This window comes from Citrobacter freundii complex sp. CFNIH2, assembly GCF_002880615.1.
Classification (GTDB): Bacteria; Pseudomonadota; Gammaproteobacteria; order Enterobacterales; family Enterobacteriaceae; genus Citrobacter_A; species Citrobacter_A amalonaticus_F.
Map to the genome: position 1 here is coordinate 2637525 of NZ_CP025757.1, position 57671 is coordinate 2695195.

At 54.9% G+C, this 57671-nt stretch carries 40 protein-coding genes and 1 pseudogene (1 of these 41 only partly in view); 22 read left to right on the forward strand and 19 right to left on the reverse strand.

What is annotated here, in order from left to right; all coding sequences use genetic code 11:
• From WM46_RS13020 to WM46_RS13030, 3 genes are all read right to left on the reverse strand, one after another.
• On the reverse strand, window positions 1-573 hold the 5' portion of the coding sequence (locus tag WM46_RS13020; protein ID WP_102602454.1) for a DUF1615 domain-containing protein. The gene continues 522 nt to the left of window position 1, outside the view; the window shows 573 of its 1095 coding nt (coding positions 1-573); the start codon lies at window positions 571-573; its stop codon lies beyond the left edge, outside the window.
• Window positions 574-587: 14 nt separating this feature from the next.
• Complete coding sequence (gene sbmA, locus WM46_RS13025; protein WP_102602455.1) at window positions 588-1808, reverse strand: peptide antibiotic transporter SbmA; 1221 nt, start codon at window positions 1806-1808, stop codon at window positions 588-590.
• Window positions 1809-1926: 118 nt separating this feature from the next.
• Entirely contained in the window at window positions 1927-2460 is a 534-nt protein-coding gene (locus tag WM46_RS13030; RefSeq protein WP_102602456.1) for an isochorismatase family protein, read from the reverse strand.
• A 328-nt stretch (window positions 2461-2788) separates the two neighbouring features.
• On the opposite strand from WM46_RS13030, the gene ampH reads away from it, so the two are divergent.
• On the forward strand, window positions 2789-3946 hold the full coding sequence (gene ampH / locus WM46_RS13040; protein WP_102602458.1) for a D-alanyl-D-alanine-carboxypeptidase/endopeptidase AmpH: 1158 nt from the start codon (window positions 2789-2791) through the stop codon (window positions 3944-3946).
• Here the strand turns inward: ampH and iprA are convergent, their stop codons facing one another.
• The gene (gene iprA, locus WM46_RS13045; protein ID WP_102602459.1) at window positions 3947-4570 is read right to left on the reverse strand and encodes a hydrogen peroxide resistance inhibitor IprA; all 624 of its coding nucleotides are present in this window, start codon (window positions 4568-4570) and stop codon (window positions 3947-3949) included.
• A gap of 88 nt (window positions 4571-4658) precedes the next feature.
• The gene (gene ehaB / locus WM46_RS13050) at window positions 4659-7580 is read right to left on the reverse strand and encodes an autotransporter adhesin EhaB (RefSeq protein WP_102602460.1); all 2922 of its coding nucleotides are present in this window, start codon (window positions 7578-7580) and stop codon (window positions 4659-4661) included.
• Between the two features lie 508 nt (window positions 7581-8088).
• On the opposite strand from ehaB, the gene hemB reads away from it, so the two are divergent.
• Together hemB and WM46_RS13060 are read left to right on the forward strand one after the other, a co-directional pair.
• Window positions 8089-9063, forward strand: coding sequence for a porphobilinogen synthase (gene hemB, locus WM46_RS13055; protein ID WP_102602461.1), 975 nt, complete (start codon window positions 8089-8091; stop codon window positions 9061-9063).
• A gap of 120 nt (window positions 9064-9183) precedes the next feature.
• On the forward strand, window positions 9184-10884 hold the full coding sequence (locus tag WM46_RS13060; RefSeq protein ID WP_102602462.1) for a lysophospholipid acyltransferase family protein: 1701 nt from the start codon (window positions 9184-9186) through the stop codon (window positions 10882-10884).
• A 54-nt stretch (window positions 10885-10938) separates the two neighbouring features.
• Here the strand turns inward: WM46_RS13060 and tauD are convergent, their stop codons facing one another.
• From tauD to tauA, 4 genes are read right to left on the reverse strand one after another with little or no spacing between them, the layout of a single operon-like run.
• Window positions 10939-11790, reverse strand: a complete 852-nt coding sequence (gene tauD, locus WM46_RS13065) for a taurine dioxygenase (RefSeq protein ID WP_102602463.1) — start codon at window positions 11788-11790, stop codon at window positions 10939-10941.
• On the reverse strand, window positions 11787-12614 hold the full coding sequence (tauC, locus tag WM46_RS13070; protein WP_102602464.1) for a taurine ABC transporter permease TauC: 828 nt from the start codon (window positions 12612-12614) through the stop codon (window positions 11787-11789). The genes tauD and tauC overlap by 4 nt, the downstream gene beginning before the upstream one ends.
• A complete protein-coding gene (gene tauB / locus WM46_RS13075) occupies window positions 12611-13378 on the reverse strand; it encodes a taurine ABC transporter ATP-binding subunit (protein WP_061076581.1) in 768 nt (255 codons plus the stop codon). Before tauB ends, tauC begins: the two co-directional genes overlap by 4 nt.
• Window positions 13379-13389: 11 nt before the next feature.
• Window positions 13390-14352 (reverse strand): taurine ABC transporter substrate-binding protein, encoded by a 963-nt coding sequence (gene tauA, locus WM46_RS13080; RefSeq protein ID WP_102602465.1) that lies wholly within the window; start codon window positions 14350-14352, stop codon window positions 13390-13392.
• Window positions 14353-15349: 997 nt separating this feature from the next.
• Here tauA and WM46_RS13095 point away from each other — a divergent pair.
• From WM46_RS13095 to fbpC, 6 genes are all read left to right on the forward strand, one after another.
• Complete coding sequence (locus WM46_RS13095; RefSeq protein ID WP_044328386.1) at window positions 15350-15979, forward strand: response regulator transcription factor; 630 nt, start codon at window positions 15350-15352, stop codon at window positions 15977-15979.
• Complete coding sequence (locus WM46_RS13100; RefSeq protein ID WP_102602466.1) at window positions 15979-17520, forward strand: MASE1 domain-containing protein; 1542 nt, start codon at window positions 15979-15981, stop codon at window positions 17518-17520. Before WM46_RS13095 ends, WM46_RS13100 begins: the two co-directional genes overlap by 1 nt.
• 60 nt (window positions 17521-17580) lie before the next feature.
• The gene (uhpC, locus tag WM46_RS13105; protein ID WP_225622819.1) at window positions 17581-18909 is read left to right on the forward strand and encodes an MFS transporter family glucose-6-phosphate receptor UhpC; all 1329 of its coding nucleotides are present in this window, start codon (window positions 17581-17583) and stop codon (window positions 18907-18909) included.
• A complete protein-coding gene (locus WM46_RS13110) occupies window positions 18906-19937 on the forward strand; it encodes an ABC transporter substrate-binding protein (protein WP_102602468.1) in 1032 nt (343 codons plus the stop codon). Before uhpC ends, WM46_RS13110 begins: the two co-directional genes overlap by 4 nt.
• A 139-nt stretch (window positions 19938-20076) precedes the next feature.
• A complete protein-coding gene (locus WM46_RS13115) occupies window positions 20077-22155 on the forward strand; it encodes an ABC transporter permease (RefSeq protein ID WP_102602469.1) in 2079 nt (692 codons plus the stop codon).
• A gap of 11 nt (window positions 22156-22166) precedes the next feature.
• Window positions 22167-23213 (forward strand): ferric ABC transporter ATP-binding protein, encoded by a 1047-nt coding sequence (fbpC, locus tag WM46_RS13120; protein ID WP_061076577.1) that lies wholly within the window; start codon window positions 22167-22169, stop codon window positions 23211-23213.
• Between the two features lie 136 nt (window positions 23214-23349).
• On the opposite strand, the gene mmuM is transcribed toward fbpC, so the two are convergent.
• A complete protein-coding gene (gene mmuM, locus WM46_RS13125) occupies window positions 23350-24282 on the reverse strand; it encodes a homocysteine S-methyltransferase (RefSeq protein WP_102602470.1) in 933 nt (310 codons plus the stop codon).
• A 392-nt stretch (window positions 24283-24674) separates the two neighbouring features.
• On the opposite strand from mmuM, the gene WM46_RS13130 reads away from it, so the two are divergent.
• The 6 genes from WM46_RS13130 to lacA all read left to right on the forward strand — a co-directional run bounded on the left by WM46_RS13130 (window position 24675) and on the right by lacA (window position 32681).
• Window positions 24675-25451 carry an MBL fold metallo-hydrolase gene (locus tag WM46_RS13130; protein ID WP_061076576.1) on the forward strand — a complete coding sequence of 259 codons (777 nt, stop codon included), beginning with the start codon at window positions 24675-24677 and terminating at the stop codon, window positions 25449-25451.
• Between the two features lie 19 nt (window positions 25452-25470).
• The gene (locus tag WM46_RS13135) at window positions 25471-26427 is read left to right on the forward strand and encodes a GlxA family transcriptional regulator (RefSeq protein ID WP_102602471.1); all 957 of its coding nucleotides are present in this window, start codon (window positions 25471-25473) and stop codon (window positions 26425-26427) included.
• A gap of 34 nt (window positions 26428-26461) precedes the next feature.
• Window positions 26462-27544, forward strand: coding sequence for a LacI family DNA-binding transcriptional regulator (locus WM46_RS13140; RefSeq protein WP_102602472.1), 1083 nt, complete (start codon window positions 26462-26464; stop codon window positions 27542-27544).
• A 107-nt stretch (window positions 27545-27651) separates the two neighbouring features.
• Window positions 27652-30735, forward strand: coding sequence for a beta-galactosidase (locus WM46_RS13145; RefSeq protein ID WP_102602473.1), 3084 nt, complete (start codon window positions 27652-27654; stop codon window positions 30733-30735).
• A 51-nt stretch (window positions 30736-30786) separates the two neighbouring features.
• Entirely contained in the window at window positions 30787-32040 is a 1254-nt protein-coding gene (locus WM46_RS13150) for an MFS transporter (RefSeq protein ID WP_102602474.1), read from the forward strand.
• Window positions 32041-32069: 29 nt separating this feature from the next.
• Complete coding sequence (lacA, locus tag WM46_RS13155; protein ID WP_102602475.1) at window positions 32070-32681, forward strand: galactoside O-acetyltransferase; 612 nt, start codon at window positions 32070-32072, stop codon at window positions 32679-32681.
• A gap of 52 nt (window positions 32682-32733) precedes the next feature.
• On the opposite strand, the gene prpE is transcribed toward lacA, so the two are convergent.
• The 4 genes from prpE to prpB form a co-directional block, all read right to left on the reverse strand.
• Entirely contained in the window at window positions 32734-34620 is a 1887-nt protein-coding gene (prpE, locus tag WM46_RS13160; protein ID WP_102602476.1) for a propionate--CoA ligase, read from the reverse strand.
• 39 nt (window positions 34621-34659) lie between these two features.
• The gene (locus WM46_RS13165; RefSeq protein ID WP_102602477.1) at window positions 34660-36111 is read right to left on the reverse strand and encodes a bifunctional 2-methylcitrate dehydratase/aconitate hydratase; all 1452 of its coding nucleotides are present in this window, start codon (window positions 36109-36111) and stop codon (window positions 34660-34662) included.
• Window positions 36112-36150: 39 nt separating this feature from the next.
• Window positions 36151-37320, reverse strand: a complete 1170-nt coding sequence (prpC, locus tag WM46_RS13170; RefSeq protein ID WP_102603833.1) for a 2-methylcitrate synthase — start codon at window positions 37318-37320, stop codon at window positions 36151-36153.
• A gap of 108 nt (window positions 37321-37428) precedes the next feature.
• Window positions 37429-38310 (reverse strand): methylisocitrate lyase, encoded by an 882-nt coding sequence (prpB, locus tag WM46_RS13175; RefSeq protein ID WP_102602478.1) that lies wholly within the window; start codon window positions 38308-38310, stop codon window positions 37429-37431.
• A 250-nt stretch (window positions 38311-38560) separates the two neighbouring features.
• Here prpB and prpR point away from each other — a divergent pair, with 250 nt between their 5' ends.
• A complete protein-coding gene (prpR, locus tag WM46_RS13180; RefSeq protein ID WP_102602479.1) occupies window positions 38561-40156 on the forward strand; it encodes a propionate catabolism operon regulatory protein PrpR in 1596 nt (531 codons plus the stop codon).
• A 78-nt stretch (window positions 40157-40234) separates the two neighbouring features.
• Here the strand turns inward: prpR and yahO are convergent, their stop codons facing one another.
• Window positions 40235-40510 (reverse strand): DUF1471 family periplasmic protein YahO, encoded by a 276-nt coding sequence (gene yahO / locus WM46_RS13185; RefSeq protein WP_043001665.1) that lies wholly within the window; start codon window positions 40508-40510, stop codon window positions 40235-40237.
• An 826-nt stretch (window positions 40511-41336) separates the two neighbouring features.
• Between yahO and WM46_RS13190 the strand changes: the two genes are divergently transcribed.
• From WM46_RS13190 to WM46_RS13205, 4 genes are all read left to right on the forward strand, one after another.
• Window positions 41337-43904, forward strand: coding sequence for an autotransporter outer membrane beta-barrel domain-containing protein (locus WM46_RS13190; RefSeq protein ID WP_102602480.1), 2568 nt, complete (start codon window positions 41337-41339; stop codon window positions 43902-43904).
• A 90-nt stretch (window positions 43905-43994) separates the two neighbouring features.
• Window positions 43995-47069: an autotransporter outer membrane beta-barrel domain-containing protein gene (locus tag WM46_RS13195; protein WP_187394375.1), complete on the forward strand. Its 3075-nt coding sequence runs from the start codon at window positions 43995-43997 to the stop codon at window positions 47067-47069.
• 130 nt (window positions 47070-47199) lie between these two features.
• Window positions 47200-47832 carry a LysE family transporter gene (locus tag WM46_RS13200; protein WP_102602481.1) on the forward strand — a complete coding sequence of 211 codons (633 nt, stop codon included), beginning with the start codon at window positions 47200-47202 and terminating at the stop codon, window positions 47830-47832.
• Window positions 47833-48002: 170 nt separating this feature from the next.
• The gene (locus tag WM46_RS13205) at window positions 48003-48512 is read left to right on the forward strand and encodes a hypothetical protein (protein ID WP_061076561.1); all 510 of its coding nucleotides are present in this window, start codon (window positions 48003-48005) and stop codon (window positions 48510-48512) included.
• 64 nt (window positions 48513-48576) lie between these two features.
• Here WM46_RS13205 and WM46_RS13210 read toward each other — a convergent pair whose 3' ends face one another.
• Together WM46_RS13210 and WM46_RS13215 are read right to left on the reverse strand one after the other, a co-directional pair.
• Window positions 48577-51528: an autotransporter outer membrane beta-barrel domain-containing protein gene (locus WM46_RS13210; RefSeq protein ID WP_262360386.1), complete on the reverse strand. Its 2952-nt coding sequence runs from the start codon at window positions 51526-51528 to the stop codon at window positions 48577-48579.
• Between the two features lie 601 nt (window positions 51529-52129).
• A complete protein-coding gene (locus WM46_RS13215; RefSeq protein ID WP_102602482.1) occupies window positions 52130-53674 on the reverse strand; it encodes a peptide MFS transporter in 1545 nt (514 codons plus the stop codon).
• 446 nt (window positions 53675-54120) lie between these two features.
• Here WM46_RS13215 and WM46_RS13220 point away from each other — a divergent pair, with 446 nt between their 5' ends.
• Together WM46_RS13220 and WM46_RS13225 are read left to right on the forward strand one after the other, a co-directional pair.
• Window positions 54121-55335, forward strand: coding sequence for a multidrug effflux MFS transporter (locus WM46_RS13220; protein WP_102602483.1), 1215 nt, complete (start codon window positions 54121-54123; stop codon window positions 55333-55335).
• Window positions 55332-55739, forward strand: coding sequence for a cupin domain-containing protein (locus WM46_RS13225; protein WP_102602484.1), 408 nt, complete (start codon window positions 55332-55334; stop codon window positions 55737-55739). The genes WM46_RS13220 and WM46_RS13225 overlap by 4 nt, the downstream gene beginning before the upstream one ends.
• Window positions 55740-55743: 4 nt before the next feature.
• Here the strand turns inward: WM46_RS13225 and WM46_RS13230 are convergent, their stop codons facing one another.
• Both WM46_RS13230 and WM46_RS13235 read right to left on the reverse strand, forming a co-directional pair.
• The gene (locus WM46_RS13230; protein ID WP_061076555.1) at window positions 55744-56634 is read right to left on the reverse strand and encodes a LysR family transcriptional regulator; all 891 of its coding nucleotides are present in this window, start codon (window positions 56632-56634) and stop codon (window positions 55744-55746) included.
• A 156-nt stretch (window positions 56635-56790) separates the two neighbouring features.
• Window positions 56791-57624, reverse strand: a pseudogene (locus WM46_RS13235) (class I SAM-dependent methyltransferase); the annotation flags it as partial.
• Window positions 57625-57671: the final 47 nt, after the last annotated feature.

Below are 57671 nucleotides of genomic sequence, written 5' to 3' on the forward strand. Positions count from 1 at the left end.
ATACCCTTTGCTGTGTTGCTCGGCAAACGCAATGCTGACCTGCATCGGACCACCGGTGTGAACCGGATTGAGTGAACCGAACAGCGTCTGCCCCATCGGCACCATATTAATAAAGTCATCAAAAATGGCGCTGAGCTGTTTTTCCGTTTTGACCGTGTCCAGACGCTCGCTATAGCTTTTCCCGTTCGGGGAGGTGATTTTCAGCGCGGTATGCACCAGGAAAACCGGAATATGCATCCGCTCGGCGCGCCGGTCTATCTCCTTCCAGGCAATGTTGTTCAATCCCGGAACGGCGGGATCGGCCTGATAACTGGACTCCTGCTGTGCGACCGCCAGTACCGAACAGATATTTTCCACGGTCGGTGCCAGCTTCTGGCTTTCAAAAGTTTTGGCAATATCCTGCGCCCAGCCGTCCCGATCCTTCACGCTGGCCGGCATTTTCTGGCGCACCACGCTCGCGACATCGACCGGTTTCTCGCCTTTTTTTAGCGGTTGCGCAGGCTGACTGCTACATCCTGCCAGCACCAGTCCGGCCAGCAATGACAAAGGGTAAAGACGAGACACCGCCGACATAACGTTTCCTTTTGTTAACCAAGTGTGTGGGTGACAGCCTGAATATCCCGCTCGTCCAGTTCGCGCTCAAAACTGCGCAGACGTTTATAGATAGACATCAGTTCAACCAGCGTTGTCCACGAGTTGATCAGGTACTGGAACGCGCCCCGCACCTGGCTAAAGACGTTGGTAATTTGCGTCATCAGACCCAGGGTAATCGTACCGGCAACAATCGACGGAAACAGCAGGAACAACCCGAAAACGTTGTCCACCTGCAGGTAGAGAATGCGCGCGATATTAAAATACATGTAGTGGAAATAGAGACGGAAATAGTTCTGACGAACCGCACTGAACAGCTCACGAACCGTCGGCGGCGTGGCGCGATTGGCATCGTCTTCCCCGTATACCAGCTCTTTACGATAAGCCGCTTCCACCCGCTGATTTTTAAATTCCAGTCCCGGGAGCTTGATCCCGACTACCGCCAGCATACCGGTGCCCATCAGTGACCAGACGATCGCTGCAATCACCAGGCCATAAGGCACATGACCGACTATCGGCAGTTCAGGCACGTGCGGAGAAAGCGCTATCAGCACCGGCAGGAACGCGATCAGCGTCATGATAGCGTTAATAAAACTCACGCCCATGCTTTCCAGCGTTGAGGCAAAACGCATGGTGTCTTCCTGCACACGCTGCGCGGCCCCCTCGATATGACGCAAATGCTGCCACTGCGCCATGTAATATTCGTTCATCGCCGTACGCCAGCGGAACACATAGTGGCTGACAAAAAAGTTGTTCAGCACGCTAATCACCACGGCAATCAGCGCGATGCCAAGGAAGATCCCCAGTTCGTTATAGAACTGGCTCATGGTGACCTTATGCGGCGCGCTAAGGGCGGTCTGGATCAGATCGTAAAATGGCGCATACCAGGCGTTGACGGCCACCCCGACTTCGACCAGAAACCAGGTGACGAAGATAATCAGCGAGGTGCCAAGAATTGACCAGTACTGCCAGCGATGCGGACTGTAGAGAAACCAGAACAGCGCAAACAGCCCGACACAAAGCACGTAGTAGGCATAAAAAATCAGGTAGCTCAGCGACCAGAAACGGGCGGCGCTGATAGGCACGGTACCCGTTGCGCCAGTCAGCCGCGCAACCCAGTCCCCACCACCGGCTTGCCAGAAAATAACCGCGACTATTGCCCAAATAAAAGCCGAAAGGAAAAAAGGACCCGGCTTTGGGAAAAAAGACTTAAACATGATGCTCTCCTGCTAACTTCTTATCGTTATGACAACTGCTGTGTTTTTGCCGCTGCGCGGACTAAAAATAAACGGTCACAACAGGCGAAACCGCCCATTGTGACCAACATGACGGCGCTTAGTTCGTTTTCCAGTCCTGAAGAATTGTTTCGACGGGTTTCACATATACCGGATTGTCCGGCACGATTAGATTGCGCCAGACATCATTATGGTGCGCAATCAGCGTCTGGGCAGGAGCAGCCGGGCGATGTGCGGTGGTATGGGCATCTTCCGCAACCGTAATGCGATAACCCCGGCTGGCGCCGTTTCTGATGGTGGTATCGACACAATAGTCCGTCGCACAGCCGCAAATGACAAAGTGTGAAATCGCCTGTTCGCGGAGCAACCGTTCGAGCGCCGTTTTGTAAAAAGCATCGCAGGCGGTTTTCGTGACATATTTTGCATTCGCAGGCGTGTCCAGTTCAGGCAGCAGCGCAAACCCCGCGCTCCCCTCCTCCAGGCCACCCGGCTCGGTGTGCTGAATAAAAATCGTGAGATCGGCCGCCCGCGTCAATTGATTGATACGTTCCACGCACGCTTCCCGATCAATACGCGGCGTGGCAAACACGCCGATTTGCATATCAACAACCATCACAACCCGTTTTTCAGACATCGTCAGCCCCATCCAAGAGTGGTAATGAAAGATTATTGCACGCCCCGGATCACAAAAGCGGACTTTCTTTCGCGGCAAAAACGCCGCGTTTACGCGCCGTTACGTTTTTCTCACTATCCTTGCTCTAATTAGCGCTTTGCAATGTACCGTTGCGTAGTATAAATACGCATACACACCATCCTTCAGGTTGCCTCTTTGTTGGCTACGTTCATAAACCCCGGTCACATCGTTAACGTTGTGGCCGGGGATTGACTCGCTTGCCGCCCCGATGCCTCCCGAATGATTTCGTGTAACGTTTTTCACTTCATCTCATTCATGGACAACACCGTTGAAACGTAGTCTGCTTTTTTCTGCCGCGCTGTGTGCGGCGTCATTGACCTCAGTCCAGGCGGCTCAGCCTGTCGCCGACCCGGTTTTTGCGTCTGATATTGTCGAACGTTACGCCGAACATATTTTTTATGGCAGCGGGGCGACGGGGATGGCACTCGTCGTGATCGACGGTAACCAGCGTGTTTTTCGCAGCTTCGGTGAAACCCGTCCGGGCAATAACGTGCATCCACAACTGGATTCCGTGATTCGCATTGCGTCACTCACTAAGCTGATGACCAGTGAAATGCTGGTCAAACTACTCGATCAGGGCACCGTAAAACTGAACGATCCGCTGAGCAAATATGCCCCTGTCGGCGCGCGCGTACCATCGTATGAGGGAAAACCGATCACGCTGGTCAACCTGGCGACGCACACCAGCGCACTGCCGCGTGAACAACCCGGCGGCGCGGCAAAGCGCCCGGTGTTTGTCTGGCCTACGCGTGAACAGCGCTGGAGTTATCTCTCCACGGCGACGTTGAAAGCCGCACCGGGTTCACAGGCGGCCTATTCCAATCTGGCGTTCGACCTGCTGGCGGATGCGCTGGCAAACGCCTCCGGCAAACCCTATACCCAGCTTTTTGAAGAGAAAATCACCCGCCCGCTGGGCATGAAAGACACCACCTATACTCCCTCTCCCGATCAGTGCAAACGTCTGATGGTCGCAGAGAAAGGGGCTAGCCCGTGTAATAACACGCTGGCAGCCATCGGCAGCGGCGGGGTTTATTCAACTCCGGGGGACATGATGCGCTGGATGCAGCAGTATCTTTCTTCTGATTTTTACCAGCGCAGTAATCAGGCTGACAGAATGCAAACGCTGATTTATCAACGCGCACAGTTAACGCGGGTAACCGGCATGGATGTCCCCGGCAAGGCCGATGCGTTGGGATTGGGGTGGGTCTATATGGCGCCGAAGAATGGACGCCCGGGAATTATTCAAAAAACCGGCGGTGGCGGAGGGTTCATTACCTATATGGCAATGATTCCGCAAAAAAATGTGGGTGCGTTTGTGGTTGTCACTCGCTCTCCGCTCACCCGCTTTACAAGCATGAGCGACGGTATTAACGAACTGGTGGTTGAACTGAGCGAAAATACGCCGCGCGTGGTTCCGGCATCTTAATTAATAATCTGAAGGCAAACGGTTTATTCCCACCAGTTTGCCTTTATTCATTTCGATGTAGCCGCCTTTTCGTAACGCCGCAAGGACTTCTGCCACCACGGAGCGCGAAATTTGCGTGCGCTGGTGAATATAACTCATCACCCCAATTCTTGAGCGTAAACCTTCATCCCACTCAATCATCGAGAAAAGGGTGGTTCGGATCTGTTCGTAGGAATTATTGCCAATTAACTGACGATCGCGCAGCTGCAGGATACGATTCTGCCAGGTTAACCAGTAAAAAGCTTCACGCCATAGCTGATATTCTTCAATAATCGCAACGGTTTGCGACGACGAAAGGTGATAACCCGAGCACATCCCCTCGCTGATGAGATCGTACTGAACATCATTTTTCATCACTCCATTGGTCAATCCCATAATGAAAGGGGCCTGGGCGATACCCACGAGAATATGTTCATTACGTCTTAATGAGATTATCCCTTCCAGAATCACTACCGTCGTGTCGGGATGCTTTTCAGTGGAATAAAGAAGATGTTTTTCATGGATATGTTCAAAACGGGTACCAAATTTAGACAAAAACTTATCGAGCTGAGCAAATTCTTTTAACGGTTTATTCAGAGATAACATCTGCGCGTTCCTTGCAGTAATGCCCGCCAAATCCTTGACGGGCATTGTTTAGATTAACGACGCGATATCCATTTCCGTAAGGGAATGATTACCAGGTATATTTAACGCCCGCGTTAGCCGACCAGTCCTGATCAACATCGCCGCCGCCAAGGTAGTTCGCATCGGTATACGCGCTGAAGTTCTTGGTAAAGCTGAACTGCGTACCCAGACCAACGCGAACCGCTGAACCTTTGGTGCCATTGTCGATAGAATCGCCGTTGACATCCGCATGGTTACCCTGATCGTCATACACGTATGCCAGTTTGAAGTAAGGCGTAAGCGCCTGATCCTGGCTGTATGTGAAGGTATAGCCCGTATCCACACCCAGTTCATAACGCATGCTGTCGTAAGACTGACCGTCAAGATGCATGTCGTTGCTTAACCGGTAGTCATCACCAGACTGGAACAGACCAGACACGCTACCGTACGGCGTAACGTAACCCGCATCACCCACTTTCCAGTCGTAGCCCAGTTTCAGACCGAAGCCCCAGGCATCTGTTGACGTTTTACCATCCACATACTGACCGTCGCTCATATTGGCAGACAGATCGTTGTTGAAGTGGGAGTAGCTCAGGTTGCCATCGACAAAGACGTCGTTAGCAAAGCGAGCGGATGAGTAGAGGTAGGCAGACTGGCTGTCCTGATCCACCTGACCGGTATGGTCGCTCATGTCGCCTTTGGCGAAGCCTGCCGCTGCACCGACAATCCACTTCGCGTTGTTACCATCAACTTTGGTATCCACACCCACCATGATGCCGTTGACATCCTGGTCATAATTAATGGTGCCATTGTTGCCGTTGAAACCGCCGCCGAAGTAACTTACCCATGCGCCGCCGTTATCCGCCAGACCGTGACGAGAGTTGGTCAGACGTGTTCCGACGGTATCCTGCTCCAGGTTCCAGATATTGGTGTTTGCCGATGGAATGCTCAGCGCCATGTTGGCGTAATCGGTCAGTTCCATCTGCTGCATGACAACAGTATTACCCTGTTGCTGAGCCTGATAGGTGTATGCGCCAAGGTCCGCTTTGTTCGCCGCAGAGAAGGTCGCCGTGCTGTTCTTATCGTTAACGTAGATCAGCTCTTTGCCTTTGTAATCCGCGATGGAACCTTCACCGGTGGCATTGTCGATACGTACTTTGTAGTTACCGGTTGCCGCAGCCGCATTGTCGCCTGCGTTATCCACTTCAGAGGTGTCAGCGGTGTAAGCGTCACCGTTACCGTTAATGGTCAGGTGACCATCGGAGTTCATGCCGATAACGCCATAACCATAGTTTGACCTGGTGGTGTCTGCGGTACGATCGTTGGTCAGATCGGCATCCAGAACGTAGTTGTTACTGTGAATGTCAAACACACCAGCATGCACATTGCCATCCGCATCGGTGGTGCTGGTCAGATTCAGGGTATCCGTTTGCAGCGCATAGTCGGCGCTGTTGCCGACATCCAGAACCCCGTCGTTGGTGACGTTGATGGTGTTGGCATACAGTGCAGCATCATCCACGCTCCAGCCTGCAGAGACATCATCAGCAATCGTGACGAGACTGTTGTCGATGGTCAGCGTGTCGGTTGCCACATGACCATCTTCGTTGATGTTCAGCGCAGCGCCGCTTGTCAGGCCAATGGAGTCAGAAACCAGGTAGGAATCGCCAACGTTCACGACAGAACCACTGTTGATGCTCAGAGTATCAATCAGAGAGGCTTTCGTGGTATCCCACTCGGAGCCATTGTTCAGCGTGACGTTGAACAGGCCGCTTTGATAGACCTCGTTACCAACAACGTGACCATCTTCGTCATAAGCGGTGTTGTTATCATCAATACCATAAGTCGACGATGGCCACAGGCTGTTCGCTGCAATGTCGATCAGCGTAGCGGTCGCGTCGGTACCCGCCGCGACACCGTCATATACACCGTCGCCATCAGTATCAACCTGATGTACCGACATCGCTGCACCCACCCACTTGCTGCCGTTATCCAACGTCAGATCCATGCGGTCAGTGCCATCCCAGCCGTTGGTGTCAACATCGGCGTCAGCATCACGATAGCTATCCGCGCCATTCGGGAAGAAGTTTTCGTCAAAGTTGCTGGAGAAAACCACATCGCCCATCAGGGTAGAATTGCTGAAATAAGCGGTCGTCTGCATGGCGTTGTCTGCTGCCGGATTCGCAGAAACGGCAATCGCAATGTCATCAGCCGTAAGTTTACCGCTGTAATCACTGGCGTTACCGTTGTTGCCAAACCAGCCCGAGGTGCCTTCATCTGTCCATGAACCCGACGTCACGGTAGAGTCCGTTACCGTGATCGTATTATTGAACACTTCATTGCTGTTTACGCCAGTGCTGACGGTATTATCGTCAACATCGCTCCACTCGTAGCCCTGCATCAACGTAATGCCGGCAACATGGGAGTTGTTGCTGATAGCCAGATCCACTTCCTGATCCAAGGTGATCGCGGTACCCAGGTTGTAAACATCAACAACATGAGTATCTGCACTACCGTCAGTATTGGTACCGTTGTAGGTATAATGCTCGTAGTTATCGTCGATGGTTGAGTTATCAACGGTGAGCGCCAGGCGATCGTAGACATAGCCTGTATCACGGCCGCCTGCGCACTCTTCCGTCATGCACTCAGACGTAATCATGCCGTGCACGGTACTGTTTTTAATCGTCAGACTATTGCTGTTGGTGTTGGTAGAAAGACCATCATCCAGATAGTAAGTTGAAATCACACCGTTAACGGTCGCGTTATTGATTACCGGGTAGATATCACCGTTATATACGCTATCGGTGCCATCGTTATTCCAGCCGACGTAACCATCGTAGTACACACCATCCGAGTAAGTGGCATCGTTATAGTGGACAAATGTGGTGTAGGTCTTGCCGGAAATATCTGTTGAAGCATTCGCCTGAGAAGTGATTGCCAATGTGCAGGCTAATGCTAATTGTGAGACTACAAGTTTCTTTTTCCAGGAGTGCATTTTTCATCCCTCCTCAGGGACGCAATAGTGTTGATCCATCAATTATCAATGCATAAAGAACATTATGTTTCGCAAGGAGGATTATGCGGTGTCCGCAATGAAAGGTTCAATTATTCTTTCCCTGGAGTCCGAAAACAGACAATAACAACATCACCACAATCGCTCAATAAAAATATAAAAATACATATAAAACAACAAATTAAAATAAAACCACAGAGAAATACATATAACATATCAATACTTGCAACCCAAAAAATAGATAATGGTTAATAAATAAACCTCAATTAACCAGGAATAATAAACACTTTTATGAATTGATATGTTAAATAGCACAGGAAATAATAATAAAATAACCAAATATAATTATTTAGCTATTTACGACAAAAAATTGCCAAACTATTCCATTTATTTTTCAGGAAAACAAAACCATAAGGCCCATTTTCGTAAAACACTCGCCCGTGGCTTCAGGTATACTATGGCCTTCAATTTCACAAACATCAGGCATCCCATGACAGACTTAATCCATCGCCCTCGCCGTCTGCGCAAATCTGCAGCGCTACGCGCCATGTTTGAAGAGACAACACTCAGCTTGAACGATCTGGTGTTGCCGATCTTTGTTGAAGAAGAACTCGACGACTACAAAGCGATTGAGGCCATGCCCGGCGTCATGCGCATTCCGGAAAAACACCTGGCGCGCGAGATCGAACGTATTGCCAACGCGGGTATCCGTTCCGTCATGACCTTTGGTATCTCTCACCATACCGATGACACCGGCAGCGATGCCTGGAAGGAAGATGGTCTGGTGGCGCGGATGTCGCGTATCTGCAAGCAGACCGTACCAGAAATGATCGTGATGTCAGACACCTGCTTCTGCGAATATACCTCCCACGGTCACTGCGGCGTGCTGTGTGAACATGGCGTGGATAACGACGCCACGCTGGCAAACCTTGGCAAACAAGCCGTTGTCGCTGCGGCAGCAGGCGCAGATTTCATCGCCCCTTCCGCCGCGATGGATGGTCAGGTGCAGGCGATTCGCCAGGCGCTGGATGCCGCAGGCTTCACCGACACTGCCATCATGTCCTACTCAACCAAATTTGCCTCTTCGTTCTATGGTCCGTTCCGCGAAGCGGCGGGCACCGCGCTGAAAGGCGATCGCAAAACCTATCAGATGAACCCGATGAACCGCCGTGAAGCGATTCGCGAATCGCTGCTTGATGAAGCACAGGGCGCGGACTGCCTGATGGTGAAACCGGCGGGTGCCTATCTGGACGTCCTGCGTGACATTCGTGAGCGCACAGAGCTGCCGCTCGGCGCGTATCAGGTCAGCGGCGAATACGCGATGATCAAATTTGCCGCCATGGCAGGCGCCATTGATGAAGAAAAAGTGGTACTGGAAAGCTTAGGCGCTATCAAACGCGCAGGCGCGGATCTGATCTTCAGCTACTTTGCACGGGATCTGGCAGAGAGAAAAATCCTGCGTTAAGTTTTCCCTGAACTTGCCGGGTGGCCTCGCCATCCGGCCTTTCCCCAAAACGTCACCCAAACGTCATACAAGCGACACTTACCGCTTCTACTGTCAGCACAGGAAGAAGGAGGTGTTGTTATGTTCAGTCTCGATAACGTACTCAGCGACCTTTGGCCCGAGGCAAGGACAGCGCCCTGGCAGAAAAAGGTGTTACAACGCGTACTGTATGAAAAAGAGTTCCAGCAGTTTGCCGCCCGCCATCGTCATCTGAAAGGCGTGGATATGGTGGAACAGGTCCTGGAACATCTGCAAATACGTTGTGAAATCCCCGAGCATCACATTGAAAACATCCCTGAAAATGGCCCCCTGATCATTATTGCCAACCACCCTACCGGTGCGCTGGATGGACTGGCGCTCATCTATGCCCTCTCCCGTGTACGGCGTGACATCAAAGTGGTGACTAACCGACTGCTCTCCCATCTGGAGCCCCTGAGTTCGTTGTTCATCCCGGTCGATAACATTCAGGGACGCACGCCAAAATCGTCGTTACAGCAAATGGATAGCCATCTGCAGGCCGGCGGCGCGCTGGTTTTCTTCCCGGCAGGGGAAGTTTCGCGGCTGACGCTAAAAGGAATCGCTGAACGCCGCTGGCACTCCGGATTTATCCGCATGGCAGAAAAGTACCGGACGCCGCTGCTGCCGGTACATATTCAGGCGTACAACAGCCCGCTGTTCTATGCCTGTGGGTTGGTTTCTTCCAGCGCGACGCTGCTGCTGTTAATGCAGCAGATGTTTCGCCGTCGCGGCAGCACGCTACCCGTACGCATCGGTCAACAAATTGCCTGGACGCAATGGTCCACCAGCAAAAGCATCGTGCGCGAGCAGGCGGAAAAGTGTCGGGAGCATGTGATCGCACTGGGCAAAGGCCGACCGGGCCTCTTTCGCACCGAATCGACGATCGCCCCGCCGGAGAACAGAGCACGACTGAAACGCGAGCTGGCACAGGCGGAATGTCTGGGAAAAACCGCCGACGGCAAGCAAATTTACCTCTGGCAGCGCAACGGACAAGAGGAAGCGACGGTCCTGCGCGAACTGGGACGACTGCGTGAAATCGCCTTTCGCGCCGTGGGTGAAGGGAGCGGCAAGCGCAGAGATGTCGACCGTTACGATGATGACTATCTGCATCTGATCTTATGGGACGAGGAGGATCTTGAGATCGTCGGCGCTTACCGGTTCATCCCCTGCGCGCAGCAGCTGGAAAAACAGGGGCCTGAGGGACTCTACAGCCACAGTCTGTTTGACTACGATGAGCGGATGGCGGACATCATGCAGCACGGTATTGAGCTGGGACGTAGCTTTATTCAGCCGCGCTACTGGGGACGCCGCGGGCTGGATTACCTCTGGTCAGGAATCGGCGCATACCTGGCGCGTTATCCGCAGTATCGTTACCTGTTCGGCCCCGTGTCTATCTCCGGAGGATTACCGCCGGATGCGCGCGATCTGCTGGTTGCCTTCTATCGTCTGTGGTTCCCGCCAACGCATCCGCTGGCCGTCTCACGCCAGTCGTATCCCGCTTCGCTACCGGATGTGCTGGCACAGTTTGCGGGTAACGACTACAGCGAAGATCTGACGCGGCTGAAGTCGCTGCTGGGGAATCTGGGCTGCGGCATTCCCCCGCTCTATAAGCAATACTCAGAGCTCTGCGAACCCGGCGGTGTGCAGTTCATCGATTTCGGCAGCGATCCGGATTTTAACCACTGCGTGGATGGCCTGGTGTTGGTGGATTTGACCTATCTGAAGGCCAACCGGTATCAGCGCTATATTGAGGCGCATTTATAACGCCGTTGCCCGGTAGCGCTACGCTTACCGGGCCTGAAATGAAACGTAGGCCCATCACGGCGCACGATAAAACGGCTTATCTCCTAAAATCGTGGCCCGGTGCATAATACGCCGCTGCGGCAGGTAATCGGCGTTCGCATAATGCTGCGTCACACGATTATCCCAAATCGCCACATCATTCGGCTGCCAGCGCCAGCGCACCTGAAACTCCGGTTTCGTAATATGCGCAAACAGAAAGCCAAGCAGCGCTTCACTCTCTTTCTCCGTGACATCAACAATGCGCGTGGTGAAGCCTTCATTCACGAACAGCGCCTGTTTACCACTGATCGGATGGGTTCTTACCACCGGGTGCGTCAGCGGTGGATGCTTTGCCACCGCTTCACGCCAGCGCTGATGCTCCTCTTCTGTTCTGCGGTACTTGTATTCCTGGAATGACTTGCGGAAGTCATGCTCCGCCCGCAAGCCGCTCAGCAACTGACGAAACGGCTCCGACAGCGCCTCATACGCCGCGATGCCGCTGGTCCACAGCGTATCGCCGCCGGTGGACGGCAACGCCTTTGCCGCCAGAATCGCCCCGGCAGGCGGTGTATCAATAAACGTCACGTCAGTGTGCCAGTTGTCATTATCCGGCGGATTATCATTGTGCGTATCCAGCACGATAATCTCCTCGACGCCCTCCGCATGCGGATAGACCGGATGGATATGCAGATCGCCAAAGCGCTGAGCCAACGCCCGTTGCTGTTGCGGCGTGATGGCCTGTTCGCGCAGGAACACCACCTGATGGCGCAGTACCGCGTGATAAAGCTGCTCAAACTGATTGTCGCTCAGCGGGCGGGTCAAATCCGCCCCGGCGATCTGTGCGCCGATGTACGGCCCCAGCGGGGTAATGCTCAGACGTTCACTCATTGGACTTCTCCATGCCAGGGCGTCAGACGGCGCTGAAGCGCACGCAGACCCAGTTCTAAAATAAAGGCGATAATCGCAATGACCGCGATCCCTGCCAGCACCACGTCGGTCGCCAGAAACTCACCGGCCGACTGCACCATAAACCCTAATCCCCGCGTCGCCGCAATCAGCTCCGCCGCCACCAGCGTCGACCAGCCTACGCCGAGCCCGATGCGTAATCCGGTGAGGATCTCCGGCAGCGCGCCTGGCAGGATCACCAGCCATAACACCTGCGCCCGACTCGCGCCCAGCGAACGGGCGGCGCGGATCCGCACCTGTTGCGCACTCTTCACCCCCGCCAGCGCGGACATGGCGACCGGAGCGAAAATCGCCAGGTAGATCAACAGGATCTTGGACGTTTCGCCAATCCCGAACCAGATCACCATCAGCGGTAAATAAGCCAGCGGTGGCACCGGACGATAAAGCTCAATGATCGGATCGAGAATGCCGCGTAGCGTCGGGCTGAGCCCCATCGCAATCCCGACCGGAATACCGAAAGCCACCGCGGCCAGCAGCGCCAGCACGATGCGAGTCAGGCTGGCGGCCAGATGCTGCCACAGCGTGGCATCCATAAATCCTTGCGGACCGGCGATGGTGATAAGCTTTTGCAACACCAGGTCTGGCGGCGGCAAAAACAAGGGGCTTATCAGCTGCAGCGCGGCAACCGTCCACCACACCGCCAGAATCACCGTTAGCGTCGCAAGGCTCAGCGTAATCTGGCGCGAGAACGGCCAGCGCCATCTCAGCGGCCGTTGGCGCGGTTTGTCGTTGATCACCACACTCATGAGAAGGCCTCCCGTTGCTCAAAGACGCGGCTTAAGACGTATTCACGGGTCGCGATAAACTGCGGATCGGACTTAATGCTGCGGCTCGCTTCCCCCGCCACAAAGCGGCGGGCAAAGGTCAGCGGCAGACGCTCCAGCACCCGACCGGGTCCTGGTGACAACAGCACCAGTTCGGTCGCCATAAACACCGCTTCCTCAATATCATGCGTGATCAGCAGCACCTGCTTACCGGTCTCATGCCAGAGTTTCAGCAGCAGGGTTTGCATCTGTTCGCGGGTGAAGGCGTCCAGCGCGCCAAAGGGTTCATCCAGCAGCAACAGCTGTGGGTTCGCCGCCAACGCGCGGGCAATGCCAACGCGCTGGCGCTGACCGCCGGAAAGTTGCCAGATAAAGCGTTTTCCTGCCCCGTCCAGCCCCACTTTTTTCAACATTTCCTGAGCGATACTGATGCGCTGCGCTTTCCCGATGCCCGCCAGTTGCAGACCCAACGCGACGTTATCCTGCACGTTGCGCCACGGCAGCAGCCCTTCGTGCTGAAACACCACGCCGCGCTCCGCACCTGGCCCGTCAACACGTTTTCCCGCCAGTTGAATGCTGCCGTGTTGATACGGTACAAATCCGGCAATCAGGTTCAGCAGCGTCGTTTTGCCACATCCCGAAGGCCCCAGCACCACCAGCAGCTCACCGTTGTCGAGCGTCAGATTAATATCTTCCAGCGCCGGTTTACCGCCGTAATCGGCATACAGATGAGAGAGTTGCAGCATCAGCGCCTCCTTTATTGCACGAAGCGATCGGTAACGTACTGGCTGTAATCGCTTGCCACCGCAGGCACCTTGCCCTGCTCCTTCAGAAACTGCGCGGTGTCGATAATCGCTTTATTCACCGGTCCGGTTAGCTCAGCCGTTTGCTGCTGGGGAGTGAGATAGGTATTGCCTTTCACCAGTCCTGGCACATCGGCTTCCGGAACGCCGCTCAGACGTGACAGCTTGCTGATGTTCTCCGGTTGCTTCAGCCATTCGTCGGGATTCGCGATATAGGGCTGCTGTGCGTCGATAGCGCTTTTCGCGAAGGCTTTCACCACCTCCGGATGCTTCTCGGCAAAGTCTTTACGCACTACCCACACATCCAGCGTCGGGGCGCCCCACTCACCGACCTTTTCCGAGTCGGTCAGCACGTTGCCATCTTTTTCCAGCGCGTTAACGGCAGGCGCCCAGACATAAGCCCCGTCAATATCTCCGCGCTGCCAGGCGGCGATAATTGCTGGCGGCTGCAGGTTCACAATCTCCACCTGACCGGGTTTGATCCCCCAGTGTTTGAGCGCGGCCAACAGGCTGTAGTGGGTGGTGGAGATAAACGGTACCGCGATGCGTTTGCCGATCAGGTCCTCGGGTTTACCGATCGTTTTCTTCACCACCAGCGCTTCGGAGTTACCGAGTTTCGACGCCAGCAGGAAAACCTCGATCGGGACCTGCTGACTGGCGGCGACCGCCAGCGGGCTGGAGCCGAGATTGCCAATCTGTACGTCGCCGGAAGCCAGGGCGCGAACAATGCTCGCGCCGCTGTCGAATTTACGCCAGTCGACGGTAGCCCCGCTCTCTTTAGCAAAGGTATTATCCGCCTGCGCCACTTTTGCCGGTTCCGCGGAGGTTTGATACGCGACGGTGACGTTCACCGCCTGCGCCTGAAAGGTGATGAATGCCAGTGCGGCGAGAAGTGTATTACGCGATGAACGTGCCATATTGTCTGCTCCCATGTCTTGTTATGGAGGCAGTATTTCGTTGTGGCCGGGTTTGATAAAGGAATTAAAAATTCTTGCTAAGAACAAAGCGTTTTTAGAAAAAAAACGGGAATGGTTAGTCGGGATATGACTTTCATGTCACCGTATCAAACGGTTCCGTTCGCCTTGTATTTCTAACCGTGGGACAGACGTTTTCATGTCACTTCATCAAAGGGTTCCGTTCGCCCTACGAACCGTGATTATCTGGACGTAAATTTCCCGCGAACGTGTTAAGGAGGCTCGTCGCCGCCTCCTTAACAATCCTGGCTCCCGGCAGGAAAATTGTCGCTTCGCGATACCCTCCGCTTATTCCTCCAGGCTATCGGGCCGGGCGCGACTCAGCATCCCTGCTTCGCGCGCCCTGAACCCGCATCCCTGCGGGTTCTCCCGGCCTTACGGAAACACGTCGGCAATTTTCAGCCGGACCCATCCACACCTGACCATCTCTGCGGTTTGCTTTTTTTACAGCGAAATGAATTTACCTGAAAGGCAGAGAATCGAAGCGATGCCGTTGGTCCGGCGTGAAAATCGATGAGCCGTTGACGGCTGACCGGGTCCGCCCGCAGGGAAGCGGGCGGAGGGGACGGCCTGCAGGGACGCAGGCTCGGCCCCGACCCGACAGGCAGACGGCATAAGGCGAATGGACCACGAAGTGGCGATTTTCCCGGCCGGGAGCCGGGATTGTTAAGGGCGTGGCGGAGAACGCCCTTAACACGTTCGCGGGTAAGTGAGTTCCAAAGAAGCAATAGTCATAAAGCGAACGGAACCCTTTGATGAAGTGACATGGAAATGCCTGACACCTTGTGGAACCGTTTGATGAAATGACATGAAAACACATACCACCAGCGCCCCCAAATATTGCCATTTTGTTACATTCATTCCATAACTGTACCTGATTGATTGCCAGCGCAGCGGCGCCAGGCATCATAGGGTCATTATCCGGCAAGAGAGCAAAATCATGATACGTGTGGTGCTGGTGGACGACCATGTGGTGGTGCGTTCCGGCTTTGCGCAGTTACTCAGTCTCGAAGAAGACCTCGACGTCGCAGGCCAGTACAGCAGCGCGGCGGAAGCCTGGCCTGCTTTATTGCAGGACGACGTTAACGTTGCGGTGATGGACATCGCCATGCCGGACGAAAACGGTCTGAGTCTGCTGAAACGCCTGCGGGCGCAGAGGCCGCAATTTCGCGCCATTATTCTTAGCATCTATGACACGCCAGCCTTCGTGCAGAGCGCGCTGGATGCGGGAGCCAGCGGCTATCTGACCAAACGCTGCGGGCCGGAAGAGTTAGTGCAGGCCGTCCGTTCCGTTGGGCTAGGGGGACATTACCTCTGCGCGGATGCGCTGCGGGCGTTGCGTGGTGGAGAACCGTCATCGCCGGTACTGGAGGTTCTGACGCCACGCGAACGGGAAGTGTTTGATTTACTGGTCAAAGGTGACAGCGTAAAGGAGATTGCCTTCAAACTCGATCTCAGTCATAAAACGGTCCATGTCCATCGCGCCAACGTGCTGGGCAAGCTGAACTGTCACAGCACCATCGAGCTGGTTCATTTCGCCCTCGACCATCAGTTACTGGCGGGGCATTGATGTCGCGCAACCTCCGCCACGTCGTCATCTCACTGTTTATTGTGCTGGCCTGGGGCACCGGCTGGCTGATGTTATGGACGCTCGGTTTTTATCTGACACACAACGGCCAGCAGGCGGCCCTGTTCCTGCCACACGGCGTCTACCTGGCGCTGCTGATCCTGCTATCACGCCGCTACTGGCCCGCGCTGGTGCTGCCGCCGATGATGATGATGTTCTGGCTGCACAGTGAGCAACTGCTCAATGGCTATATTCTGCTGACCACACCGCTTATCAGCATGATTCCCGCCAGCCTCGCGCAGACCTTCTGGTACCGTTTCCCCCTTTACTGGCAGCGGCTGACGCTGCTGCTGGCCACGGTAACTGCGGCCTCATTGCTCAACGCCGCTCTGCTGTCGCCGTTTGTCAAAAGTCCGGCGATGCTGCTCGGGCTAGCGTCGTTTACCGGTGGCGTGCTGCTGACGCCGTTCGTTTATCTGATCTTCGAGTTTCTGCGCCAGCAGCATCGCTATCACCTGCTGGGGCTGGACACCAATAACCCGCCGCTGCGTACCTCGTTAATCATCTGGTGCAGCCTGTTTTTCATCATTGGCATTGGTACCCAGATGGTGCTGTCGCCAGAGATTGAACGCCTGCTGTTGATTGTGGTGTTTCTGCCCAACGTGGTGATGGCGTGGAAATTCGGCTGGCAGGGTGGCGTGCTCTCAGGGCTATTGGGAAGCATGATGATCACCATCGCCCGCCAGGTTGGCGTGGGTTTCAGCAATCTGATTGAACTGGAGATCTTTCTCGCGACACAGTCGCTGCTCGGTATTGGTCTGGGGATCGCCATCAGTCGTCAGCAGCATCTGGCGCAAAACCTGCACCATTATCGTCGGCGTCTGGAAGCGGAACTGGCGGCGCGGCGCGCGCTGGCCGAGAAACTGGTGCATACCGAAGAGGATACGCGCAAGAGCCTGGCGCGCGAGCTGCATGACGAGATTGGGCAGAACATCACCGCCATTCAGATCCAGTCGCAACTGGTAAAACGGGCGCACGATCCGGCGCAAGCCCAGGCCGCCGCCAGCCAGATCAACGATCTCGCCCGGCGAATCCATCACTCCACCCGCCAGTTATTGCGCCAGCTTCGCCCACCCGCGCTGGACGAACTGTCGTTCAAAGAGGCGTTGCTCCACCTGCTCAACGAATTTGCCTTTACGGAGCGCGGCATTCGCTGCCAGTTTGACTATCAGCTTGCCGCCACGCCCGAGAATGAAACGGTACGCTTCACCCTCTATCGACTGTTACAAGAATTGCTCAACAACATCTGTAAACACGCCGGGGCCAGCGAAGTCCGAATTGTTCTGCGTCAGCAGGGAGATATGCTGCATCTCGACGTGACCGACAACGGCGTGGGGATCAGCGCAGACAAAATAGCCGGTTTTGGCATTCAGGGGATGCGCGAGCGGGTCAGCGCCCTCGGGGGTGAACTGGCGCTGGAATCGCGGCACGGTACACGGGTAAGTGTTAACTTGCCCACAAATTTGCAACAAATCGCCTTCTGACCAGGAAAAAGTCTTAGTCACTCCGGACTTTCTCTCATCCCCTTTCGGTTTCTCTTTCTTATAGTCAACAAAACGGAGACGGCTATGCACGCAGGCGCAGCAACTGAAATCAATCAACGTTACCGGACGCTGCGTCCACGACTACTGATGTACATGGTCATCGGTTACGCGGCGTTTTATCTGACGCGAAAAAGCGTCAACTACGTGCTGCCAGCGCTGCAAACCGATCTCGGGCTGGATAAAAGTGACATCGGTCTGTTGGGTTCCCTGTTTTATCTGACCTACGGTCTGTCGAAATTTACCGCCGGGTTGTGGCATGACAGCCACGGACAGCGTTGGTTTATGGGCGTGGGCCTGTTCGCTACCGGCTTGCTAAACGTGGTGTTTGCCTTTGGCGAGTCGCTGACGCTGCTGCTGGCGGTCTGGACGCTGAACGGATTCTTTCAGGGCTGGGGATGGCCGCCCTGCGCTCGCCTGCTGACCCACTGGTATTCGCGTAACGAACGCGGCTTCTGGTGGGGCTGCTGGAATATGTCGATCAACATTGGCGGGGCGATTATCCCGCTGATTAGCGCCTTCGCCGCCCACTGGTGGGGCTGGCAGGCCGCGATGCTGATGCCAGGGATAATCAGCATGGCACTGGGGATTGGGTTAGCGCTGCAACTGAAAGGTACGCCCCAGGAAGAGGGTTTACCGTCCGTCGGCAACTGGCGTAACGATCCGTTGGAACTGCGCCAGGAGCAGCAGAGTCCGCCGATGGGGCTGTGGCAAATGCTGCGTACCACGATGCTGAAAAACCCAATGATCTGGCTGCTGGGCGTTTCGTATGTGCTGGTCTATCTGATCCGCATTGCGCTCAACGACTGGGGCAACATCTGGCTGACGGAAAGTCATGGCGTCAACCTGCTCAGCGCCAACGCCACGGTGATGCTGTTTGAAGTCGGCGGACTCCTCGGCGCGCTGTTTGCCGGTTGGGGCTCGGACCTGCTGTTTAGCGGTCAGCGGGCGCCGATGATTTTGCTGTTTACGCTGGGACTGATGGTCTCCGTCGCCGCGATATGGCTGGCACCGGTTCATCATTACGCCCTGCTGGCAGTCTGTTTTTTTACGGTGGGCTTTTTTGTCTTTGGCCCACAAATGTTGATTGGCCTGGCGGCGGTGGAATGCGGACACAAAGCGGCGGCAGGCTCAATCACCGGTTTTCTCGGCCTGTTCGCCTATCTGGGGGCAGCGCTGGCGGGCTGGCCTCTGTCGCTGGTCATTGAACGCTACGGCTGGTCGGGGATGTTCAGTTTGCTCTCGGTCGCCGCCGTACTTATGGGTTTACTGCTGATGCCACTGTTTATGGCGAGCATCACCACCACTCTCAGTCAAAGGATAAAACAATGAAAATGACCCTTACCTCTACTCTGATTGCCTCCGCCGTTGCGCTGGCGACCTTATCGGGCGCCGCACACGCGAAAGGGCGTCTGGTGGTGTATTGCAGCGCCACCAACGAGATGTGCGAAGCGGAAACCAAAGCCTTTGGCGACAAATATGATGTGAAAACGTCGTTTATTCGCAACGGCTCCGGCAGCACGCTGGCCAAGGTCGATGCCGAGAAGAAAAACCCGCAGGCTGACGTCTGGTACGGTGGCACGCTGGATCCACAGTCTCAGGCCGGTGAAATGGGTCTGCTGCAGCCGTACAAATCCCCGAACCTGGAACAGGTGATGGAGAAATTCCGCGATCCGGCGAAAGTGAAAGGCAACCTCTCATCGGCGGTCTACGTGGGGATCCTCGGTTTTGGCGTCAACACTCAACGCCTGAAAGAGAAAAACCTGCCGGTGCCAAAATGCTGGAAAGATCTGACCAAACCGGAATACAAAGGCGAAATTCAGATTGCCGATCCGCAAAGCTCCGGTACTGCCTACACCGCACTGGCCACTTTCGCCCAACTTTGGGGTGACGATCAGGCCTTTGATTACCTGAAACAACTGAACGCCAACGTCTCGCAGTACACCAAATCCGGTATTGCCCCGGCGCGTAACGCGGCTCGTGGCGAAACCGCCATCGGCATCGGCTTCCTGCATGACTACTCGCTGGAAAAAGAACAGGGCGCGCCGCTGGAGCTGATTTCTCCGTGTGAAGGTACCGGTTATGAAATCGGCGGCGTCAGTATCCTGAAAGGGGCACGCAACCTCGACAACGCCAAACTGTTCGTCGATTGGGTACTGTCAAAAGACGCACAAGAACTGGCGTGGAAGAAAGGTAAGTCCTATCAGATCCTGACCAATACCACGGCCGAAACCTCGCCGAACTCACTGAAGCTCGACGACCTGAAGCTTATCAACTACGACATGGATAAATACGGATCCACAGACGTCCGTAAAGCGTTGATCAATAAATGGGTCAGCGAAGTGAAGATGGGTAAATAAGCCCACACGATGACTTCCTGACGTTAAGGTTACGTAGGCCGGGTAAGGCAACGCCGCCACCCGGCAACCATCGTCACCCTGAATGTCGGATGGCGCTCACGCTTATCCGGCCTACTCGGGATTGAACACCGGAAAACGTATGTCACACACACTTGCACTCCATCCTGTGAAAAAGCGGGATGCGATATTCCTTTGGGTTTTACTCGGCTGGCTGGCATTCGTCCTGTTGCCGAGCTGGAGCCTGGATTACGGTCTGCTGGAATCCACGAGCGATGAAATTCTCGAGGCCTACGGCTGGTCACAGTTCAATATCAGTTGGCTATGGTATCTGCTGCCAAGCCTGCTGCTGGTACGCCCGTTCCACGAAGCCAGACGCGAACAGCGCAGCCGCCACACTCTCGATGCCGGCTGGGCGTTTTTGTGTATCGCCTTTATCGTCATCAGCGCCACCGTTGAAGGGCGTGGTCTTGGCTACGCCACCATCGTGCTGTTTGTCGCGCTGGGAGCGATCATGACGCTGGCGCTAACCCGCCTCGAATGGCTGGGCGGCGACCGGTTTGTGATCGGTTCGCTGGTCACTATCGTGGCGCTCATCGGCATCTTTATCGTCTGGCCAAGCATCGCCATTTTCATCCCGATGTTCACCAACGACGCCGGGGAGTTCGCGCCGCTGGCGTTTATGAATGTGCTGTCGCAGGCGCATATCATTCAGGTGATCCTCAACTCTATTGCTCTGTCGATTGCGGTAGGTATTGGCTGTACCTTCTTCGGCCTGGTGCTGGCGATTTATACCACCCGTATCGCCCAACGCAGCGCCATTATTGGGCGTATCTTTTCAATTCTGCCGATCGTCACACCGCCGTTTGTGGTGGGGCTGGGCGTCACGCTGATGATGGGCCGTTCCGGCTATGTGACCGAATTGATGGTCGACTGGTTCGGGTTGACCAACACCAACTGGCTGTACGGATTTACCGGCATCTGGCTGGCGCAGGTGCTGGCGTTTACCCCAATGGCGTTTATGATCCTCGACGGCGCGATCAAAACCATTCACCCGTCGCTGGAAGAGGCGTCATATACCCTGCGCGCCAGTCGCTGGCAGACGTTTAACGGCGTGTTTGTGCCACTGCTGAAACCGGCGCTGGCGAACGCCTTTCTGATTGTCATCGTGCAGTCGCTGGCCGACTTCAGTAACCCGCTGGTGCTCGGCGGTAACTTCGACGTGCTGGCAACGCAAATTTACTTCTACATCACCGGCTCGCAGCTTGATTACCAGGCCGCCAGTACGCTGGGCGCGTTCCTGCTGCTGTTCTCGCTGCTGGTGTTTTGTGTACAGTACATGTGGATTGGCAAGCGCTCTTACGTCACCGTTTCCGGGAAATCGTACCGTGGCGACGTGCAGCCGCTGCCGGTCACGCTGGTCTGGGGCGTGGTGGCCATTCTGGCGATATGGATTGCCTTTAACGCCCTGCTCTATGGCAGCATTTTTTACGGCAGCTTTACCGTGAACTGGGGCGTGGACTACACCCTGACGCTGGATAACTTCATCAAACTGTTTGGTCAGGGGATGAGTGACGGCGCATGGCCTTCGCTGCTCGATACCCTGCTGTATGCCGGGATTGCCGCGCCGATCACCGCCGCCTTCGGTCTGCTGATCGCCTGGATTGTGGTGCGCCAGCAGTTCAAAGGCAAAAAGACCATCGAGTTCACCACCATGTTGTGCTTTGCCGTACCGGGCACCGTGGCGGGCGTTTCGTACATCCTTGCCTTTAACAGCGCCCCGGTATACCTCACCGGCACGGCGGCGATTGTCATTATCTCGATGGTGATGCGTAACGTCCCGGTTGGTATTCGCGCCGGGATCGCCGGACTCGGCCAGATCGATAAATCACTGGATGAAGCCTCGCTCAGTCTGCGTGCCGGGAGCTTACGCACTATCACGCACATTCTGCTGCCGCTGTTGCGCCCGGCCATTCTCTCGGCGCTGATCTACAGCTTCGTGCGCGCCATCACCACCGTCAGCGCGATTGTCTTCCTCGTCACCCCGGACACCCGCGTGGCAACGGCCTACATTCTGAACCGCGTGGAAGACGGCGAGTACGGCGTGGCGATTGCCTATGGGTCGATTCTGATCGTGGTCATGCTGGCGATTATTTTCATCTTTGACTGGCTGATTGGGGAAGCGCGTATTTCCCGGTCTAAAGCCAAAAACCAGGCGTAATGGAGCGCACTATGAGTCAGAAAAATTTCGTTGAACTGCGCAACGTCACTAAACGATTCGGCAGCAACACGGTTATCGACAATATCAATCTCACCATCCCACAAGGGCAGATGGTGACGCTGCTTGGCCCGTCCGGTTGCGGGAAGACCACCATTCTGCGCCTGGTCGCCGGTCTGGAAAAACCGAGCGAAGGACAGATTTTTATTGATGGTGAAGACGTCACCCATCGCTCTATTCAGCAGCGTGATATCTGTATGGTGTTCCAGTCGTATGCTCTGTTTCCGCATATGTCGCTGGGGGAAAACGTCGGCTACGGTCTGAAGATGTTGGGCGTGTCGCGCGCCGATGTGAAAACGCGGGTGAAAGAGGCGCTGGCGATGGTCGATCTGGAAGGATTCGAGGACCGCTATGTCGATCAGATCTCCGGCGGTCAACAGCAGCGCGTGGCGCTGGCGCGCGCGCTGATCCTCAAACCAAAGGTGCTGTTGTTTGACGAACCGTTGAGTAACCTCGACGCCAACCTGCGCCGCAGCATGCGCGATAAGATCCGCGAGCTGCAAAAGCAGTTCGATATCACCTCGCTGTACGTTACCCACGATCAGAGCGAAGCCTTTGCGGTTTCTGACACCGTGCTGGTGATGAACAAGGGGCATATCATGCAGATCGGTTCGCCGCAGGATCTCTATCGTCAGCCTGCGTCCCGTTTTATGGCGAGCTTCATGGGCGACGCCAACCTGTTCCCGGCCCACTTTAGCGAGGATGCCGTCGATATCTACGGTTATCGCCTCCCCCGCCCCGCGCATTTTGCATCCCAGGGGAATGGCACCGTGGGCGTACGCCCGGAAGCGATTACCTTAAGCAATCGCGGTGAGGAGAGTCAGCGCTGTGTGATTCGGCATGTGGCCTATATGGGACCACAGTATGAAGTCACGGTGGAGTGGCACGGACAGGAGATCCTGTTACAGGTTAACGCTACACGCCTGCAGCCGGATGTCGGTGAGACGTACTATCTGGAAATCCACCCGTACGGCATGTTTGTGTTAGCCGATGCGGCATGATGGTTCGTCGCCCGATGGCGGCTAACGCCTTATCGGGCCTACTTATCCGCTACAGCTGTAGGCCTGATAAGCGTAGCGCCATCAGGCAATTACAGTTGTAGGCCGGGTAAGGCATCCGCCCCCCCCCGGCACAAACTCAACGTTGCGCGTTCAACGCGGCGATATCCTCTGGCGTGGTGCGACAGCACCCGCCAATCAACTTCGCCCCGGCAGCCTGCCACTGCGGCAGGTAATCCGCCAGGCGCGCACATGATTCATCGTGGTGATGCCAGCTTTTGCTGTTCGCATCGTAATGCTCTCCGCTGTTCGGATAGACCACCAGCGGCAGCGCCGTTATGCCGTGCAGATGCTGCAAAGCGGCGGTGGCCTGTTCCAGGGCAATACAGTTGATCCCCACCGCCACCACCTGCGGATAATGTTCGAGAAACGTCACAACCTCGCGCAGCGGCGTGCCGTCGCTCAGATGCTCGCTGTCGCGCAGGGTAAAAGAGAACCACGCCCGCGCACGTGGATATGCGGTTAACAACGCCGCCAGCGCCTGAATCTCGGCAAAATTCGGTAGCGTTTCGCAGGCCAGCAGATCGGCCCCGGCATCCAGCAACGCCTCCACGCGCGGACGGTGGAACGTCTGAAAGGCTTCGCGGCTCAGCGCGTAATCTCCACGATACTCCGAACCATCAGCCAGAAACGCGCCGTAAGGCCCGACGGAACCGGCGACCAGCAGCGTGCCCGCCTGCGAATTTTCTGCCAGATACGCCTCACGCGCTTTACGCGCCAGTTCGACACTTTTACCAATCAGCGCTTTCGCCTGTACCTCATCAAAGCCGCAGGCGGCAAATCCCGCTGGCGTCGCCTGATAACTGGCGGTAATGGCGCACTGCGCCCCCGCCCGAAAATAGTCCAGGTGTACTTCGCGGATGAGCTCCGGGTTTTCCAGCAGGATTTTCGCTGACCACAGGCTGTCGGCCAGATGACACCCACGCGCTTCCAGCTCCGTCGCCAGTGCGCCATCCAGCAACAGGAAATCCTGCTTATCCAGAAGGGCGCTTAACGGATTATGTTGCGACATGATAAGGCTCCTGTTTTGCGAACGAGAACAGTCACCCTAACACAGCGCTAACGACGGGGATCCGCGCTCGCGCGCAATTCCCGACATACCGTTAGCGTTGCACCAGTCGCAAAAACCCGCGCCGGGCGCTTAATGCAGGATCAGGAGTCACAATCAGATACAGAATGGGTCGCCAGCTCATAACGCCTCCACTTCAGGGGGTTATCTACACTCTGGCAGGGGAAAAATCCTCCGGCGCTAAGACGAAAGTGGGAACATTCTGTTACACCTCATGCCAACGGGTGAGGCAGACAATTGGCCCAATCCCATCGTTATTCGCCCATTTGCCCACATTCAGCTTCTGGTCAACACTCTACGATGACACCACTGGCCCCCTCACGTGGAGTATCACCATGAACATTACCCTTATTCGCAATGCCACCCAGTTGATTACCTTTGGCGGCAAAACCTTTCTTGTCGATCCGATGCTCGCCCCGCAAGGCGCGTATCCCGGTTTTCCCGGCACGGCGCGGGCCGACATCCGTAATCCGACGGTGGAACTTCCGTGCGACATCGACACCCTGTTACAGGCCGATGCCCTGATCGTCACCCATCTCCATGCGGATCACTGGGACGAGGTCGCCGCAAAGGTCGTGCCGAAAGAGAAGCCGATTTATGTGCAAAACGACCAGGATGCACAAATCCTGCGGGAACAGGGTTTCAGTCAACTCACCGTGCTGACCGACGATACCCGATTGGGTGAGATCTCCCTGCGCAAAACTGGCGGTCAGCACGGCTCCGACCGGCTGTACGCCATTCCCGCCATGGCTGAGCGGTTGGGCGATGCCTGCGGGATTATTTTCCAGCATCCACAGGAAAAAACGCTGTATCTGGTCGGCGATACGATCTGGCGCGATGAGGTTGAAGCCAATATGGTTTCTTTCCAGCCGGATGTGGTGGTCCTCAATGCCGGGTTTGCGCATGTGATCGGTTTTGGCGCCATTATCATGGGGGCAGAAGATGTGCTGAAAACCCACTTCGTTCTGCCCGACGCGCAGATTGTGGCGATTCACATGGAGGCGGTAAACCACTGCCTGCTGACACGCGCGGCGCTCAGGGAATACGCGCGCGATAACCAGATTGCAGAATATGTCCGGGTGCCGGAAGATGGAGAAACCCTGACGTTTTAATCCCCAGCCGAGGAGTGGTATGCGCCCCGTTACCGTCGCGATCGTCGCCGTTGAAGATTTTAGTCCGTTTCACTTCTCGGTGCCGTGCATCATGTTCAGTGAAAAAGCGGCAACGAAGAAACGCTTTGAGGTGCAGATTTACGCTGAAGCCCCCGGCGTGGTCACCTCTGCGGAAGGCTTTTCCGTTACCGCCCGCCAGGGATTTGCAGAGATGACGGCGGCGGATATCGTGATTGTCCCCTGGTGGGGAACCCCCGCGCTCCGCCCGTCGCAGTCGCTGCTTGATGCGCTGGTTCAGGCCCGACAAAACGGCGCCCAGGTGGTCGGGTTATGCCTTGGCGCATTTGTGCTCGGTTACGCAGGACTGCTGGATGGCAGGCGCGCCGCCACCCACTGGGAGTTTGAAGCCGATTTTCAGACGCGTTTTCCCGCCGCGCACCTGGACATCAACGCCCTGTACGTCGACGATGATGGCATCATTACCTCAGCCGGTACCGCCGCCGCGCTAGACTGTTGTCTGTATCTCATCCGCCAGCGGTTTGGCAGTACGGTGGCGAATCAGATTGCGCGCCGGATGATTGTGCCACCGCATCGCGAGGGGGGTCAGGCCCAGTTTATTGCCCAACCGGTGGCGAAAAATACCCAGGATCAACGGATTAACGGCCTGCTGGACTACCTCCGCCAGCACAGCCACGAACAGCACGATCTGGATTCGCTGGCGCAAAAGGTGATGATGAGTCGCCGCACCCTGACCCGTCACTTTATGAAAGCCACTGGCTCAAGCGTTGCAGAATGGCTGATCAATGAACGTCTGCGCCGCAGCCAGGAACTGCTGGAATCCTCCCGGCTTCCCGTCGAGCGTATCGCCGGAGAAGTCGGGTTTCTGTCTCCGGTGACCTGGCGTCAGCATTTTAAGTCCCGCTTCGGCGTCAGCCCGGCAGAATGGCGAAAAACCTTTCAGGGTGTGGCATCATAGTGTGCAGAACACGTTGAATTCAGGGGTAAGAATTGTGAAACCGGTAACGCTATACGATGTTGCAGACCACGCAGGGGTCTCCTATCAGACCGTCTCTCGCGTGGTAAATCAGGCGAGCCATGTTTCCGCGAAAACCCGGCAAAAAGTGGAAGCCGCCATGGCGGAGCTGAATTACATCCCCAACCGCGTCGCCCAACAACTGGCCGGAAAACAAACGCCGCTTATCGGCGTGGCGACGTCCAACCTGGCGTTGCATGCCCCTTCGCAAATTGTCGCCGCCATCAAGTCGCGCGCCGACCAGTCCGGTGCCAGCGTAGTGATTGCCATGGTTGAACGTCACGGGGTCGACGCCTGCAAAGCGGCGGTACATAACCTGCTGGCGCAACGGGTAACAGGGCTGATTATCAACTATCCCCTTGATGAAGACGATGCCATCGCCGTTGCCGACACCTGCGGTACGGTCCCCGTTCTGTTCCTCGACGTTTCTGATCTTTCCCCGATCAACAGTATTATTTTCTCGCATGATGATGGCGCACGACTGGGTGTTGAACATCTGGTCCAGAACGGCCATCAGCGCATTGCTCTGTTAGCTGGCCCTCGTTCTTCCGTTTCGGCACGCCTGCGCCTGGCGGGCTGGCATAAATACCTCGCCCACTATCAGTTGCAACCGGTCGCAGAACAGGAAGGCGACTGGAGCGCGATGTCCGGTTTTTTGCAGACGCAGCACATGCTCAGCGCAGGCATCATCCCCGGCGCAATGCTGGTGGCAAACGATCAGATGGCGCTGGGCGCGATGCGGGCCATCAGTGAGTTTGGTCTGCGCGTGGCGAGTGACATTTCAGTGGTGGGTTATGACGATACCGAGGACAGCGCCTGCTACATCCCGCCACTCACCACCATCAGGCAGGATTTTGCGCTTCTCGGCCAGACCAGCGTCGATCGCCTGCTGCAACTTTCCCGTGGCGAATCCGCCCCCGGCAATCAACTGCTGCCGGTCACGCTGGTAGAACGAAAAACCGTTCTGCCGCCTGAAAAACAACACGCTTCCCCCCAGGCGCTGGCGGACTCGCTGATTCAACTGGCGCGTCAGATCGCGTTATTACCTCGCGCGGAATAATGTGAGTCAGTTCACTCATTAGACCCCTCAGGCTTTACAGCTTTCTGGCTTCCCTCGTATGTTGAATAAAATTGTGAGCGGATAACAATTATTAACAGGATACAGCCATGACATTCACTACGGATTCACTCGCCGCCGTACTGGCCCGACGCGACTGGGAAAATCCCGGCGTCACGCAGCTTAACCGTCTGGAGGCGCATCCTCCTTTTGCCAGTTGGCGCAACGCGACTGATGCGCGTAACAATACCTCCTCATCCTCTGTTCGCAGTCTGAACGGCGCGTGGAAATTCAGCTGGTTCGCCTCGCCGGAAGCGGTGCCGGAAAGTTGGCGTCTGGGCGATCTGGATGATGCCGATACGATCGCGGTGCCATCCAACTGGCAGATGCTCGGCTATGATGCGCCCATTTATACCAACGTGACCTATCCGATCCCGGTGAATCCGCCGTATGTGCCGCATGAAAATGCGACAGGATGTTACTCGCTCACATTTACTGTCAGCGAAGCCGAACGCCGCGATGGACAGACGCGAATTATCTTTGATGGCGTAAATTCCGCTTTTCATCTCTGGTGCAACGGGCGCTGGGTGGGCTACGGTCAGGACAGTCGCCTGCCGTCTGAATTTGATCTCAGTGAATTTCTGGTCAGCGGTGAGAACCGTCTGGCGGTGATGGTGCTGCGCTGGAGCGACGGCAGCTATCTGGAAGACCAGGATATGTGGCGAATGAGCGGTATCTTCCGCGATGTCTCCCTGTTAAACAAACCCGCCACGCAAATCAGCGATTTGCGCATCACCACCCACCTCAACGAGGATTTCAGCCGGGCAATCTTTGCCGCCGAGGTCAGAATGCGTGGTGAGTGCTGTGACAGCCTGCGAGTGACCGTTCAACTGTGGGATGGTGATGTGCTGACAGGCGAAAGCACCGCCCCTTTTGGCAGCGAGATTATTGATGAGCGCGGTGCCTACGGCGATCGCACGACGCTGCGTCTGAATGTCGATCAGCCTTCACTGTGGAGCGCCGAAACACCGCATCTTTATCGCGCGGTCGTGCAGCTCCATACGGCTGACGGCACGCTGATTGAAGCCGAGGCCTGCGATGTCGGCTTCCGTCAGGTCTGCATTGAAAACGGCCTGCTGTTGTTGAACGGTAAACCACTGCTGATTCGCGGCACCAACCGTCATGAACATCATCCTGAAAACGGCCAGGTGATGGACGAAGAGACGATGGTGCAGGACATCATTCTGATGAAGCAGAACAACTTTAACGCCGTGCGCTGCTCCCACTATCCGAATCATCCACGGTGGTACACGCTCTGCGATCGCTATGGTCTGTATGTGGTGGATGAGGCCAACATCGAAACCCACGGCATGGTGCCCATGAACCGCCTGACCGACGACCCGACCTGGCTGCCCGCCATGAGCCAGCGCGTGACGCGCATGGTGCAACGCGATCGCAACCATCCGAGCATTATCATCTGGTCGCTGGGGAATGAATCGGGCCACGGCGTCAACCACGACGCGCTGTACCGCTGGCTGAAATCAGAAGATCCGTCACGCCCGGTACAATATGAAGGCGGCGGCGCGGACACGGCGGCAACGGATATTATTTGCCCGATGTATGCGCGCGTCAATCAGGATCAGCCATTCCCGGCCGTGCCGAAGTGGTCAATCAAAAAATGGCTGTCGCTGCCCGGTGAACAACGCCCGCTGATCCTCTGCGAATATGCCCACGCGATGGGGAACAGCCTCGGCGGATTCGCAAAATACTGGCAGGCATTCCGCCAGTACCCGCGCCTGCAGGGCGGCTTCGTCTGGGACTGGGTCGATCAGTCGCTGATTAAATACGATGACGAAGGCAACCCATGGTCCGCGTACGGCGGCGACTTTGGCGACACGCCGAACGATCGCCAGTTCTGTATGGACGGTCTGGTGTTTGCCGATCGCACACCGCATCCGTCGTTGTTTGAGGCGAAACACGCTCAGCAGTTTTTCCAGTTCACGCTGCGACCTGGCGCGCAACGTCAGATTGAGGTCACCAGCGAATATCTGTTCCGCCATAGCGACAACGAGATTCTGCACTGGACCCTTGCACTGGATGGCAACCCCATTGCCACCGGGGAAGTCACGCTGGATATCGCGCCACAGGGTCGTCAGCTCATCACCCTGCCGGAGATTGCACAGCCTGACGCGGCAGGTCAGCTCTGGTTGACGGTGCGCGTGGAACAACCACAGGCAACCGCCTGGTCGCCTGCCGGACATGTCAGCGCCTGGCATCAGTGGCCGCTGGAAGAAAAACTGAATGTCCTCTGCTCACCACGCGCCAGTACGGCGCCACAGCTCAGCGTCAGTGACGCGGCCTTTCACGTGGCACTTCGCACGACACGTTGGGAATTCTGCCGTTTGCAGGGCACGTTAACGCAGTACTGGATTGGCGATGAAGCCCAGTTACTGACGCCACTGCGCGATCAATTCACCCGTGCGCCGCTGGATAACGATATTGGCGTCAGCGAATCGACCCGCATTGACCCCAATGCCTGGGTCGAGCGCTGGAAAGCCGCCGGGCATTATCAGCTCCAGCCGGTACTGCTGCAATGCGATGCCCACGCCCTTGCCGACGCGGTACAGATCGCCACCGCGCACGCCTGGCAGTATCAGGGCGAAACCCTGTTTATCAGTCGTAAAACCTGGCGCATCGACGGTCACGGCGAAATGCAGATCACCGTTGATGTTGATGTCGCCAGCGGCACGCCACATCCGGCACGTATCGGCCTGACCTGCCAGCTGGCGCAGAAAGCAGAACGAGTGAACTGGCTGGGGCTTGGTCCGCATGAAAACTACCCGGATCGCCTGTCTTCTGCCTGTTTTGACCGCTGGGATTTATCACTGGATGAGATGTATACCCCTTACGTTTTCCCCAGTGAGAACGGCCTGCGCTGCGGTACGCGTGAACTGAAGTACGGTACGCACGTCTGGCGTGGCGACTTCCAGTTCAACATCAGTCGCTACAGCCAAAAGCAACTGATGGAGACCAGCCATCGCCATTTGCTGCAACCCGAAGCCGGCACCTGGCTCAATCTTGATGGTTTCCATATGGGCGTTGGCGGTGATGACTCCTGGAGTCCTTCTGTGTCGCCGGAATATCAGTTGAGCGCCGGGCGTTATCACTTCCAGATTGTCTGGGGCCAAAAATAATAACAACCGGGCAGGCCAACGCCTGCCCGGTCGTCGCGTAAGGAAGTCCACATGCATTATTTGAAAAATACTAATTTCTGGATGTTTGGCTTTTTCTTCTTCTTTTATTTTTTCATTATGGGAGCCTACTTCCCGTTTTTCCCGATCTGGTTACACGATATCAACCACATCAGCAAAGGCGATACCGGCGTTATTTTCGCCTGCATCTCCCTGTTTTCCCTGTTGTTCCAGCCAATCTTCGGCCTGCTCTCTGATAAACTCGGCCTGCGTAAACATCTGCTGTGGATCATTACCGGGATGCTGGTAATGTTCGCGCCCTTCTTTATTTACGTTTTTGGTCCGTTACTCCAGTTCAATATATTACTCGGCTCGATCGTCGGCGGGATTTATCTCGGTTTTATCTACAACGCCGGGGCTCCCGCCATTGAGGCTTATATTGAAAAAGCCAGCCGCCGTAGCCATTTTGAATTTGGTCGCGCCCGTATGTTTGGCTGTGTCGGTTGGGCGCTGTGCGCCTCAATCGCCGGGATTATGTTCACCATTAATAACCAGTTTGTTTTTTGGTTGGGTTCCGGCTGTGCGGTGATTCTGGCGATTCTGCTGTTCTTCTCAAAAGCGGATGCCCCCTCTTCTGCAACGGTTGCCGATGCGGTCGGCGCCAACCAGTCCGCCTTCAGCCTGAAGCTGGCACTGGAGCTGTTTAAGCAGCCAAAGCTGTGGTTCCTTTCGCTCTACGTGGTCGGCGTCTCCTGTACTTACGATGTGTTTGACCAACAGTTTGCCAACTTCTTCACCTCATTCTTTGCGACGGGCGAACAAGGTACACGCGTTTTTGGCTACGTCACCACCCTGGGGGAACTGCTGAACGCCTCCATCATGTTCTTTGCACCGCTGATCGTGAACCGGATTGGCGGAAAGAACGCGCTGCTGCTGGCGGGGACCATTATGTCCGTGCGGATCATCGGCTCCTCATTCGCCACCAGCGCGCTGGAAGTCGTCATCCTGAAAACGTTGCATATGTTTGAGATCCCCTTCCTGATTGTCGGCTGTTTCAAATACATCACCAGCCAGTTTGAGGTGCGTTTCTCTGCCACGATTTATCTGGTGTGCTTCTGCTTCTTTAAACAGTTGGCGATGATTTTCATGTCCGTCTTTGCCGGCAACATGTATGAAAGCGTCGGTTTCCAGGGGGCGTATCTGGTTCTGGGGCTGATTGCACTGAGCTTTACGCTTATTTCGGTCTTTACCCTGAGTGGACCGGGGCCATTTTCCCGCGTGTTCACACCAGCAGGTAAACAAGTTTGACTGTCAGTGACAAGGATGGAATAGCGTCAATGAACGTTTCGATGAGAGACAGAATAAAAGCCGGAAAACTGTTTACCGATATGTGCGAAGGTCTGCCAGAAGAGAGGCTGCGCGGTAAAACGCTAATGTATGAATTCAATCACTCACGACCCTGCGAGACTGAAAAGAGGGAAAAACTGATTCGCGAAATGTTTGGCTCGGTGGGGGAAAACGCGTGGATAGAGCCACCGATCTATTTCTCTTACGGTACCCATATTCATGTAGGCGATAATTTTTACGCGAATTTTAACTTTACCATTGTGGATGATTACACGGTCACGATTGGCCATAACGTCCTGATTGCCCCCAACGTCACAATCTCTGTAACAGGGCACCCCATTCACCATGAATTGAGGAAATCGGGGGAAATGTTTTCTTTCCCGGTAACCATAGGTAATAACGTCTGGATTGGCAGCAATGTGGTGATCAATCCCGATATAACGATTGGCGATAATTCGGTTATTGGCGCAGGGAGCGTCGTCACAAAAGACATTCCATCCGATGTGGTTGCCGTGGGAAATCCTTGTCGGGTGATCAGAACCATTAATGAAAGAGATAAAGAATATTATTTTAAAAATTATAAAGTTGAGCCGTCAGCTTAAGGGGTAATACCGGATGCACCGCTCGCGCGGTGTATCCGGTTACGATACCAGATTACTCCTCGATGACCTGGCGGATTTGCTGCAGCGCCGCCGGATCGTCAAGCGTGGTGAGATCGCCCGGATCGCGGCCTTCGCAAATGGCCTGGATCGTGCGGCGGAGCATTTTGCCGGAACGGGTTTTCGGCAGTTGTGAAACAAACCAGACGTGGGCAGGACGACCAAAATTGCCAATCTGGCTGTCTACCAGCGCCATAATCGCCTTCTCTTCCGAATGCGCCACGTCGCTGTCCTCAAGGCTATCGCTCTGTTTGGGAATGACAAACGCCACCGCCACCTGCCCTTTCAGCGCATCTTTCACTCCGACCACCGCCACTTCCGCCACGTTCGGGTAACTGGAGATACTCTCCTCGATTTCCCTCGTGCCCAGCCGGTGCCCGGCGACGTTAATCACATCATCCGTACGACCAAGAATGAAGTAGTAACCGTCGGCGTCGCGGATCCCCCAGTCAAACGTGGCGTACACCTGACGCTCGAACAGCGACCAGTAGGTATTCACAAACCGTGCGTCGTCGCCCCAGATGGTCTGAATACAGCCGGGCGGCAGCGGCCCTTCGATGACCACCATCCCCTTCTCGTTGGCGCCGCAGGGTTCGCCGGTCGTCTCATTGAGCAACTGCACGTTATAGCCATACATTGGCACGCCGGGACTGCCGAGGCGTGACGGACGGTCATCCAGCGCCCGGGCCAGCGCCATAATCGGCCAACCGGATTCGGTCTGCCAGTAGTTATCGACAACCGGCACGCCCAGCGTTTCGGTTACCCAGCTTGCGGTCGGTTCATCCAGCGGCTCGCCGGCCAGATAGAGCACCTCCAGCGAGGAGAGATCGTGATTGCGGATCTGCGCGGTCGGGAATTTTTTCAGCACGCGAATGGCGGTCGGTGCCGAGAACATGCGGTTGACCTGATATTTCTCGACGATCTTCCACCACACGCCGCAGTCCGGATAGGTCGGCAGCCCTTCATACACAATCGTTGCCATCCCCGCCAGTAGCGGCGCGTAGACAATATAGGAATGTCCGACGACCCAACCGATATCCGACGCGCAGAAGAACACGCCACCCGCTTTACCGCCAAAAATGGTCTCCATGGAGGTCGCCAGCGCTACGGCATAGCCGCCGACGTCACGCTGCACGCCTTTAGGTTTGCCGGTGGTGCCGGAGGTATAAAGAATGCAGGACGTTTCATTGGATTCCAGCCACGTCACCGGCACCGTGGCGCCGAGATGCTGCTGGCGCAAAGTCGCAAAGTCGAGATCGCGACCGGCCACGCGCGCCATTTTCGCCAGCCCGCGATCCACCAGCAGCACCTGTTTCAGCTGATGTTGCGCCTGATCGATCGCCTCATCGAGCAGCTTTTTGTAGGGCAACACTTTACCGCCGCGCGCCCCCGCATCGGCGGAGACGATCAGCACCGGCTTCGCGTCATCGATGCGCGCCGCCACGCTGTGCGAAGCAAAACCGCCGAACACCACCGAGTGGATCGCGCCAATCCGCGCGCAGGCCAGCAGCGTGATATGCGCCTCGGCGATCATTGGCATGTACACCAGAACCCGATCGCCGCGCTGTACGCCGAGCGATTGCAGCATCGACGCCACCACGTTCACTTCGTCATATAGCTGACGGAAGGTAAAGGTGCGCTCCTCTTCGGTCTCGGATGAGACAGCGATCAGCGCCAGCGCATCCGGTTGTTTCTCCAGCCAGCGGTCAATGGCGTTATGACACAGATTGGTCGTACCGCCGCAAAACCAACGGGCAAACGGCGGATGGCTGTGATCCAGCGTGCGGGTAAACGGCTGCTGCCAGTCGATGCGCCGGGCCTGTTCGGCCCAGAATGATTCCGGTTGCGTAACAGAACGCTGATAAAATTCGCTAAAAGACATAACGCTCTCCTGTTGAACTTACGCCTGATGAAGCGGGTTCTAGATGACATAAAGGTCCATGTACTCATTGACCGGCATCTGCTCCAGGCACGTTCTGTCCAGGGAGACATCCAGGATGCGCTGCTGTTGGCGAGTCGGGAACTGGCGCGCCAGGTTAGTTTTGAATTTTTCGACCAGTTTCGGGATCCCGTCGGTACGGCGACGTGCATGGCCAATCGGGAACGCCACGACCACCTCGTCAAACTGCGAACCGTCAGTGAATTCCAGGGTAATGGCATTGGCGATAGCGCGTTTTTCCGGATCGTGATAGTCCGCGGTAAACGCCGGATCTTCAACACAACGGATCTTCTCGCGCAGGGAATCGATCCGCTTATCCTGCGCCACACCGTCCTCATAATCCGCTGCCGTTAAGCGTCCGAACAGCAGCGGGATCGCCACCATATACTGAATACAGTGATCGCGATCGGCCGGGTTATTCAGCGGCCCTTGCTTATCGATGATGCGAATGCAGGCTTCGTGGGTGCGAATGGTCACTTTTTCGATATCCGCAGCGCTTTTACCTGCTGCCTGCATCTGCGCGTACAGCGTCATTGCCGCTTCAACCGCCGTCTGAGAGTGGAACTCCGCCGGAAAAGAGATTTTGAACAGCACGTTTTCCATCACGTAGGAGCCGTATGGACGCTGGAAGCGGAACGACTCGCCTTTGAAGGAGACGTCATAAAACCCCCAGGTTTTCGCCGTCAGTGCCGACGGATAACCCATCTCACCGGTTTTCGCCATCAGCGCCAGACGCACCGCGCGCGAGGTCGCATCGCCTGCCGCCCAGGATTTACGCGTGCCGGTATTCGGTGCATGGCGATAGGTGCGCAGCGACTGTCCGTCGACCCACGCCAGCGACACCGCGTTGAGGATCTCATCACGTGTCAGCCCCAGCAGCTCGGCGACCACAGCGGTGGAGGCCACTTTGACCAACAGTACGTGGTCGAGCCCCACGCGGTTAAAAGCGTTTTCCAGCGCGATACAGCCCTGAATTTCGTGGGCCTTAATCATCCCGGTCAGCACTTGTTTCATGGTCAACGGCGCTTTACCTGCCGCGACCGCGTTGCGCGACAGCCAGTCCGCTGTCGCCAGGATCCCGCCGAGGTTATCGGAAGGGTGGCCCCACTCCGCCGCCAGCCAGGTGTCATTGAAGTCGAGCCAGCGGATCATCGCGCCAATGTTAAACGCGGCCTGTACCGGGTCGAGCTGAAACTGGGTACCCGGCACGCGTACGCCGTTGGGTACCACGGTACCCGGAACAATCGGCCCCATCAGTTTTTTACAGGCCGGATATTCCAGCGCTTCCAGACCGCAGCCCAACGTATCAAGCAGGCAGTAGTGGGCGGTGTCATACGCCACCGTTGAGGTGATCTCGTAGCCCATGACGTAATCTACGATATCAACAATTTCACGATCGAATTCCGGGCGAACATTTAAAATTTGAGCAGACATAAGGTACGTTTCCTGTTTTTTATCTTTAGAGGTAATGAATTACTGACGCTGATCGATCGGCACAAACTCACGATCTTCCGGGCCGGTATAGTTGGCGGAAGGACGAATGATTTTGTTGTCCTGGCGCTGTTCGATAATGTGCGCCGCCCAGCCGGTGACGCGGGCGATGACAAACAGCGGGGTAAACATTTCGGTGGGAACGCCCATCATGTTGTAGGAGACCGCCGAGAACCAGTCGAGGTTAGGGAACATCTTCTTCGTCTCCCACATCACCTCTTCCAGACGATCGGCAATGTTGTACATCTTCAGCGAGCCGCCCTCTTCAGAAAGCTGCTTCGCCACGCGTTTGATTACCTGATGACGCGGATCGGCAATGGTGTAAACCGGATGACCAAAGCCAATCACTACCTCTTTGTTTTCCACGCGCTTACGGATATCGGCTTCAGCGTCGTCCGGCGTTTCGTAGCGCTGCTGAATCTCCAGCGAGACCTCATTCGCCCCGCCGTGTTTCGGGCCGCGCAGTGCGCCAATCGCGCCAATAATGGCCGAGTAAACATCCGATCCAGTGCCGGCAATCACGCGGCTGGTAAAGGTGGAGGCGTTGAACTCATGCTCGGCGTACAGCACCAGTGAAATGTGCATGGCTTTTTCCCAGCTTTGCGCCGGCTTTTCGCCGTGCAGCAGGTGCAGGAAATGGCCGCCGATAGAGTCGTCATCGGTTTCCGGCTGAATACGCTCGCCGTTGTGACTGTAGTGATACCAGTAGAGCAGGATAGAACTGAGCGAGGCCAGCAGCTTATCGGCAATATCACGCGCGCCGGAAACGGTATGCCCCTCTTTTTCCGGCAGCGTACAGCCCACCGCCGATACGCCGGTGCGCATCACGTCCATCGGGTGCGATGCCGCTGGCAGCGCTTCCAGTACGGTACGGACGTTGGCCGGTAATCCGCGCAGCGCTTTGAGTTTACTTTTGTATGCCTGAAGTTCGTCACGGGTCGGGAGCTTGCCGTGAATCAGCAGGTGCGCGACTTCTTCAAATTCGCACTGCCGGGCGAGATCGAGAATATCGTAGCCGCGATAGTGGAGATCGTTGCCGCTTTTACCGACGGTGCACAGCGCGGTATTGCCCGCCGGTACGCCGGACAGCGCGACGGATTTTTTAGGCTTAATGACATGGGTATTATTTTGCAGGATCGTTGTGTCGCTCATGTTGTCCTCGTCATTATTGTCATATGTAGGGTGCTGAGGTTTTTCGTCCAGGCCGGATAAACGCAGTGCCATCCGGCATTGCCTGATGGCGGCTACGCCTTATCAGGCCTACTGTTTGGTATACAACGCGTCGAGTTTCTCTTCGAACTGGTAGTAATTGATGCTTTCATACAGTTCGTTGCGGGTCTGCATGATGTCGATGACGCTCTTTTGCGTCCCTTCCTGGCGCAGCACGTTGTAGACCTTTTCAGCAGCCCGGTTCATGGCGCGGAATGCCGAGAGCGGATAAAGCGCCATCGCCACGTTTGCACTGCGCAGTTCGTCGGTCGTAAACAGCGGCGTAGCACCAAATTCGGTGATATTGGCAAGAATGGGCACCTGGACTGCATCGGCAAACTGGCGGTACATCGAAAGCGCGGTGATCGCCTCCGGGAACAGCATGTCGGCGCCCGCTTCGACATAGGCCTGCGCACGATCGATCGCCGCGTCTAACCCTTCCACCGCCAGGGCATCGGTACGCGCCATGATCACAAAGTTGGGATCGGTACGGGCATCCACCGCTGCGCGAATGCGATCGACCATCTCCTCTTTTGAAACGATCGCTTTATTTGGACGATGGCCGCAGCGCTTGGCGCCAATCTGATCTTCAATGTGTAGCGCTGCCGCCCCGGCTTTGATCATCGACTTCACGGTGCGCGCAACGTTAAACGCCGATGAACCAAAGCCGATATCAGCGTCCACCAGCAGCGGGAGTGGGCAGACGTCGGTGATGCGGCGAATGTCGGTCAAGACGTCGTCCAGGGTGGAGATCCCCAGATCCGGTAGTCCCAGCGAACCGGCCGCGACGCCGCCGCCAGAAAGATAAATCACCTGATACCCGGCACGCTGAGCCAGCAGCGCATGGTTGGCGTTGATGGCGCCGACGATTTGTAAGGGGTTTTCTTTGGTGAGTGCAGCGCGAAATGCCTGACCCGGAGAATCCAGAGACATAGTCCATCCTCGTGTTATCAACTTGTAACTAACCGTTGAATCACATAAAGCAAGGGCTATGCCAAAGGCGCTTTGAGAGAGAACATTTTAAATAACTACATTAATAACAATAAGATAAATGAAAACACATCGCGATGAGCGAAAAAAAGCGTGTCAGCTAACGTTTCATGAAACGTCCCGACCGGTTTCATTGCAACAATTATGAAACAAGACTACACCCAATACTCTGTCCTTTTATTTTGGGTTGGCTATGGCGACGACAAATCTTCCCCCGCGGGTGAATGATGACAAACCGGTTATCTGGACGGTCTCGGTGACGCGACTGTTCGACCTGTTTCGCGACATCAGCCTCGAGTTCGATCATCTGGCGACCATCACCCCAATCCAGCTCGGTTTTGAAAAAGCGGTGACCTATATTCGTAAAAAACTGGCGACCGAACGCTGTGATGCGATCATCGCCGCCGGATCAAACGGCGCGTATCTGAAAAGTCGCCTGTCGATACCGGTGATCCTGATCAAACCCAGCGGGTTTGACGTCCTGCAGGCGCTGGCAAAGGCCGGGAAACTGACCGCCTCTATTGGCGTGGTGACCTATCAGGAAACGCTGCCAGCGCTGATGGCCTTTCAAAAAACCTTTAGCCTGCAACTGGAACAACGCAGCTATATTACCGAAGAAGATGCGCGCGGGCAGATCAACGAGCTGAAAGCGAACGGCATTGAAGCGGTGGTTGGCGCGGGGCTGATCACCGATCTGGCGGAAGAGGCCGGTATGACCGGCATCTTTATCTATTCCGCCGCCACGGTGCGCCAGGCCTTTAGCGATGCACTGGACATGACCCGCCTGACCCAGCGTCGCCACGGCCATTATGCCTCCGATCAGGCGCTGCGCACCCGCTATGAGCTGGGGGATATTCGTGGCGAGTCCGCGCAGATGGAGCAGGTACGCCATACCATTATGCTGTATGCCCGTTCATCCGCCTCCGTCCTGATTCAGGGGGAAACCGGCACCGGGAAAGAACTGGCGGCCCAGGCCATTCACCGCGAGTTTTGTACGCGTCCAGGCACGCGCGGCGACAAAACGACGCATCCGTTCGTCGCGGTGAACTGCGGGGCGATCACCGAATCGTTACTGGAAGCGGAGCTGTTTGGCTACGAGGAAGGCGCCTTCACCGGATCGCGACGCGGTGGCCGTGCCGGGCTGTTTGAAATCGCCCACGGCGGAACGCTGTTTCTCGATGAAATCGGCGAAATGCCGTTGCCGCTGCAAACCCGACTGCTGCGCGTGCTGGAAGAAAAAGAGGTCACCCGGGTGGGTGGACATCACCCCATTCCGGTGACAGTGCGGGTGATTAGTGCCACCCACTGTAATCTGGAAGACGAAATGAAACGGGGGCAGTTTCGTCGCGATCTGTTTTATCGCCTGAGTATTTTACGTCTGTCGTTACCGGCCCTGCGGGAGCGCCCCGCTGATATCGTGTCACTGGCGGAAGGGTTTCTAAAACAGTCGCTGGCCGCGCTCTCCGTACCGTTTACCGAGTCGGTACGCACCGGACTGGCGCAGAGCGCCTGCGTGCTCTGGCAATATCACTGGCCGGGAAATATTCGCGAATTGCGCAATATGATGGAACGGCTGGCGCTGTTTTTAAGCGTTGAACCGATGCCACAACTGGACGTGCCCTTATTACAGCAGCTACTGCCGGAACTGGCGCAAAGCGAATCGCCGTCATCCCTTTTGCCTTCCGCTACGCCGCAGCAGGTGCTGGCGCAGTTTAACGGTGATAAACGTGCCGCTGCGCGTTATCTGGGGATTAGCAGAACCACATTCTGGCGGCGGCTGAAGGAATGAACTGCCGGATGGCGACACACAGCGTCTTACCCGGCCTACAACCGTCACCAGGCCAGTGCCATCCGGCACGCTTACGGATTACTTTTTCTTGTAGATATTGGCAGTGCCATGAATTTTATTGTCGGTTTGACCCGAGGTCAGCACGACCACATCAGCCCCTTTCTCATCTGCTTTTTTGAGCAGATCTTCTTTCGCATCCTGAGTGGACGTTTCATTGCTGGTATTGATATTACCAATCAGGGTGTACTGCGACTCCACCTTCTCAAACTCAGCCTTTGTTAACAGCTCCGCTGCAAACGCATTTGTCGCCACAAAAGCCAACGCACCAATCAAGAGTTTATATCCAGTTTTCATAGAGAAGCTCCAGGTTATGTTATGACGCTATCATCACCGCTGAATCCATGTCGCTGTTCAGGGATGATTAATAACTAGTTCAGCTTTCAGGAAAAATCCAGAGCCCTTTCAGTGATATGTTGCTTTTGTGGTTTCGACCTGATCAGAACTTTTTTTGCGTTCTACGGTAACGTTAAGTCACTTTCCGCGTATAAATAAAAAAATGATCAACACCCCTGTCTTTTAATAAATCACACATGGATGCATGAATATGAGTAACCTTGCTCAGGACAACCCCACTTAAGATTATTATTAAAACCTCTTCTGACTTATTGGTAATAATCTCAAAGCCAACAAAAAATATTCAGATTAATACCAATGTAAAAATTGACATTCATCAAAAAAATGACAGTTAAGCAGCCTGAAATCCTTAGGTAAAATTATTACCATGCGTAATTAAAAACGTTAAACCGATATTCATACTAATGTTAAGCCTTCGCATCTATTCAGTCTGCCTTATCGAAACTCTCATCTATCTTGTTGTTTTTATCTTTATATTTGCACTATTCCTGGATGAGAAGCCAAAAACAATAAACATTGATAATCAAATAATTAGCAACCACTTAAACATTTTCACTCCGTTAACGACGGTTAATAGACTCAACCTATCAATAGCGAATACAAGCCTACGGTAAAACGATTACGCTATATCGCCTGCGACAAATAATATTAAAAATCATCAGAATTTTATTTACATGAGCAACCCCACAAATGGCCGTGTATTCAGGACTGGCTTTTCTTGCTCATGCCGCGGCGTAATATTTGAATCTTAAGGAAGAGTCAATATATGAAAATAAATGCACAGAAATCCCCTGAAACACTATTAGCCATTGCAATTTCCATTGCCTTAACGTCCACCGCAACAGCCAAAAATAATATTACTCCGCCAGCGGGAATAAATGACACGGTCATTATTAATAATGACCAAAGTATTACGCTTTCCACCACGGAAAATACCGATCCCGCGTGGGATAACTTCCGCAGTCTCTGGGTCGGTGATAACTCTGACGGCTCGCTACTGATCGATGGCCGTGATATTGCCACCGCCGCCGGTATGATCGGTAATGGCGCGAACGGCAGCGTGACGCTGACGAATGGTGCAACCTGGACACTGGACAATCTGAATCTGGTACTCGGGACCCATGATGGTTCAGGAACGCTGCTGGTGAGTAACGGCAGTAAAATCAGCGGCATTGATGAACTGCGCATTGGAGAATATGCCGCAAACGCGCAGGGAACGGTGACCATCGATGGCGCAAATTCGTCTGTCTCATCCGTCTGGAGCGTGGTTGGCGATCAGGGGCGTGGCAACCTGGTGATTACCCGCGGCGGTTCCCTCACCTTAAGCGAGCACATGAACATCGGCTACGTCGGCAATACGAGTAACACCAGTCGTAATGGCTACGGTGTCACCCTCGTGGACGGTGAAGACTCGCTGCTGGATGTGACCGAAGGTATTTACCTCGGGGGATTCGCAACAACCCCTAATGACGCCACCGGGATTCTCACCGTCAGCAATGGCGCAACGGTCCGCTCGGGTAACTTAATCTGGCTGGCGGTGGGAGAAGGCAGTACCGGTATCCTGAATATTGGCGGCGCAAAGGGAGAAGCGCAGCAGGCCGCGGGAACGCTGGACCTGCCGAGGATCCACCTTGGCAACACCGGCGGTATGAACACAGCGGAACTCAACTTTAACCATAACAGCGACGACTTCGCGCTCTCGGCCAAAATCACAGGCACCGGTGAAGTGAACCATGTCGGCTCAGGGACGACCACGCTGACAGGCGCCAACACTTACCAGGGCCTCACTCACGTCGCAAGCGGCACGCTGCGTGCTGGAGTAGAAAATACCCTGAGTGCAAGATCGGATTACCGCGTGGACAGCGGCGCGCAGCTGGATCTTAACGGCTATTCGCAGACCCTGAATTCGCTGGAGCTGGCCGGTACAGCAATACTCTCTTCCCCGTCGCAGGTAAAAGCGGCCTTTACCCCGACCACAATGACGATTAACGGCGATTACACCGGCAACAACGGCCTGCTGGCCTTACGCACCGTGCTGGGCGATGACCTTTCGGCGACCGATAAACTAGTGGTTCGCGGAGATACCAGCGGCACCACGCGCGTCAGCGTCAGTAACGCCGGCGGTAACGGAGCCGCGACGACTGAAGGTATCCGTATTATCGACGTTGAAGGCGTTTCAAACGGTACTTTTGTGAAAGAAGGCCGTATCGTGGCGGGCGCCTATGACTACGACATTGTGAAACGGGATAACCAGAACTGGTCTCTGACCAGCGTGGCCTTGCCTGGACCGATTCCACCAACACCGCCGGTTGAGCCGAAAGAGCCAGAGGTTCCCGCACCTCCGACACCGGCAGGTCCGCACCAGTATCGCCCGGAAACCGGCAGCTATCTGGCGAATATCCTTGCCGCCAACACGCTGTTCACCACCCGTCTTCACGATCGTCTGGGTGAAACCCAGTACACCGACGCGTTAACCGGCGAGCAGAAGGTCACCAGCCTGTGGATGCGCCACATCGGCGGACATAACCGCTTCAAGGACGGTTCCGGGCAGATCAGCACCCAGAGCAACCGTTATGTGATGCAACTGGGCGGTGATATCGCGCAATGGAGCACCGACGGTCTCGATCGCTGGCATCTGGGTCTGATGGCCGGTTACGCCAACAGCAAGAGCCGCAGCCACTCCAGCCTGACCGGCTACACCTCACGCGGGGAGATCAGCGGCTACAGCGCGGGTCTGTACGGCACCTGGTATGCCAACGACGCCGATAAAACCGGTGCGTATGTCGATGGCTGGATGCTCTACAACTGGTTTGATAACACCGTCTCCGGACAGGGCCTGGCGTCTGAAAAGTATGACTCGGACGGCATCACCGCCTCTGTCGAAACGGGCTACACCTGGAAACTGGCCGAATTCAGCGAGCGTAATGCGCTGTACATTCAGCCTAAAGTCCAGATCACCTGGATGGACGTGCAGGCCGATACTCACATTGAGAAAAACGGTACCCGGGTGGTGGATAAAACCGACGGCAATCTGCAAACGCGACTGGGCGTGAAAGCGTACCTGCAGGGGCATAACGCCATGGATGACGGCAAAGACCGCACCTTCCAGCCGTTTGTTGAAGCCAACTGGATCCACAACACCAGCAGCTACAGCGTGAAGATGGATGACATCAGCAACGACGTGAAAGGCAACCGCAATATTGGCGAACTGAAAGTGGGCGTTGAAGGCCAGCTTAGCCAGCGTCTGCAACTGTGGGGCAACGTCGCCCAGCAGATTGGCGACAACGGCTACAGCGATACTCAGGGAATGTTAGGCATCAAATATAGTTTCTGATCCCCCAAACCAATAAATGTCCTGCGAAGGCCGGACATTTTTTCTTTATTACAAATAAAAATAAGTCGTTAATCTCACGGAGAGTCATAAATGACAAATATAAAATGGAAATGTCTTGTACCTGTCGTGGTGGGAAGTTCGTTTCTCGCCTCACCGTTTGTCTTATCGGCCGAGCTGGAAGATCAGACCTTCACCAGTTCAATGTCGTCTATTAGTAGCGGAACCCACACCGTCAGCCTGGGCAATGTGACCTTCGATGCCAGCGGTTACACGGGCATCGCCAATTACCAACGCGCGCTCATCAACACCCTGAACGGTGCGGTGAACATTAATATCAGCGACGGAAATACCCTGACGCTGAGAGGTTTTAATAATAACGCAACAGACGAGCGTGCAACGCTACATGCTTACAAGCGAGGGACGCTCAGCGGCACAATGACATTCACCGGCGGCAATATTGTCGTCAGTAATGAGGTCAACAATAGTTATACCGATATTTATGGTTTATTTGCCGGACCCGGCGGTAAATTTGATTTCAAAAGTAACGGCGATAATAAAGTCAATTTAACTGTTCTGATGCCGCAAGCGGGATATGTCAGCACCCACCGCTCGGGTATTGGCTTGTATAACGGTGAACTTGCCTTTGATGGCGGAAACTTTGTCATCAATGTTGACGGCGATCCGGGCGACAACTCTATCGACCGTCGCGTGGGGATGGTGCTTGCCGCAGGAAGTAATGTAGATATCAAAGCCGATCGTATTGATATCGATGCCAATGAACTGGCACTACATTTTGCCGCAAGGGCTGGCGATAACACGAATAGCACGGCCTATAACGTGATTAATACCGCCAAATTTGAAGCTGACTACATCACCCTGAAAGGCAGTCAGGGGATCCTGGCGGCGCTACCCTACGCCACTTATGGTACGAGAAATAGCATCGAATTTACCGGCCTCACGCAGATTGAAGCGCTTTCACGTGGTGATGAAAATAACCTCTTTGGTGAGGCTGGAGGGGGTCGGGCACTTGACCTGATGGCAACAGATATCACCTTCAACAGCAATGCGATCATCGTCGGCGAGAACCTGACTTACCTGGGTAACCGACCCGGTTACGAGCATGAATTCTTGGGTTGGATCGACGCGTACTGGATGCGAACCATCTCCCTGACAGACCAGTCGTCGCTTATCGCAAAAGGCGATCTTCTGCTGACCAGCAACGGCGGATATTACAACACAGGCCTTTACCTTTGGAAAAGTGAGGCGCAGTTTCAGGGTAAAACCGCCATTACCATGCAAAATGGCGTCGATACCGCACGCGCGGTTTATGCTTATGATGGCGGCAGTAACACCACAAAAGTTGAATTCCAGGATGATTTAGGCATCTCACTGTCTGATACACACGCCAACTATGTGGTGGGTATCGAAGCCGCGGCGGGTGGTATTGTCGATGTGCAGAAAGGTCTGTTGATGACGGATAACAGCGATCCCACCTGGTCCCTGCTCTCCCGTGGAGCAAACAGCCAGATCAATGTGAATTCATCAGAAACCGGCACGGTACAGGTCATTGGCGACATTGGCGCAATTAACGATGCCACACTCAATATGGTACTGAATAACGAAAACTCATTCCTGACGGCCACCAGCTATACCGCTACGTCTGGTTCAACCAGCAACGGTATTGTTAACCTGGATCTTTCCAACCAGGCCGTGTGGAATATGACCGGTAGCTCTCATGTCACCGATATCACCTTAGACAATGGGATGGTAAATTTCCTGCCACCGGAAAGCAGCGGTGTGTTTAAAACTCTGACTGTAGAAGGTAATTTCTACGGCGGCGGAACACTGAAAATGAACACGACGCTGGGTGGCGATGATTCTCCCACCGATAAACTTATCGTGGAAGGCGACACGTCCGGTAATACGCTGGTTGCGGTGAATAATATCGGCGGTACGGGCTCGCAAACGGTGAACGGTATTGAGATTATCGAAGTGTATGGCGATTCCGCAGGTACTTTTGCCAAAGCCGGACGTATTGTCGCGGGGGCTTATGACTATGATGTGGTGAAAAAAGGCAGCAACTGGTATCTGACCAACACCTTTATCACTGATCCAGTGCCGGAACCGGAGCCGGAGCCGACACCAGATCCCGACCCGACACCAGCCCCCACGCCACAGCCGGAAGGAGAGAAAACCTATCGCCCGGAAACCGGTAGCTATTTGGCAAACATCCTGGCGGCCAACACCCTGTTCAACACCCGTCTTCACGATCGTCTGGGTGAAACCCAGTACACCGACGCGTTAACTGGCGAGCAGAAGGTCACCAGCCTGTGGATGCGTCATGTCGGCGGGCATAACCGCTTCAAGGACGGTTCCGGGCAGATCAGCACCCAGAGCAACCGTTATGTGATGCAACTGGGCGGTGATATCGCGCAATGGAGCACCGACGGTCTCGATCGCTGGCATCTGGGTCTGATGGCCGGTTACGCCAACAGCAAGAGCCGCAGCCACTCCAGCCTGACCGGCTACACCTCACGCGGGGAGATCAGCGGCTACAGCGCGGGTCTGTACGGCACCTGGTATGCCAACGACGCCGATAAAACCGGTGCGTATGTCGATGGCTGGATGCTCTACAACTGGTTTGATAACACCGTGTCCGGACAGGGCCTGGCGTCTGAAAAGTATGACTCGGACGGCATCACCGCCTCTGTCGAAACGGGCTACACCTGGAAACTGGCCGAATTCAGCGAGCGTAATGCGCTGTACATTCAGCCTAAAGCCCAGATCACCTGGATGGACGTGCAGGCCGATACTCACGTTGAGAAAAACGGTACCCGGGTGGTGGATAAAACCGACGGCAATCTGCAAACGCGTCTTGGCGTCAAAGCGTACCTGCAGGGGCATAACGCCATGGATGACGGCAAAGACCGCACCTTCCAGCCGTTTGTTGAAGCCAACTGGATCCACAACACCAGCAGCTACAGCGTGAAGATGGATGACATCAGCAACGACGTGAAAGGCAATCGCAATATTGGCGAACTGAAAGTGGGCGTTGAAGGCCAGCTTAGCCAGCGTCTGCAACTGTGGGGCAACGTCGCCCAGCAGATTGGTGACAACGGCTACAGCGATACTCAGGGAATGTTAGGCATCAAATATAGTTTCTGACTTTCAACCACCCGTGGTAACACGGGTGGTTTTCTGCCCTCACCTCCCTCTTTGTGACACCATTCGCATCCCCCTGGTTTTGTGATAAATATGATGAGGTTACTTTATCCAATTCAGGGAAATGTGGTTTATGGAACCTCTGCATGCGGTTTTCCTCACCGTCAGCCTGTTCGTGCTAACCTTTTTCAACCCCGGCGCCAATCTGTTTGTGGTAGTGCAAACCAGTCTGGCCTCAGGACGGCGCGCAGGCGTATTAACCGGTCTGGGCGTCGCATTAGGTGACGCAATCTATTCCGGGCTGGGACTGTTTGGCATGGCGACGCTGATTACCCAGTGCGAGGCGATATTTTCGCTGATCAAAATTGGCGGCGGCGCGTATCTGCTGTGGTTTGCCTGGAACAGTATTCGTCACCAGGCCACGCCGCAAATGCCAACGCTGCAGCAACCCGTTAGCGCGCCGTGGACGGTGTTCTTTCGTCGCGGCTTACTGACCGATCTGTCAAATCCACAAACCGTCCTGTTTTTTATCAGTATCTTCTCCGTCACGCTGAGTGCCGACACGCCCATGTGGGCAAGAATGATGGCCTGGGCCGGGATTGTGCTCTCTTCGGTTATCTGGCGCGTCTTTCTGAGTCAGGCCTTTTCGTTGCCCGCCGTGCGCCGGGCATACGGCAGAATACAGCGCATCGCCAGTCGCATCATCGGCGCGATTATTGGCCTGCTGGCGTTACGGTTAATCTACGAAGGCATTACCCATCGCTAAATCTCTCCCCCCTGAAATAAAGTAGTTTCAGGGGGCAGTATTTGCCCCTGCCATTCTCTTTGCTGTAAAACATTATTACCAAAAAAAGCAAACGCTCTCTTTTAAATAAATTTAACGCAGAGAGAGACGGGTTTAATTATTCACCATAATGGCAGAATGGGAACAATCTGATGTTAAAAAATAAATCACTTCTTTTATTACCGTTTATTCTCGCCGGCTGTACGATGAGCGACAACGATATGCGCAAGGCCTACAGCAACCACTATCAGCAGCCAGCAGGCTATGTGGCAGCCTATAAGGAAAAAATCGCCGGAATGGACAGTGACGCGCTGGCAAAATATGCGGCAGCAGAAGAACAGAAAAAAATGCGCGGCCAGTCCAGCGTGAAAATTGATGATTACATTACGGCGCAAAACATTCAGGCCAGGGGTCAGCGCGTGGTCTTCGATTATTCACTTTCTGAAAAATGGTTAGCACTTCCTCCCGCACAACAACTCGAAAAACAGAAACTGATGGAAAAAGATTTGATATACCGTACCTGTTCACTGGAGACGGTAAAACTGGCGCAGGAAAAAGGACTGGAAGAAGAGCATAACTATTACAGTAACTATCCCGGAACGATTGCCTTTACTCTGCGTACCAGTGGGCAAATCTGTATCAATAATGGTTTTGCACGGTAATCCCCGAAGCTCCGGCGTCAGCGGGAATTCCCCCGGTGGCATTGCGCCGCCGGGGATTTTGTCATCAGAACGACGCTTTAATACCGATCATCGCTGAAGTATCGCTGTAGCCGTTGTCACCAATCTGCTGAGCGACGTTCCCCCACAGGGCGACGTTCTTCGTCAACTGGCCTTCAACACCGGCTTTCAGTTCGCCGATATTGCGGGCGCCCTTCAGATTCACGTTCTCACCGTTCATTGCGACGCCAAAGTCTTTGCTGTTGCGGATCCAGTTGGCTTCGACAAACGGCTGGAAGGTGCGGCCTTTACCGTCGTCCAGTTTGTTGTGACCCTTGCCGAACAGACGGACGCCGACGCGGGTCTGGATATTGCCGTCGCCATTGCCTTCCACGCGGGTACCGTTAACTTCTTTGTGCTCATCCGCCTTCACGCCCATCCAGGTGATCTGGGCTTTTGGCTGGATATACAGTGTATTACGCTCGCTGAGCTCCGCCAGTTTCCAGGTATAACCGGATTCGACAGAGGCGGTAAAACCTTTGGAATCGTACGCTTCTGATTCGACGCCGCGACCAGAAACGGTGTTATTAAACCAGCTGTACTGCGCCCAGGTGTCAACGTATGCCCCTTCGTGGGTTTCGTTGTCCTGCAGCCAGGTGCCGTACAGACCCGCGCTGTAACCGCTGATACGACTGTCAGCGCGATTACCGTTACGCTGGTTCTCGGCACGACTCTTCTGATTGGCGTAGCCTGCCATCAGGCCCAGGTGGTAGCGGTCGGTGTTGTTCGAAGACCACTGCGCAAGATCGCCGCCGAGCTGCATGACATAGCGGTTGCTCTGCATCGCCAGTTGGCCACTGCTGTCTTTCTGACGGGTATGCCCGCCAACGTTACGCTGCCACAGGCTGGTGACGGTTTCTTCGCCGGTCAGCGCATCCACATAATGCGTTTCACCCAGACGATCCTGTAAACGGGTGTTAAACAGCGTGTTCGCCGCCTGCAGGTTCATACCGTACAGACCCGCTTCCGGACGTACCGCATGTTCACGCGGTGTCGGAGATGGCGACGGCGGATCGGTAGGATCGGTTGGATACACAGGATCCACCGGAGTCACCGGAGACAGGGCGCTGCTCAGGTACCAGTTCTTGTTGTTCTGGCCTTCGCCACGATGCAGGGTGTAGTCATAGGCGCCGGCCACGATACGGCCATGTTGTTTAAACACACCGTCAGAATTGCCGCCGACGCTAATCAGCTCGATACCATCAGTCGTCAGGCCGCCTGCCCCCCCGGCATTCAGCACGTTAACGTTGGTGGTACCCGAGGTGTTGCCCGCAACTATCATCCGGTCAGTCGGTGACGCATCATCGCCCAGTTGGGTGTTCATCACGAGATTACCGTTAGCGCCAGTATAATCACCGTCCACCGTCAGGGTTTTGAAACTTGCGGCATCGCGCGCCAGCTTGAAGATTTTCGTACTGGCTGGCATAAAAGTCAGCGTGGAGTCGTCCAGCGTCAGGTGCGTGAGCTGAGAACTTTTGGTCATGTTCCAGGCCGAGCCGTCCGCCAGCGACAGGTTATTCACCGCATTGCCGCTGGTTACCGTCCCCCCGACGAAACGCGACTGGTTGATTGCAGTAACATCAACCACGGCGGAATCATTGGCTTCGATAGTCCCGACAACCTGGACTTTTTGCGGGTTAATCGTCACGCGAGAGTCTGCATTTTCAGCCAGAATAGCGGTGGCGTCCGGGTCATTGTAGTTAACCCCCATCTGTACCCCGCCGTTCAGCGTGATTTCGCCGCCCTTGTCCGCACGGACGTAGTTCCAGCTCCCGCTGCGGGTGGTATCGACAACATCAATGTTCAGACGACCATTAATGTCGATTTTACCCGCAGTGAGTGCATCTTCTTTACTGGCCCGAATGCCGGTACCGGTTGTTTGCTGATGCCCCTGAGTGTCCAGCGTGATGTTCAGGTCGTTACTGGTAAACTGCGAAGCACCCACGGACTCGACGCCACTGAGAACGGTATTATCTCCGCCCGATTTCAGCAGCAGGCTCGTCTTCCCTGCCATGGTCACATGCGCATCCAGATCGACGCCTGTGAGACCATCTGAAACCCAGATCCCGGAAATCACGCCATGCGCATCGTTCACGGTGACATCAATAGAGGTGTCGCCAAGCGCTTCAACGTGACCCGCATTGGCACTGATACCGTCCGCATACTGATCGGCGACGGATGTAATCGTGGCGTTTTGATAACGAATCAACGAACGATCGGCATCCACCACAGATTCCGAATCGAGGCCAACAGCGTAGAGCGTTCCTTTACTATTGACGATCAAATTTTCGGCATTGATTTTCGATCCCGACTTCGCATAGATCGCAAAATTCTTACCATTCGCCCCGGTCACCGCCGCATTAACCGTGGTGTTCCCGGTTAAGGTAAAGACGGCATTGTTTTTATCGCCATAAATGCCGGCAATATCTTTGCCGTCACGTTTCTGGCTGAGATTTATCGTCAAATTATCGGCAACGATAGAGCCTTTTTGCGCGAGATAAGCGGCACTGGTGCCGCCGACCTTAACGATCCCCACCGCATACATGAACTGATAATCGGCATCCAGCGGGATGTCTGGTCGCCCCACCACGGTGCCTGGAATCACATCACCGATGATATGATTCACGGTAGTCCCTGAACCTAAATTAATGGTTCCGCTGTTGGCAACAATCACTGTCCCGTTGGAAATTAAAAAGTCGCCGTTTTCAAATTCGCCCCCACCCGAAACCGTGGGCGTTCCGCCAGGGTTGGTAATGGTTACACCACCATTATTCGCCACGGAGATCGTATTGTTTTCCCCTGCGGTGCTAATGATTTTATATTCCTGATCTTTAGCGATGATTCCGCTTCCGTTAATAATACCATCTACATCATGAATGGCAGCGCAGACATTATCTGCCATTAACAGACTACTGATTAACAACGCCATGGTTGTTAATTTAAATTCTTTTCTCTTCATATCAATATCCACTGTTTCAAATAACAGCACGCCATACATCGTATTAATCAATGCAGTGCAGAGGTGTATATTTTTAGTAAAAGTAACGGCAATTTAACGCCTGACTAACCGACCCGAACGCCCAGAGTCTCATTGCGGTATTTAGACTATATTTTCCAGATATCAGGCGTGAGAACAAATGAAATGACCTTAGTAATGACGACAATTCAATTATCTTAAAAATACAACATTAAAAGAATATAATTCCTTAAATAACATTATATACAGAATATAATTTCATTAAATGCTATTCAGAAATGAGGTATTTAAGAATAGTTTATCCTCACTTAAGATCTTTCCACATTAGCCAGACATAAGAGATGATGTGAGAAGCCATTTTTATGAGGGAGAGCGACGGAATCTCATCAGGTCATATCCGACGACTCAGCAATAACGGCTCGGCGTTTCTGCGGACAGGGTGAAAATTTTGTTGAAAATGGGGTCATCTATGATGAGGCGTGAGTTTCTTTCGTCAGAATAACTTTTTTGTCTGGAGGGAAAAATAAAACCGGCGCATCAGTCGCCGGTTTTATCAGTGAGTGTTAATTATCGGTCAGGCATATTACGCCGGTTTTTGCTCTGTTTTCACTTGTGCGTTTTCCAGCATCCGACGCACCGGAACAATCAGCACAATCAGTACTGCCGCGCAAATCAGCAACGCAATGGAGCAGCGGGCGAAGAGGTCGGGCAGCATATCCAGTTGGTCAGCCTTAACGTGCCCACCAATCAGACCCGCCGCCAGGTTACCCAATGCGCTGGCGCAGAACCACAGACCCATCATCTGGCCCCGCATTCTTTCTGGTGCTAACAGCGTCATGGTCGCCAGACCAATCGGGCTCAGACACAGTTCGCCCAACGTCAGCATCAGAATGCTGCCCACCAGCCAGAACGGCGATACGCCCGCCCCACCGCTGTTCAACACGTTCTGCGCCGCCATCATCATCAGACCAAAGCCCGCCGCCGCGCACAGAATGCCGATAACAAACTTGGTGATACTGCTCGGACGCACGTTTCTGCGCGCCAGTGCCGGCCAGGCCCAGCTGAAGACCGGAGCCAGCAGGATGATAAACAGGGCGTTGATCGACTGGAACCAGACGGCAGGAATTTCAAAATCACCGATCATGCGGTTGGTGTAGTCGTTCGCGAACAGGTTGAACGAGGTCGGTTTCTGCTCAAAAGCCGACCAGAAGAAGGCCGCAGAAACCAGCAGAATGAAGCAAACCAGCAGCCTGGCGCGCTCTTTGCGCGTCAGCCCGGCAAACACGAACAGATAGATAAAGTAGAGCGCCACCGAAGCGGCAATGACGTAGACCAGCATACTGGCAACGGCGACCGGGTTAATGACGATCACCCCCTGGGCAATCAGCGTCACGATAATGGCAACACCGACCGCCAGCGCCAGCAACCAACCGCCCACGCCGTTTTTCTTCACCACCGGGCTGTTCCAGGTTGAATCGAGCCCCACTTCACTGTCGTAGCGTTTCATGGAAGGAACGGCAAACACGCGGAAAATGACCAGCGCAACCAGCATCCCGATCCCGCCGATACCAAAGCCCCAGTGCCAGCCGTGAGATTTAATCAACCAGCCGGAGATCAGCGGGGCAATGAATGACCCCATGTTAATGCCCATATAGAACAGCGAGAAACCGCCATCGCGGCGGGCATCGCCTTTCTTGTAGAGGGTTCCCACCATGACCGAGATACAGGTTTTGAACAGACCCGACCCCAGCACGATAAACATCAGACCGATGAAGAACAGGTTGTCGCCCATCCAGGCCGACAGGGCAATAGACAGATGGCCGAGCGCGATCAGGATCGAGCCGTACCACACCGCGCGTTGCTGCCCGAGCCAGTTATCTGCCAGCCAACCACCCGGCAGTGCCGCCAGGTACATACTGCCGGCAAAAATACCGACAATCGCGGACGCATTTTCGCGCGCCAGCCCCATACCGCCGTCATAGACGGTCGCGGCCATGAACAGGATCAGTAACGGACGAATGCCGTAAAACGAAAATCGCTCCCACATCTCCGTGAAGAACAGTGAACCCAGCGGATAGGGATGGCCGAAGAACGTTCGGCTTTCGTTTTTATTAACAGAGGAATGCATAATTTCTCCCGAAAGGGTGTGTTGTCTTGCTTGTAGCCACTGAATTACCCGCCGACCATTCATATATCTGGCCGATCATTTACATTCAGCGAAATATTATTTAACCATTTGATAACCACAAGACAGTTTTGTCTAGTGCCAACATCAGGACTTTAAGATGAAAACTCGATAGATGTCTAGTTTTGTAGATTTTCTGTTTGATGAATAAGGATAATGATTGACTTTAAAAGCCTGCAAATTATCGCTTATCAATTCATTAATAAACAAGGCGTTACCTTGAAGCATTATCCCTGAAAGGGCGAAAACGGTCGAACCGTGACGTCCGGTCTTTTTTACTGACCGGGATTTATGAATGATACTCATAGTGGCTATCCCGTTGGCGGCCATTATCTCTGGGTCTGAAAACGCTACACTGCGTCCCACTCTTCATATCCCGATGGATGACTATGATTACCTCTCAGGCGTGTTCGCTCACCGCAACCGGTAAATCGACTGGCCTTACTTTTGTGCTTATTCTCAGTGCGCTAATGGCGTTTACGTCCTTATCCACGGATATTTATTTACCCGCCATGCCGGTGATGGCGAACGATTTACAGGGTGATGCCGAACTGACCATCACCGGTTTTTTGATTGGTTTTTGCATTGCGCAGCTCATCTGGGGGCCAATCAGCGATCGTTTCGGCCGCCGCCTGCCTCTTTTCATTGGCATTACGCTGTTCATCATCGGTTCGGTGGGATGTGCCCTCTCAACCAGTATTGGGCAAATTGTTTTCTGGCGAGTGTTTCAGGCGCTGGGCGCCTGTACCGGCCCGATGCTGGCGCGCGCGATGATCCGCGACCTGTTCAGCCGGACGCGTGCCGCGCAAATGCTCTCCACGCTGATGATTGTGATGGCGATTGCCCCGATTGGCGGACCATTGCTGGGCGGTCAGATGATCAAAATCACCTCCTGGCACGCCATTTTCTGGCTGCTGGCGATCGTGGGCGCTTTCATCCTGATGACCTTGTTCTGGCTACCTGAAACCTTACCCGCCGAAAAACGGCTGAAAACCTCTGTCGCCGGCGTTTTTCGCAACTATTATGCATTGCTGAAGCATCCACAGTTTTTGCGATTCACACTCTGCCTGACGTTCTACTACGTTGCGGCGTATGCGTTTATCACCGGCTCGCCGTTTGTTTACATCAGCTATTTTGGCATCGAACCTCAGCATTATGGCTGGTTGTTTGCGCTGAATATCGTGGGGCTGATGGCTGTAAGCCTGGTGAACCGGCGTCTGGTGCATCGCTATCCGCTTGATCGGTTACTGAAATTTGCCATAGGGATCGCCACGCTTGCCGCGCTGTTGCTGGCGGCGGCGACCGGGCTGAAATTCGGTGGGATTAGCCTTATCGTCGGGACGATTTTTGTTTTCTTCTCGATGAACGGCATTATCGCCGCCACCTCCACCGCCTGTGCGCTGGACGCGCTGCCCAACGTTGCCGGTTCGGCGTCGGCGCTCATGGGCTCGCTACAGTACGGCAGTGGGATTATCTCATCGCTGCTTCTGGCCCTGTTCAGCGACGGCACACCCTGGACAATGGGCTGGGTCATCGCCTTGTTTACCGTCGCCAGTGCCGTGATGGCATTGACCGCCCCCCTCATAACCCAGGAGAAATCATGAACGAACAATTTGCAGGTAATGGTATTTTCCCGAAAGGGCCGAAAAACGAAGCGTATGCGCAATATTTTCAGGGAACCAGCTATCTGAATATGCTGTCCACGCAGGGTGTGAATATTGGCAACGTGGTGTTTGAACCCGGCTGTCGCAATCACTGGCATATCCACCACAAAGGCGGGCAAATTCTGCTGGTGACCGGCGGACGCGGCTGGTATCAGGAGTGGAATAAACCGGCACAGCCGCTGGTCGCCGGAGACGTCGTCAATATTCTGCCCGGCGTCAAACACTGGCACGGCGCGGCAGCCGACAGTTGGTTTGCTCATCTTGCCGTCGAAGTCCCCGCACAAGGAGCCTCCAACGAATGGCTGGAGCCGGTCAGTGAGGAAGCCTACGCCCAGCTACCCTGATCATTCAGGGGTAGCGTAGCGCCTCGATCAGGCGCGCAAACGCGGGCGGATGCTGTTTGCGGCTGGGGTAGTAAAGATAGTAGCCCGGAAATTCAGGGCACCACGCCTGCAGAACCTGCACCAGCGCGCCGGATTTGACGTACTCAGCGACAGAATCTTCCGGCACGCAGGTGAGGCCAAATCCGGACAGTGCGGCATCAACGCGTTCGGTGAGCAGGTTTAAGGTCAACTGCCCTTCCACCCTGACGCGCAGCGGCTTGCCGTCTCGCTCGAATTCCCAGTGGTACAAGCCGCCAGCAGTAGGCAGGCGCATGTTAATGCACCGGTGATTCTGTAATTCATGCGGTGTTTCAGGCGCGGGACGATCGGCAAAATAGTCTGGCGATCCCACCACCGCCATCCGCATATCCGGGCCGATTTTTACCGCGACCATATCTTTATCAACGCTTTCGCCCAGACGCACTCCCGCGTCAAAACGGCCTTCTACGATATCCACAAAACCATTATCGACCACCAGTTCGACACTGATTTGCGGCCAGGCTTTGAGAAAGGGTTTCAGCCTCGGCCACAGCAAACTGCGCGTCGCGTGCTCTCCGGCGGATAAACGGATATGGCCTGAGGGGGTGCCGTTCAGTTGAATGAGCGCTTCCAGTTCCTGCTCAAGATCGGCGATACGCGGTTCGAGACAGGCGATAATTCTCTCGCCAGCGGCGGTTGGCGCTACGCTGCGGGTGGTGCGGGTCAAAAGCCGCAGGTTCAAACGTTCCTCCAGCGCTTTCATCGCGTGGCTGAGGGCCGATTGTGAAACGCCAATCTTCGCAGCGGCTTTGGTAAAACTCCGCTCTCTGGCGACCACCAGAAAGATCTGCAGTTCATTGAAGTTTTCTTTAAGCATGGGCGGATCCTGACAGGGTGCGGGATTCAGGCATGATAGTGAATCACTCCCCGCATTGTAAGGCTCCCCGGTCTAAAAAAAAGCCCGACAGCATAAGCTATCGGGCATCCGGTTTCTCTGGTTAGCGAGCAGGCAGATTATCATTTACGCCGTATCGCGATGGGCCATCAGGGCATAGAGCTTCCCGGCAAAGGTTTCACTGACCGGCCACTCTTCAGCGGCAATGAGGGTCGTCGTGTGAAAACCGCACTGCGCCAGCAACTGCAGGTACGCTTCGTCCCGCCAGGCACGCGTCTGGCTGCTAAAATGCACGACGCTGGCGTCAGCCTTAAGCGCCCAGAACGTCGTGGTGCTGGTTTGCCTATCCTCATCCCAGCGATTTTCGCTCAATAACAGGTGCGGTTCAGCGAGAAACAGCCCCTGCGGACAGCGCTGCCAGGACGCGGGCGCCGTTCCCTGCCTTTTGACTTCATCAAACGTATGCACTTCAATCAGCAACTTGCCCCCCGGCTTCAGCCAGGCTGCACAGCGCGACACCAGTCGTTGCGCATCCTCAGCGCTAAAGACATTGATTTCACCGAAGGTCATCATGATGAAATCAAAAGTGCCGTCAGGCTGGTAGTCGCGGACGTCCTGTTCCTGATAATCAATGTCCAGCGCTGCGCTCTGCGCCTGTTCTCGCGCCCACTGCACAGAGGCCGGAGAGAAATCGACGCCAGTGCAATCAAATCCGCGCTGCGCGAGACATTGGGTGTAAAAGCCGGGGCCGCATCCCAGATCAAGTATTGTTGCGCCCGCGGGAAGCTGGCGGGCGATCCAGTCGACCTGTTGCTCAATGACCGAGAGTTTACGACTGGCCCAGTCGTGTTCCTGTGACAAATGGTTTTCCAGCATTCTGCGGCTGAAATCCGGATCATTCCACGGGATCTTTCCGCCCGCTTCACGATCGTTGTATTGCCCACTCAGAAGCGTCAGTTCAAGAAGGTTCATCCGTTGATCTCATCGTAATATACCTGGTGGCTGAAATATCATTCCAG

Excerpts from the sequence above, each read along its gene's own strand:
- WM46_RS13210 (WP_262360386.1), bottom strand. The coding sequence starts at position 51,528 with ATGAAGAGAAAAGAATTTAAATTAACAACCATGGCGTTGTTAATCAGT.
- tauA (WP_102602465.1), bottom strand. The coding sequence starts at position 14,352 with ATGGCACGTTCATCGCGTAATACACTTCTCGCCGCACTGGCATTCATC.
- prpC (WP_102603833.1), bottom strand. The coding sequence starts at position 37,320 with ATGAGCGACACAACGATCCTGCAAAATAATACCCATGTCATTAAGCCT.
- yahO (WP_043001665.1), bottom strand. The coding sequence starts at position 40,510 with ATGAAAACTGGATATAAACTCTTGATTGGTGCGTTGGCTTTTGTGGCG.
- WM46_RS13145 (WP_102602473.1), top strand. The coding sequence starts at position 27,652 with ATGACATTCACTACGGATTCACTCGCCGCCGTACTGGCCCGACGCGAC.
- sbmA (WP_102602455.1), bottom strand. The coding sequence starts at position 1,808 with ATGTTTAAGTCTTTTTTCCCAAAGCCGGGTCCTTTTTTCCTTTCGGCT.
- fbpC (WP_061076577.1), top strand. The coding sequence starts at position 22,167 with ATGAGTCAGAAAAATTTCGTTGAACTGCGCAACGTCACTAAACGATTC.
- hemB (WP_102602461.1), top strand. The coding sequence starts at position 8,089 with ATGACAGACTTAATCCATCGCCCTCGCCGTCTGCGCAAATCTGCAGCG.
- prpR (WP_102602479.1), top strand. The coding sequence starts at position 38,561 with ATGGCGACGACAAATCTTCCCCCGCGGGTGAATGATGACAAACCGGTT.
- WM46_RS13200 (WP_102602481.1), top strand. The coding sequence starts at position 47,200 with ATGGAACCTCTGCATGCGGTTTTCCTCACCGTCAGCCTGTTCGTGCTA.
- tauD (WP_102602463.1), bottom strand. The coding sequence starts at position 11,790 with ATGAGTGAACGTCTGAGCATTACCCCGCTGGGGCCGTACATCGGCGCA.
- WM46_RS13220 (WP_102602483.1), top strand. The coding sequence starts at position 54,121 with ATGATTACCTCTCAGGCGTGTTCGCTCACCGCAACCGGTAAATCGACT.
- WM46_RS13095 (WP_044328386.1), top strand. The coding sequence starts at position 15,350 with ATGATACGTGTGGTGCTGGTGGACGACCATGTGGTGGTGCGTTCCGGC.
- WM46_RS13030 (WP_102602456.1), bottom strand. The coding sequence starts at position 2,460 with ATGTCTGAAAAACGGGTTGTGATGGTTGTTGATATGCAAATCGGCGTG.
- WM46_RS13225 (WP_102602484.1), top strand. The coding sequence starts at position 55,332 with ATGAACGAACAATTTGCAGGTAATGGTATTTTCCCGAAAGGGCCGAAA.
- prpB (WP_102602478.1), bottom strand. The coding sequence starts at position 38,310 with ATGTCTCTGGATTCTCCGGGTCAGGCATTTCGCGCTGCACTCACCAAA.
- WM46_RS13135 (WP_102602471.1), top strand. The coding sequence starts at position 25,471 with ATGCGCCCCGTTACCGTCGCGATCGTCGCCGTTGAAGATTTTAGTCCG.
- tauC (WP_102602464.1), bottom strand. The coding sequence starts at position 12,614 with ATGAGTGTGGTGATCAACGACAAACCGCGCCAACGGCCGCTGAGATGG.
- WM46_RS13115 (WP_102602469.1), top strand. The coding sequence starts at position 20,077 with ATGTCACACACACTTGCACTCCATCCTGTGAAAAAGCGGGATGCGATA.
- WM46_RS13150 (WP_102602474.1), top strand. The coding sequence starts at position 30,787 with ATGCATTATTTGAAAAATACTAATTTCTGGATGTTTGGCTTTTTCTTC.
- WM46_RS13060 (WP_102602462.1), top strand. The coding sequence starts at position 9,184 with ATGTTCAGTCTCGATAACGTACTCAGCGACCTTTGGCCCGAGGCAAGG.
- WM46_RS13195 (WP_187394375.1), top strand. The coding sequence starts at position 43,995 with ATGACAAATATAAAATGGAAATGTCTTGTACCTGTCGTGGTGGGAAGT.
- lacA (WP_102602475.1), top strand. The coding sequence starts at position 32,070 with ATGAACGTTTCGATGAGAGACAGAATAAAAGCCGGAAAACTGTTTACC.
- WM46_RS13165 (WP_102602477.1), bottom strand. The coding sequence starts at position 36,111 with ATGTCTGCTCAAATTTTAAATGTTCGCCCGGAATTCGATCGTGAAATT.
- mmuM (WP_102602470.1), bottom strand. The coding sequence starts at position 24,282 with ATGTCGCAACATAATCCGTTAAGCGCCCTTCTGGATAAGCAGGATTTC.
- ehaB (WP_102602460.1), bottom strand. The coding sequence starts at position 7,580 with ATGCACTCCTGGAAAAAGAAACTTGTAGTCTCACAATTAGCATTAGCC.
- tauB (WP_061076581.1), bottom strand. The coding sequence starts at position 13,378 with ATGCTGCAACTCTCTCATCTGTATGCCGATTACGGCGGTAAACCGGCG.
- WM46_RS13110 (WP_102602468.1), top strand. The coding sequence starts at position 18,906 with ATGAAAATGACCCTTACCTCTACTCTGATTGCCTCCGCCGTTGCGCTG.
- prpE (WP_102602476.1), bottom strand. The coding sequence starts at position 34,620 with ATGTCTTTTAGCGAATTTTATCAGCGTTCTGTTACGCAACCGGAATCA.
- WM46_RS13205 (WP_061076561.1), top strand. The coding sequence starts at position 48,003 with ATGTTAAAAAATAAATCACTTCTTTTATTACCGTTTATTCTCGCCGGC.
- WM46_RS13190 (WP_102602480.1), top strand. The coding sequence starts at position 41,337 with ATGAAAATAAATGCACAGAAATCCCCTGAAACACTATTAGCCATTGCA.
- iprA (WP_102602459.1), bottom strand. The coding sequence starts at position 4,570 with ATGTTATCTCTGAATAAACCGTTAAAAGAATTTGCTCAGCTCGATAAG.
- WM46_RS13130 (WP_061076576.1), top strand. The coding sequence starts at position 24,675 with ATGAACATTACCCTTATTCGCAATGCCACCCAGTTGATTACCTTTGGC.
- WM46_RS13215 (WP_102602482.1), bottom strand. The coding sequence starts at position 53,674 with ATGCATTCCTCTGTTAATAAAAACGAAAGCCGAACGTTCTTCGGCCAT.
- WM46_RS13100 (WP_102602466.1), top strand. The coding sequence starts at position 15,979 with ATGTCGCGCAACCTCCGCCACGTCGTCATCTCACTGTTTATTGTGCTG.
- WM46_RS13230 (WP_061076555.1), bottom strand. The coding sequence starts at position 56,634 with ATGCTTAAAGAAAACTTCAATGAACTGCAGATCTTTCTGGTGGTCGCC.